This window comes from Streptococcus wuxiensis (assembly GCF_040888245.1).
In the GTDB taxonomy this organism is placed as follows: Bacteria; Bacillota; Bacilli; order Lactobacillales; family Streptococcaceae; genus Streptococcus; species Streptococcus wuxiensis.
Genome location: NZ_JBFNFE010000002.1, coordinates 57,672 through 115,342, shown reverse-complemented (window position 1 = coordinate 115,342; position 57,671 = coordinate 57,672). Strand labels below are relative to the sequence as shown.

The window sequence follows — 57,671 nt, the reverse complement described above, 5'->3', positions numbered from 1 at the left end:
ACTTTGAAGCGCAAGTACTAAATCGCTAACAACACAAAAGCCCTGATGTAGGGCTTTTTTTACTTGCTAGTATAAGAAATCAATGCCGTAGTTTTCTTTTAGATAGGTTGCCAACTCGGCTTTTTCTTCCTCTCTAAATCGACAGAGGCTAAGAGCGAGTCGCAATATCAGGGCACTTGTATTGATGATAACATTTGACTTAGAAATATCTTCTAGCTGGGTGACCTCTCTCAGATCAAAATCTAAATAGTAAGCTTTGCTGTTGGTATGGTCAGGGTCACTGACATCCACTTCAACATAAGATGCTCGCAACAATTCTTCTTTTGGGATGAAAATTTCCTTGGAAAAGAAGAGCCCAGGATAGACATAAATACCTTCAAAGGTGAATTCAAAGGAGAGTCTGCGACTAGAAAGTCTTTTGATGCCTGCAATCGTTGCATAGATAGCAGTGAAAAAGAGGATGGTTGGTACCACAGTGAGAAGACTGAGCTGAGAAAAGTCGATCAATCCATGCGCGAGAAAAAAGAAAAATTGAAAGAATATACCTACCGCAAAAACTAGATAGCCGACACCGACAAATTTTGAATAATAGATTTTCATAGAAACCTCCAGATATAGAATTGAACTCTCCAACGCTTTTTCAGTAGAAGTCGTAAAGATCATGCAGAGTTAAAATTTTAGGTATTCCCATCATATCCTATGGAGCGAAGTTCTGTCAACCTTTTAGCAAGATGTGGCTCTTAGCTATCTTATGACCTAGCAAGTTGGTTTATGGTATACTAGGATAATAAAATTCCAAAATTTGAAGACTTGTTTTCATAAATAGAAAGAGGTCAATATGTTTTTTCTCGGACGCCGTCGTGTCTTTATCGGCGAATGCAATGGTCAGGCTGTTTATTATGACCAAAAGACAGGAGAGGCTTTAGCTGCTCCAAAGAGTAAGTTGCTCAATACTGAAAAAGCTGGTGAAACGAATTCTTTTATTCCTGAATTGGTAATTCTCTTACTAGTAGGTGGACCTGCAATTTCGGGCTTCTTTTCCCTCAAGTTTATTGGTGTCTATAACTGGTTCAGTCTAGCCTGTATTCTTCTATTTTGGTTGATGCAGTTTTCCTTGTTGGTTGCTATACTTGAACGAGCACTTTATAAAAATGTTCGAAAGGCCCAGCCAACGACAGAGAAAGTCTTTTTCTTTGCAGCATCTCATAATTTGTTTGTAAAAAACCAGTTTGATCCTAGACAACTGTCTGCTTTACCTTATCGATTTGCCCGCTTTGTAGTAAATATAGTGTCTATCTATTACTTTTTGTATTTCTTGATTCTTCCTCTAAAATTTGGCCAACCGATTGGTGATGAAGGCTATGGTTTGTGGTTTGCTGGCTTGTTATTCTTTTCAGTATTTCTTTTGTATAACCAAAACAATCCAGTTCGCTTTGTGAAGATTATGAGATTATACAGCCAAGGAAAAGTACGATTTAAGGAAGAAGTGGAACATTGAGAAACTATCTTGGGATTCTGCTAAATATCTAGAGAAAATCTTTTAGAAAAACAAAAAAGCCTTGTAAATCAAGGCTTTTTCCTGTTGTTTAGATGCCCCCTGCAGGCTCTTTGAAAGAAACTTAGAAAAATCTAAAATGAAATTATTTCAAAATGGGGTAAAAGCAAAATTTCCCTCCCTACTTTCTCAATTATTCCTAATTTTAGTTCCAAAAAGCTTCAATTCATAATCTAATTATAATATGGGTAATGGGTACTATCTTATTACATTCAGATTTTTGTTCTCTTCAAAGAGTTATGTAGGCTTTATGGTTTTAAATAGGTAAAAAGTTGAACTATAGTGAGTATTGTGTCATAATAGATAGTATATAAATCATTAATAGAATAGAAATAATATTTTCTTACCTTTACAAGTAGTATTGGTTAGACATTTTTTCGTCTCAATTGTACTTATCTCTCAAGTTTAGCTAGTTTTTATAAGCTCTGTTTTCGAATCAATAAAACAAATTTCAGAAGTGCAAAAGACAAGATGGTGACATTGCTACAGTCAGTCGCCATGTCTTGCTGGCACAGGCTGTTTGTGCCGTCAGCTATTTACCAGTCAATTTGATCAAAGGGCTTAATTATTATTTTTGAAAGGTCTTTTATGGAAAAAATTCTTTCTTTAGGTCTGACAGGTAAGAAATTACTTGTTCAGGGTTTCTTGTTTGTTCTGCTAGGTCTTATCTTGATGGTCACGGGAACTTGGTTGCCAGTGACGGTTATTCGACTGGTTCTGTTTTTAGCTTGGATAGCAACGGTCTTAGATTTAGTATTACGTATTTTCAAAAAAAGTCAGTCAACGGACACCTTGGGAGTTGCACTGGTTAAATTGTTAGTGATGGGATATTTGCTAGGCTCGAATCTTGCTACTGATGTGCCAATTTATATTTTGGCTCTTGTGATTGGAATTTCTCAGATTTTTCATGCTAGTATCAACCTTGTCACCTATGTTCTCTACCGCAAAAACAAAATTCGACCTCGTTTTCGTTTCTTACTAGATGGTCTCGTACTAGTTTTTCTTGGTGGGACTAGTCTTTTGTCCTCTACAGGAAATTCTGTCTTTCAACTCTTTGTATTAGGGGCTTATTTTTTCCTTTATGGTGTGTCCAATATCCGTGATGGTTTCTTGTTTGAGGAGGAAATTGGGAAAAACCATCTCAAACGTCGTGTCAGAATGAGCTTACCTATTGCCCTAGCCGCTCTCATCCCTGCAAGTACTTTAGCAAAAATCAATAAATTCATGCAGGAAAATGCTGATGAGGAAGAGGAAATCTATCTTGGAATGGTGAAGTTTGGTAAGACAGCAGATCTTGAAATTTTCGTTCATACAGCGGAGACTTCTCTATTTTCAGCTATTGGTCATGTGGACCTTTGTTATCAAGGACGTGTGATTTCTTATGGAAACTATGATCCGTCATCTGAGACCTTATTTGGTATGGTTGGAGATGGTGTTTTATATTTTTGCGACCGTGATAAGTACATTGACTTATGTAAACGGGAGAGTCAAAAAACGCTATTTGGTTACGGAATAGATTTGACACCGGAAATGGAAGAAGCGGTTCAGGAAAAATTAGCTGAATTAAAACAACTAACGATTCCTTGGGAGCCAAGCGCAGATAAAATTAAAACGGAAGATGGTAAGGAAGACTACACCTACGCTTATAAAATCAGACATGAGACGGATGGGGAACTTTATAAATTTATCAAATCTAAGTTTAAATCCTACTTTGTCTTATCTACAAACTGTGTGCTCTTGGCTGATACCATAGTCGGTCAGGCTGGCACCGATATCCTCTCACCCAAAGGATTTATCGCTCCAGGAACTTACCAAGCCTACCTTAATCGAGAGTTTGAAAAACCAAATAGTATAGTCGTATCTAAACATGTTTATTAAGGAGAATTTATGAACTTAGTAAAAAAATACACCCCGTTAATACTTTTTATAGGGCTGGTTGCTCTTGTAATTCTGAATGCATCGAGCTTTATATCAGGAGCAATCTCTCTCTTTGATGTAATATCAACCTTGATTTATGGTGCTGTTATTGCTTTTGTGCTCAATGTTCCCATGAAAAAAATTGAACAGTACTTAGTTAAATTGAAGGTAAAGGCAGAGTTGCGTCGTCCGATTGCCATGGTACTTGTTTTCCTAGCTCTTATCTTAATCGTGATTGCTCTTTTGGTTTTGGTGCTGCCAACCCTAGCCCAGACTATTAGTCAGCTGGGAACAGTCCTTTCAACAGTCCTTACTCAACTTGGGAAATTGCTAGGCAGCTCGGAATTTGTAACCAAAGACATGTTGTCAACTATCGTATCAGGAATTCAGGGACAGTCTAGCTCTATTAGCCAAGCTTTGATAGGTTTTTTATCAGGTCTGACTAGTAATATCGGCAATATTTTTTCAAGTTTGATGAATGCCTTTTTGATTATAGTCTTCACCTTTTTATTTTTATCCAGTAAGGAACATTTGGCAGCGATGACGAGCCGACTTCTAAAAGTTTTTCTTCCAGAGAAGGTGGTGATAAAGTTGACTTACATTGGACAAGTAGCACTAGAGACTTATGACCAATTTTTGATGAGTCAGCTGATTGAAGCAGTTATCATAGGAGTTATGATAGCGGTTGGTTACAGCGTGTTTGGGATACCCTATGGAGTAATGACAGGTATCTTTGCAGGAGTGCTATCGTTCATTCCTTATGTAGGGCCTATGATTGCTTGTGTTGTGGGAGCGATTTTTATCTTCACAGTGAGTCCTACTCAAGCCTTACTTTCTCTTCTTCTATATCAAGTTATACAGCTGATTGAAGGAAACCTTATTTATCCTAGAGTTGTAGGTCAGTCTATTGGTTTGCCAGCTATTTTCACGCTTGCGGCTGCTAGTATTGGAGGCAATCTCTTTGGCTTACTTGGGATGATATTCTTTACACCGATATCTGCTGTTATCTATCGATTGGTTAAGGAATTTGTCGTTGCAAAGGAAAATCAGGTAGATTGAGAAAGACTGAATTTAATAAGATATACTAAGAAGAGAGTGAAAGATTCTCTTCTCTTTTATTTCTAAATGACTTGCTCTTGTTCTGTTGCGAAAATTTATGAATTCATAATAGCCCATTTTAATCTCTATGCGGATTGGCCATGTAATATGGGCACAAATTAGTATAGTTTAGTTAATTATAGACTAGCTCTGTACTGTAAAAAACAGTTGGTCTTATCAAATATTGCTAGCAATTGATTGAGAATAAATGATAAGTTTGATAAGGTTGGAAAACCTTTATAATGATTTGCTACAAAAAGTTATTTGACATCAAAAAAGCCTTGAAATCAAGGCTTTTTCCTGTTGATTTAGATGCCCCCTGCATGGATTTGTAAGAACTTTTCATATTGAAAATAAACAAAAGTGTTGAAATATAGCTGATTTTAGGGAAATACTTTTAGGTGTTTTCACTGTCAGGCTTTAAAAACGTGGCAAAAGTGGGGCAAAAACGAATGACTCACATTTGGTTTGAAAATCTATAATACCTAATGATTATGCCATACTAGATATATAGTGTTGTTATAAATAAATGTCAGTGCGAGTTCAAATCGGAGGATAAAATGGAAAAACAAATTAATGAAAAAAAAGCCTTGGTTCCCAAAGCTTTTTTATGTTATAAACTCATTAAAAGAACCCCCAGTTAGATTTGGAATATTTTTTATTCTGTGTCATATAAAAATAAATAAAATGAGTGGCTATAGCTAGAGCTAAAATGGTTGTTATACTCACTACTATTATAGGATTAGAAGCAAAGATTAAAGAGAGAATCAAGGCAGCCAGATAGAGTGTCGCTTGGACACAGTAGTAACTTTTCGAATAGCGAAGATAGTTTTTGTTATAGGGCCCATTTACTAGGACAGCAGCTTGAAAGAGGCCAAATCCGATATAAGAGAAGCTGGTTGCAAAGAGACGATTAGCTTCAGGATTCAGAAGAAAACTCATCGATACAGTCATCATCATAAGCCCAATGAAAATAGGATAGTGACTGTAAATTAGAAATAGTCCCTTTTGATTAGATTTTTGATCAATAGCATGGTCGAATTGACCAAAATAAAACAAGAACAGAGAAATCATAATTATGAAATAAAGAACCGAATAAATCGAGAAATTCTCGATTGTAAAGAAGTTAGCTAGCCCCATAATCATCTCTCCAAACGTAATAATGACAAGAAGGGAGATGCGCTCGATTAAATGGGGGAGATTTACCTGGTAATGCTTATCTTTACTAAGCAAGATAATTGGCATAATAAATGTTAGCAGAATACTAGCAAATAAGATAGAGACCCCAACGTAAATAGGAAAAAGAGCTGCCAGATAGACTCCTAAACTTCCTAGACCTGTTATCCATAGAAAACCTTTGATACTTTCCCGATTAGCATTATCGGTTGATTTTCTAAAAAATTCAACCAAATATTGTAAAAATAAGGTAAAGGTTAATGTACCAATAGCCCAACAGAGATAATGAAAATATTGTTGCCAATCAGGTCCCATCATATTGGCTATAAAGAGTAAAATTCCCATTTTGATAAACATGATTACCATGTTAAATAAAGAGTTCTTTCCATAGCGATTGGTATAAAGGGTTTGAATCATCCAGGAATCGGTGAGAACCAAGACAGCTATGAAAAAATCAAGGAAAGAATTCCAAGTCAAAATACCGTTATGAAGATGCTCAATTAAAGTAGTTACTTTTGAAATTGCAAAAACAAAAACTAGGTCATAAAAAAGTTCTGAAAATTCTACACGTTTATGCTTAATAAGAGTTGTCATATTAATACCTTTCTATTTTAGAAATACAATACATTATAACAGAAAATGGTAATGAAAGAAAAGGATATGCTTAAATAATTTCATGTGGCGCGAATTGTCAAAATCTTGACTTCTTTTGTCATTTACTTGAAAAAGCAACCCTGACGAGTTGATTAAAATCCTATTAAAAATTAACTTTGTCAGGATCATCCTGAGTTTTGATGCCTTGAATCTTATCCAAGACCGCCATATCTTCCTCTGATAAGTCGAAGCCGAAGATATCCAAGTTAGCTTTTATATTTTTAGGTGTCACAGACTTAGGTAGTGGCAAGAAACCTTTTTGAAGGCTCCAACGCAGAGCAACTTGTGCCACAGATTTACCGTTACGTTCAGCCACTGCTTCAACATCTTCATTTCCAAAAATACCACCTGTACCTAGTGGACTATAGGCTTCAAGAAGGATATCGCGCTCTTGGCAATAGGCAACTAAGTCTTTTTGGTCACAACCTGGAGCCAAGAGGATTTGATTGACATGTGGCACAATTTCAGCTGTTTCAAGAAGAGCTTCTAGGTGATGTTGCATAAAGTTAGACACACCGATAGCACGCACCTTACCTTCTTTGTAGGCTTCTTCCATTGCCTTCCAAGCGCCTGCATTACCAGACTTCCAAGCATCATTCTCACGAAGCGCCTTTGGATTAGGCCAATGGATAAGCAAAAGATCCAAATAATCCACACCAAGTCTTTCGAGAGACTCATCGATAGAAGTCTTAGCCAACTCGTAATCGTGCTTATCATTCCAAAGTTTGGTAGTTAGGAAAATATCCTCACGTGCCAAATCACTATCAGCAATCGCCTTACCTACAGAAACCTCGTTACCGTAAATTTGTGCGGTATCAATATGTGTGTAACCCGCCTTAAGTGCGAAGCTAACGCTGTTATAGGCTTCTTCGCCTTCAGCAATTTGCCAAGTTCCAAAACCAATTTTAGGAATAGCAACCCCATTTGCAAGTGTATATGTTTCCATGATTTTCACCTTTTCTTTTTTTAATAGTACTATCTTAAATAAGATAAGGCAAAAATGCAAAGATTTGCTACGGCTATTATTATGAATAGTTCCTTACTTCTTTTTCCGATGTTCGTAACAGCCTTTGGAGATATTATTACTTGGGAAGAGAATGAATTTGTTGGTATTGTAAAATACAATCTTCAAAACTGCGACATTATTATCAAGAGCTTGAAATATTTTCTTCAGTATTTAGATAACTCATATGTGACTGATAACTTTGAACTGGATTTATATAGACAGGCTGTGTTAAAAGATGGTCCCTTGTCTTATAACCAATGTTTCGGTTTTGTTCCTTTACTAGCATTAGGTGCCTTTAAAGATGTGGAACATATGGATAAGCTAAAAACCTTGGAGCACATTTATCTCATGTACCAACTTACAGGCGGAGTAATGGACGATTGATAATAAGTAATCACCGTGAGGTGTTTTTTTCTATTAAATCGAGGTGTTAGATAAATAGCGAGTCTTTGATGAGAGTCGCTTATTTTGTGAATATAAACTTTTTGGTACAAAAAACAAAATGACAAGCAAAAAAGCCTTATAAATCAAGGCTTTTTCCTGTTGTTTAGAGGCCCCCTACATGGATTTGTAAGAACTTTTCATATTGAAAATAAACAAAAATGTTGAAATATAGCTGATTTTAGGGAAATACTTTTAGGTATTTTCAATGTCAGGATTTAAAAATGGGGCAAAAGTGGGGCAAAAACGAATGACTCGTATTTTGTTTGAAAACCTATAATACCTAATGATTATGCTATTCTAGATATATAGTTTTGTTATAAATAAATGTCAGTGCGAGATCAAATTGGAGAATAAAATGGAAAAACAAATTTCTACGCAGAATGGAATGCGAAAAAGTGATAATTAAAGAGACAAAAAAGCTGAGAATATGATTTCCCAGCTTTTTTGAATGCGATAGAAATAGCAACTAGACTATTTACGAAAGGCCTCAATAATGTAGGTGAAGCCAGTAACTAAAACTGAAAAGGCAATGACATAAACGACAAAGACACCTGTAGCCACTGGATTGAACAGAATCACTAGACCTAGTAAAAATTCAAGCAAGGCTACCCACGTGATATTGCTACCAATAATAGGGAAAATCAATCTTAGACGATTGCCTTTAAAGAAAGCAATAATGGCTTCTACAATTAACCAAATTCCTACAATGGTCGGAATGACGACCGGCAGGGTCACAAAGCCATAAGCAACGAGGTAAAGAGCTAAGAGAAGACTAACAAATCCTTGGAAAAGATAAACAGGTGAGCGAAGCTCTTTTGGTGCAGAGAAATAGCCTAAAATAGCTGCTATAGAAGAAACCAGTAAACCAAATGAAATCCACCAGCTGTAAGCAACAAGATTAGCTACTGGGTTTGTAAATAGGAAAAGTCCTAAAAGGACAAAAACAACTCCTGCAAGGAATAGCAGTAAACGATTAGAAAATTTCATTTCAATACCCCCTATCCTATATAGTATAGTTTTCTAATAAAACTATTATACTTATTTTTATAGAAAATGTCAATAAAATAAATAAACAATTTGGAAGTTTCAGTCTGACTTACAAAAAGAAAAGGAGTTTTCACTCCTTTTCACAGATTGAAGACAAAGTCCTTATAAAAGTGTCTTCTAAAGATTTTAACTTCAATCTGAAGCGAGGATATCCTCGCTTTTTTTATTTAATCTAATAGCTCCTTATTTTCAATTAAGAGCTCTAGTGGAGATTTATCCCTTGCTTCAATAAAACCAGGTTCATATTGGTTATGAAGTGTTCTTTTCTGAGAAGTTGGATCAATATACAACTCATCTCCATCTTCTGTGTATAGTTGGTTGCCTCTTGTTAAGTAAAGTAAATCCTCTAAGTACTGTCCATCAGTTTCTAGAAAATCTTCGATATATTTGACAGCTTTTAAAATCTCACTTACTTTATCAGAGTATTCATTAGATTCAAGAACACTCTTTTCTAACTCAATCTCTTTACTCGTTCCAAAGAGTTGGGTTGGAGTTGCATTAAAATATTCCGCTATCTTATCCAAATTTGCAAAGGTAGGATAGCTTTTTTGTTTTTCATAATCAGAGATGTCTGGAAAGATTGCTCATAAAAAAAATGTGGGGCAAATGATGGGGCAAATCAGTTATAGACAAGCAAAAAAGCCTTATAAATAAAGGCTTTTTCCTGTTGATTTAGATGCCCCCTACAGGGCTCGAACCTGTGACCCATAGATTAAGAGTCTACTGCTCTACCAACTGAGCTAAGGAGGCAAATAAAAAGCTGTATTGGTGCCGAAACTTCACGGTTTGTATTGAACCCGCGCAATTAAGCAGGTGGGCAACTCGCTCTAACTGAAGCTGTTTCCGTGTGAGACGGCCTACATGCTGTTAGAAGACTTTTGTTTCCCTAATAATACACAAAATAGTCGGTCAACACTTAAATGTAAAGTCGTACACCACAGCGTTTCTATGATTATATGATACCACTTTTTCAAAAAAAATCAAGGGAAAATTAAAAATTTTGAAAAGGATTTCACGAGTTTCGTAATTTATCAATGGTTTCCTTACGTTGAGCCAGAGCCCGTTCGTATTTTCCACTATCTTCTGGTGAGAAGTAGCTATGGTTGCGGATTTTTTCAGGCAAGTACTCTTGCTTGACCCAGTGGCCAGGATAATTATGTGGATAGAGATAATTTTGGGCGTTCCCTAGTTCCTTGCTACCGCTATAGTGACCATCTCGCAAGTGACGTGGAATTGGTAGGTGACCGGATGTTTTAAGGTCAGCCAGGGCCTTATCCATAGCCACGTAGGCTGAGTTAGACTTAGGTGAAAGTGCCAGATCAATGACGACATTGGCGATGAGGATGCGGGCTTCGGGGAATCCAATCCTCTGTGCTGCATCCAAAGCAGTTACAGTATGAATCTGGGCTTCAGGATTGGCTAAGCCAATATCTTCATAAGCAATCACAGTCAAACGACGAGCTAGGCTAGGAAGGTCACCGGCCTCTATCAAGCGAGCAGCATAGTGAAGACTGGCATCCACATCCGAGCCACGGATGGACTTTTGAAGGGCAGATAGAACATCATAGTGTCCATCTCCATCCTTGTCCATAGTGATATAGCTTCTCTGGAGACTATTTTCCATGATATTCAGCGTGATATGACGGATACCGTCATTATTTTCTGGAGTGGAGAGAACTGCCAAGTCCAGTGAGTTAAAGGCAGAACGGAGGTCTCCGTTGGTAGATGTTGCGATAAAATCAAGGGCATCATCATCTAACTCGACAGGGAAATCAAAGCCTCGTTCAGGGTCAGTCAGGGCGATTTGAATGGCCTCTTTGACATCTTGGTTAGACAAGGGTTCCAACTCAAAAATCTGAACACGACTTCGGATGGCTGGAGTGACAGAAAAGAAAGGATTTTCAGTTGTCGCCCCGATCATGATGACTAGACCACTTTCTAAGAGAGGAAGGAGGAAGTCTTGTTTCGTCTTGTCAAGACGATGAATCTCGTCTAGTAGCAGTACAAGGCCACCTGAGAATTTAGCTTCCTCAGCGATTTCTTGGAGGCGTTTTTTACTATCAACTGTGGCATTGAAGGTCCGAAAGGCATACTTGGTTGTTCCAGCGATGGCTGAAGCGATACTGGTTTTTCCGATGCCTGGAGGTCCGTAGAGGATCATAGAGGATAGGCGATTGGCTTCCACCATACGGCGGATAATCTTGCCTGGTCCAACTAGATGCTCCTGACCAATGACCTGGTCGATGGTTTTGGGGCGCATACGAAGCGCGAGATTGTCTGGCATAGCAGTCCTTTCTAACATGGATTTTCTGATACTAATGTGGTAATATGGTAGTATCTATTTTAGCATATTTCCGAGTATTCGGGGCGATTTAAGAGTCGTATAGAAAGAGGACAAAATGGCAACATATGGATTTTTAGATGTTTTACAAGAAGAGTTGGACAAGAACTTTCCTTTTGATTATGAGATTAACTGGGACAAGCGCAATCATGCGGTTGAAGTGAGTTTTCTATTAGAGGCACAAAATGCTGCAGGGGTGGAGATGTTAGATGAAGACGGAGAGGTTTCGTCAGATGATATCCTTTTTGAAGAAGCGGTACTTTTTTACAACCCTGCCAAGTCAACAGTTAATGCAGAAGACTATCTCACGGTCATCCCTTACCTACCGAAGAAAGGTTTTTCTCGTGAATTTTTAGCTTATTTTGCGCTATTCCTTAAAGATACTGCAGAGGTTGGGCTAGATGCCCTCATGGACTTTTTGGAAGACCCAGAAGCAGAAGAATTCGTCATGGAATGGAACCAAGAAGTCTTTGAAGAAGGGAAAGTCGGTTTGGAAGAAGGAGAGTTTTACCCTTATCCGAGATACTAGGAAACTTTAAAAATAAGGAATTCAAAGAGGAGAGAGGATGTTAGAGAAAATCAAACAAATTTTTATGAGAAAGTCAGATAAATCTGAGTTTTCTTCCTCTTCTCTTCCCCGCAATCGCTTTGCGGATCTAGATTTCGAGAGAGTATTGAAGTCAGGAACTCGTCGCCTTGTTAATGAGGAAGGACGCTATGCTGAGGATGGGAAAATCACAGAACTTGAATTTCCTGAAGATTTTGCGGAATTTGAATTTCTAGTTGGTTTTAAGACGGAAGAGGAAGAGCAGTTTCAGCAACTATTAGCTCGTTTAAATAGTATTGATAATGCCATTCAGTCCCATTTGGAAAGCGAGTTGCAACAACCCATCCCTCAGTTTGCCAAGGATTTGGGCTATACTCAGAAGAGGTGGGAGAAAACTTTTTACTTCCATCCTTGGGTATTAAGTTTTGAGGAAAATCCGCCTAATCTTCGCTATGTTGCAGATTATGTAAATGATGAGTTTACCGTTTATTTTGCTAAAAAACATGGTAGATGGCAGGCATACTGGGATGCAGATTGCCAAAAGGTAATCGAAGAAAGCTAGCTTGTATTTTCCTAGAGAGTAATTGTCATCATAGAAAAGAGTAAATATCATGGAATTATTGGATAGCAGAATGGATTTCCAAGGTTGCAAGATTGCCTTGATTTGTGGGGATAAGGTCTTGACTATCTTACGTGATGACAAGGACGATATCCCTTGTCCCAACATGTGGGAGTTGCCAGGTGGTGGTCGTGAAGGAAACGAAAGTCCTTTCGAGTGCGCAGCGCGTGAAGTTTATGAGGAACTGGGAATTCATTTAGATGAAGACTGTCTGCTTTGGAGCAAGATTTATCCTAGCGTAATCTTTAAAGACAAGCAATCGGTCTTTATGGTTGGTCAGCTAAGACAAGAACAATTTGACAATATCATCTTCGGAGATGAAGGACAGGGCTATAAATTGATGAGCATTGATGAATTTCTTGGCTCAGATAAGGTTGTACCTCAGTTGCAAGAGAGATTAAAAGATTATTTAAAAGTAAGTGATTAGAAAGGACGGTTCGGTTAAATTTCTAAACTGAACCCGCCCTAAACACTGTGCCAAAAAGATAAACTTCTCTTAAACATAAGTGTCTTAAGAGAGTTTCCTATTTTGGCTTTGTGTTTTATGGGCTTGGTATCTTAATTATGGAAACATGGCAAGAGTTAAAAGTAACGGTTAAGCGTGAGGGGGAGGAGCTAGTCTCTAACCTCCTGATTGAGCTAGGCGCCCAAGGGGTTGCAATCGAAGACAGCATGGACTATGTGGGTAATGTGGACCGCTTTGGTGAGATTTTTCCTGAGGTGGAGCAACAGGAAGAAATCGTGGTGACAGCCTACTATCCTGAAACGGTGGATGTGGTAGCGGTTGAAGCGGATTTGCAGGCTCGTTTAGCAGAATTGACAGACTTTATGGATTTGGGAGAAGTCAAGATGGGGACGACTGCCTTGGCTGAGGAAGACTGGGCGGACAACTGGAAGAAATACTATGAACCAGCTCGCATCACTCATGACTTGACCATTGTGCCATCATGGACGGACTATGAAGCAACAGCGGGAGAAAAGATTATCAAGCTGGACCCTGGCATGGCCTTTGGAACAGGAACCCACCCGACGACCAAGATGAGTCTCTTTGCCTTGGAGCAGGTTCTTCGTGGTGGCGAAACAGTGCTGGATGTGGGGACAGGTTCAGGCGTCCTTTCTATTGCTAGCTCACTTCTAGGTGCCAAGGAGATCTTTGCCTATGACCTAGATGATGTAGCGGTTCGAGTCGCTCAGGAAAATATTGAGCTCAATCCTGGTATGGAAAATATCCATGTGGCGCCAGGCGATTTGCTTAAAGGCGTGGAGATTGAGGCAGACGTCATCGTGGCCAACATCTTGGCGGATATCCTCATTCATCTGACAGACGATGCTTATCGCTTGGTCAAGGATGAAGGTTACCTGATCATGAGTGGCATTATCAGGGACAAGTGGGACATGGTCCGTGAGTCAGCAGAAGCAGCTGGATTTTTCCTTGAAACTCATATGATTCAAGGGGAATGGAATGCCTGTGTCTTCAAGAAAACCAAGGATATTTCAGGTGTGATTGGAGGCTAGCATGCAGCAGTATTTTGTCAAGGGGAGTGCAATCTCTCCTGTCACTATCGAGGACAAGGAAACCAGCAAGCACATGTTTCAGGTCATGCGTTTGAAAGAAGAGGACCAGGTTACCTTAGTTTTTGATGATGGTATTAAGCGCTTGGCGCGCGTGATAAATGTAGAGGCGCGTCAGTTGGAGCTGATTGAAGAATTGGCTGACAATGTAGAATTGCCAATTCAAGTGACCATCGCATCAGGCTTTCCCAAAGGAGATAAGCTAGAGTTTATCACTCAAAAGGTGACGGAACTGGGTGCTAGCCAGATATGGGCCTTTCCCGCAGACTGGTCAGTTGCCAAGTGGGATGGCAAGAAACTGGGTAAAAAGGTCGAAAAACTAGAAAAAATCGCCCTTGGTGCTGCCGAGCAAAGCAAGCGGAATCTAGTCCCAAGTATTACCCTTTTTGAGAAAAAGGCAGACTTTCTAGCCCAACTGGATCAGTTTGATTCTATTGTGGTGGCTTATGAAGAGTCAGCTAAAGAAGGAGAATCAGCTGCACTTATACAAGCAGTTGCTGAGCTTGAAAAGGGAGCCAAACTGCTCTTTATCTTTGGTCCAGAAGGAGGTCTCTCACCTGCAGAAATTGAATCTTTTGAAGCTAAAGGAGCAGTTCTAGCAGGACTTGGGCCTCGCATCCTACGAGCCGAAACAGCGCCGCTTTACGCCTTGTCTGCCATAAGTGTTTTGCTTGAATTGAAAAAATAAGAGACTATGAAAAAATCACCTAGAAAAGGTGATTTTTTATGCGCTTGAAAGGGTGCGTGAAAGAGTCAATAAGCGAATCCATAATGGCAATGGGAATCTTTAATTTTTTGATGATTTCGCAGAAAAAATGGATATCCAAACTGTTCCTAATCTTGTGTTCTATTAAAACAGGGAAAATCATACTATATAGAGCAGGAGAGTATTTCTAGTCTTGAAGAAAGATTATTTTCACTAATAAAAAAATGACTCTGGAAATTGGAGTCGTATAGATGATAAAAGAGGTTAGATTTAATCCAACCTCTTATTTTTTATCTTAATGGAATTGCATACCACCATCGACGATAATGGTTTGACCTGTAATGTAGTTTGAATCTGGTCCAGCAAGGAAGCTAACCGCTGCAGCGACATCTTCGGGTTCGGACAAACGTTTAAGGGTAATATCTTTAGCGAAAGTTTGCATACCCCATTCGTCATCTTTACCAGCGTTCTTACCAACTTCATGAGCGATATCATACATCATTGGAGTCTTAACGATACCAGGTGCATACGCATTGACAGTAATACCTGAATCAGCCAAGTCACGTGCCAAAGTTTGAGTGATACCACGAACTGCAAACTTAGTACCACCATAGACAGTCAAGTTAGGGTTACCTACAACACCTGCTTGTGAAGTTGCATTGATGATTTTTCCGCCATGGCCAAGCGCCTTGAATTGAGCTTGTGCAACTTGAGCACCCCAGATGACACCACCAACGTTGATGGCAAAAGTGCGTTCAAATTGTTCTTCTGTAATCGTATCAAGTGGTGTAGTTGGAGCAACACCAGCGTTGTTAACGACAACATTTAAATCTCCGAAATGATCCACAACTTTTTGGAAAGCTGCAGCCACTTCAGCTTGTTTGGAGACATCAGCAACGACCGCAAAAGCATTCTCTGCTGATAACTCAGCTACTGCTTTTTCTGCTGTCTCAGCATTGTAGTCTAAGACTCCGACCTTGAAGCCATCTTGTACCAATCGTTTTGCAATCGCAAAACCGATCCCTTGACCTGCACCTGTAACAATAGCTACTTTAGACATATGATTCCTCCTTTGGTATCCGTGATACCACTCAAACGTTCATAAAAGAACAGCAAAAGGGTTATAAGTGAGTTGTGATAGACTTCTAAAAGAAGTCCTATCGCTTTTTAGTATATACCTTTGTGAAATTTGTGTCAAACAAAGACTTGTTTTTTAGAAAAATGATTATTTTTTCAAAACCAAAATGATCCAAAATTTTCCTTTATGAGATTTAGAGTTAGAAAAATAAAACTATCGCGTAAAGGGGAAAAGCACACATTATTTTCCAAGCACATTTCTTGAAACCCTTTCCTCCTTCTGATAGACTAATACATAGTTTGAAAAAAGGAGACTTAACATGAAAAAATTTGTTGCTGAATTGATCGGTACTTTTATGCTTGTGTTCATCGGAACAGGAGCTGTTGTTTTTGGAAATGGTGTTGAAGGTCTTGGACACCTTGGAATTGCTCTTGCCTTTGGTTTGGCAATCGTAGTTGCAGCTTTCTCAATCGGAACTGTTTCAGGTGCTCACTTGAACCCAGCTGTTTCTATCGCGATGTTTGTTAACAAACGTTTGTCATCTTCAGAACTTGTAAACTACATCCTTGGTCAAGTAGTCGGTGCTTTCCTTGCATCAGGATCTGTGTTCTTCCTCTTGGCAAATTCAGGTATGTCAACTGCAAGTCTTGGTGAAAATGCCTTGGCAAACGGTGTAACTGTCTTTGGTGGTTTCTTGTTTGAAGTCATCGCAACTTTCTTGTTTGTTTTGGTCATCATGACTGTAACTTCAGCAAGCAAAGGAAATGGCGCAATCGCTGGTTTGGTGATCGGTTTGTCATTGACAGCTTTGATTCTAGCTGGCTTGAACATCACTGGACTTTCAGTAAACCCAGCTCGTAGCTTGGCTCCTGCTGTATTGGTAGGTGGCGCAGCTCTTCAACAAGTTTGGATTTTCATCCTTGCACCAATCGTTGGTGGAGTTCTTGCAGCCCTTGTTGCTAAAAACTTCCTTGGAACTGAAGAATAATTGAAACTTAAAAACCCTACTCTCCATTTTGGAGGGTAGGGTTTTTTCGTATTATACTCTTCGAAAATCTCTTCAAACCACCTCAGCTTCCATCTGCAACCTCAAAACAGTGTTTTGAGCTGACTTCGTCAGTTCTATCCACAACCTTAAAACAGTGTTTTGAGCAACCTTCGGCTAGCTTCCTAGTTTGCTCTTTGATTTTTTTTGAGTATGAGTTTAGCGGTTGTCAATTTTTTCTGGATAGAGGTCGTGTTGAAAGAGGCGTTGTTCTGCCAATCCTTCATACTTGGTTCCAGGTCTACCGTAGTTGTAGTAGGGATCGATTGAAATGCCACCGCGAGGTGTAAATTTTCCCCAGACTTCTAAATAGCGAGGGTCTAGCAAGTTGACCAAGTCTTTCCCGATAGTGTTGATACAGTTTTCATGAAAATCTCCATGGTTTCGGTAGCTAAAGAGGTAGAGTTTGAGGGATTTTGACTCGACACAGAGCTTGTCAGGAATGTAGGAAATATAAATAGTTGCAAAGTCTGGTTGAGCAGTGATGGGACAAAGTGAGGTGAATTCAGGACAGTTGAACTTGATGAAATAGTCATTTTTCACATGACGATTGTCAAAGGATTCGAGGACTTCTGGTTGATATTCGAAAATGTAGTTGGTTTCTTTGTTGCCGAGGAGGCTGAGGTTTTTCATTTCTTCTTGTTGTGACATGATTTTTTCTTTCTAATCTTAAACACCACGTTGGTTGTCGTAGAGGAGGGTATGGAGTTGAGGAAGGACGCGGACATTGCCCCAGCTATCGTCGGCAGCGACACGTTCCCAGAGTTCTTTGAGGCGGTCCAGTTGGTCTTGGACAATATTGCCTGTAGCCTTGGGCTCAGGATTTCCCGCTGATAAGAAGATGACATCTGGTTGGTAGCGTTCTTGAATACTTTTGGCAAAGGCTAGATCTGCATCATCAAAGACAGGGATTTTAAAGGTGACTTTGTCTGGGTCTAGTTGGGAAACGATAAAGTCCAAGGTCTCAAAGTTGACTTCCATCTTGGAGGAAGGAGGCTTAGGACTCAGAGTGACTTGGTCGATATCTTTTAACCAATTTTGCCAGCGAGATCCCTGGGTCTCAACAGCCAGAGTGACCCCACGTTCCTTGAGTTTGGTTACTAGCTCAGCCATGTTGGCTGCTAGGATAGCAGGATTTCCCCCAGATAGGGTGACATAGTCGTAGCTTCCTAGTTTATCTAATTCAGCGATTACTTCATCAGCTGTCATGCGAGTTGGTTTTTCAGAACCATCCCAAGTAAAGGCGGAGTCGCACCAGTCGCAGTGGTAGTCGCAACCAGCAGTGCGGACAAACATGGTTTTCTGGCCAATAGCTCGACCTTCACCTTGAAAGGTAGGCCCAAAAATTTCTAGAACTGGTAGTTTGAGGACACGTTCCTTAGTCATCTAACCACTCCCGTCTAAACTCTGCAAAGGCAGTCGGAGTTTCATAGAGGCGAACATATTCCAAACGGAGACCGCGCTCGTCTGGCAACTCTTGGCTCATGGTTTGGAAAATCCAGTAAACCATATTTTCAGCAGTCGTATTCATGTAGGGCAGGGTTTCATTGAGATAGCGATGATCCAAGTGGGGCTCTAAGTAATCCTTGTAGATAGCTTTGATGTCTCCGAAATCGTAGGTCATACCTCTATCATCTAAAAATCCACTGACAGCGATTTGCAGATGATAGGTGTGACCGTGTAGGGATTTGCACTTTCCTTCATAGTGAAAGAGGTGGTGGGCAGCATCGAAGGTAAATTCTTTTGAGACTAAGGTTCTGTGAGGATTGTAGACAAGAGATTCCCCAGTTTCTTGTTTGATTTCTTTGGGGGCAAAAAACATCAGGCCTCTCCTTTCTGAGAGAGATAAACCTCTAAACCATGTTGGCGTAGATGGCAGGCAGGACAATCTCCACAACCAGTACCGATAATCCCATTGTAGCAGGTCAAGGTCTTCTCACGAACGTAGTCAAAGGCACCAAGTTGGTCAGCTAATTCCCAAGTTTCAGCCTTGTCTAGCCACATGAGAGGCGTTTGGATCACAAAGTCGTAATCCATAGCAAGGTTGAGCGTGACATTGAGTGATTTGACAAAGACATCCCGACAGTCAGGATAACCTGAGAAGTCTGTTTCGCACACTCCTGTCACGATATCCGTAATTCCACGCTGCTTGGCAAGGACTGCCGCAAAGGACAGAAAGAGATGATTGCGACCGTCAACGAAAGTATTAGGAACCTCTCCTTCTTTTTGCTCAATTTCTAAATCTGAAGTCAAGGCATTTTCAGTAATTTGTCCTAGCAGAGACATATCTAGGATATGATGACGAATTCCTTGTTCCTCAGCGATTTCTTTGGCCACTTGAATTTCTAAATGGTGGCGTTGACCGTAGGCAAAGGTAACGGCTTCGACCCTTTCATAGTGTTGCTTGGCCCAGAAAAGGCAGGTTGTTGAATCTTGACCGCCACTAAAGACGACCAAGGCTGATTGACGTTTCATAGTACTCCTTCCAAAATGGGAAATGTTCAGAGCACGCAAAAAGCTCCCCAGAGGGAGCTAAAAAATACCAAGTAGAGGTTTTTTTTAGCGATGGCATGTCCCAAACATCGTAATATTCTAGTTACAGTCTAGCATATTTTTTGAAAAATGGCAAAGGGCAAGAAAAAAGAGACCAAATGAATGCACTTGGTCTCTCCTTTGATTAGCTTAATTCAGCAACGATGGCTTTGATTTGTTCTGCGGTGTGAACACCAGCCACTTGTTTAACAACTTGTCCATCTTTCTTGAAGAGAAGAGTAGGGATAGACATGATACCAAATGCACGAGCTGTGTTTGGATTTTCATCAACGTCCATTTTAACGATCTTCAAGACATCTTCTGAAAGTTCTTCAGACAATTTGTCCAAGATTGGACCTTGCATACGACATGGACCACACCAAGTAGCCCAGAAGTCTACCAAGACCAATCCGTCTTTAGTTTCTTGTTCGAATGTTGCATCTGTAATTGCTTTTGCCATAGTATTTCTCCTTTTTAATTATATTGGCTTAAATCTTGTTTCATGAGATAGAAGAAAACATCTCCATAAGTCCCATGGTAGTCCAGAACATGACCATTGTAGGTTACTTTTTGGACAGGGTAATAGTCGGCGACACCAATCAGGCAGGCATGTTGAGAACGTTCAAATTCTTCGTATGAATCGAAGGTCATTGTTCTCTCTTGCTTGCTGGCATCTAAATAAGTGATTTCAATCATAGGATTCTCCTTTGCTAAATCATGTCTTCATTTTACTCCTTGGAAAAAGGAATGTCAAGAAAATTGCTTGCGCACGCAAGTTTTTTGTAAAAAATTAAAATTACCAGTCTGTATTTGTAGACAGGCTTTCTTCTACAGCTTTTTGTAGATAGGCAAGAGTTGTCTGACCCTCCTTAGTGAGGCAGATAAAACTAGCTCGCTTATCCTGGTCACAACATCTCCGACTAAGTAAACCGCAGTTTTTGGCTTCTAGGCGTGCCACCATTCGTGATACAGCACTTGGACTCAGATGGAGTTTGTCCGGCAGGTCAATCTGTCTCAAAGATTTTTCTTGAGCCTGATTTAAAAAGTGCAAGAGATAGAATTCTTTGAGCGTTAGGCTTTGGTCACTCTGCTCAGCGATCGTTTGCTCTAAAAGAGCTTCTAGCTCTACTTGTCGGCGGTTGAAGTCAAACCATTTTTCTAAGTAAGTCATATCAATCTCCTTTCTATATGGTAGTTATAAACAGATTTGCCTATCTGAGATGCTTGCGCACGCAATTAGTATACAACTTTTTGGAATAGATAGCAAGAAGGATGTTTCTTGTGTATTTCCTTGAAATTTTCTGAAAAAAGAGTAAACTGGTATGCAGAAAGTCTATTTGTGGAGTAAACGATGAAATTATATGTCCAGTTAATGATTCTCTTTGTCATTTCACTGATTGGTGAGGGAATCTCTAGCTTTTTCCATTTGCCTATTCCTGGAAGCATTATCGGTTTGATTATTTTATTTTTAGCCCTACAGTTCAAGTGGTTGCGGGTACGTCATGTCAACATGGTTGGGAATTTTCTCCTAGCTAATATGACCATTCTCTTTCTACCTCCTGCAGTTGGGATTATGGAGAAATTTGATGTGATTGCTCCTTATTTATTACCAATTATCTTGATTGTCTTTTTTGCGGCAGTCATCAATATCATTTTGATTGCGTTGGTCGTTCAGTTTATCAAAAAGCGTTATGAAGGTGATTACGAAGAAAGAGGTGCCAAATGAGCGAATTTGTATCCAATCCACTTTTTGGGATAGCTCTGTCTATCCTAGCCTATCTCGGAGGCATGATTATCTTTAGACACTACCCTCATCCTCTGACAACTCCTTTGCTACTAGCGACCTTGTTTATCATAGCGTTTCTGAAATTGACTGGTATTTCTTACGCTGCCTATTATCAAGGTGGGGTTTATCTGAATAACCTGATTGTACCCTCAACAGTAGCACTCGGTATTCCACTCTATAAGAGTTTTCACCTCATGAAGCACCATGTTAGAAGTATTCTGCTCAGTAGTTTCCTTGCTGTTGTTGTAAATACAGTTTTTACAGCTTTAGTTGCAAAAATTTTCGGTATGGATTTTTTCTTGGCGATTTCGCTTTTCCCAAAGTCTGTAACGACGGCCATGGCAGTTGGAATTACGGATAAGCTACAAGGGATAGCGACGATCACCTTGGTAGTTGTGGTAGCAACTGGCATTTTGACCAGCGTTATAGGACCAACGCTTCTAAAATGGCTAAAAATTGACGATCCAGTAGCTGTTGGTCTTGCTCTTGGAGGAACTGGTCACGCAGTTGGGACTGGAACAGCTTTTCGCTATGGAGCTGTTGCGGGGGCTATGGGTGGCCTGGCTATCGGTGTCACCGGTATTCTCTATGTATTTGTAAGTCCCATCGTAGCAGGTTTGATATTAAGTTAAAAAATAAGAATGTTATATTTCTTTGTGTAAAAAGAAGCCTCTAGCTTTATTTGCTAGGGGCTTCATTCATTATTGTAAGTTTACTTTGTTCTTTAATATATAGTAGGTTCCGAGATAAAAGATAGCTATGAAAATGAGTTCTTCAACAATGCTTACGCTTGCTCCCATATAGAAATTATCATTAAATCCTACAAGTGAATTGACATAGAAGTTAGCACTGGTATTGAAGAAGACTTCTATAACTCCAATGACGATTCGGATACCAATGTAGGCTGCAACAGCGAGTGCAGTACGATATTCATTGAAAAGTTGTCCGATGGATATGGCCAAGTAAATGCAGAGGATCCCTGAAATTGTACTAAGCAGGAAGGATAAGACAGTAAGACCAAAGCCTGTAAAATGTTCTCCAACAAATGATAGAAGAGTAGAAAGTTGAACTTCATAATAATTTGTTGACAGTAGGATAATATAGATACATAGGAGTAAGACAGCAGTGCTAAACATCGACCAGATAAAAGCACCGATTAGTTTGGCTGTGATGATATGGTGTTCAGAAACTGGCAAGGTTAAAGTCAGATAGCCTTGTCGGTCATAGACACTTCCTTTGAATCGTTTAATAATCAAGAAGATAGTTGAAATCACAAGTGTAACCATCAAACTACCAAAGACAGTAGATAGAAAAACAAGTAGAACAGATAGATTTTTTTCAGGTAGTTTGATTAAGGATTGTGTCTGTACCCCGATAAGGGCAGAAAGGATGATCACAGCACCATAGAGGGCTAAATACCACTTGTTAACATTTTTAAATTCATAACGAACTAAATTCCAAAACATAATAATCTCCTTTATCTAGGCTTTGAATTCATGACGGAAGAGCTGGTCGATTGACTCACCTGACTCATAACGAATATCATCCACATTTCCTTGACGGACGACTTTTCCGTCCTTGAGGAAAATAATCTCATCCAAGATTGGTTCGATGTCGGAAATCAAGTGAGTTGAAATCAAGACAGTCGAAGTTGGAGAGTAATTGTTGATGATGGTGTTCAAGATGTAGTCACGAGCTGCGGGATCGACACCACCGATAGGTTCGTCAAGGACATACAAACGAGCATCACGACTCATGACAAGGATCAACTGAACTTTTTCTTTGTTCCCTTTTGAGAGTTTCTTGAAACGGCTATTCTCGTCGATACCAAGGTCACGAAGAAGACCTTGAGCACGTTCCAGATTAAAATCTTTATAGAAGGTCTTGAAAAAGGTAAGAGCTTCCTTGACTTTCATTTGCTCGTTTAGATAGGTTGTATCAGGCAGATAAGAAACAATGGCCTTAGTTGCTGGGCTTGGTTCCATGCCATTGATGAGGATACGCCCTTGCTCTGGTTGGAGTAAACCGTTGATTAGTTTAATCAGGGTTGTTTTTCCGGAACCGTTTGGGCCAAGGAGTCCCACAATCTTCCCTGCTGGAATTTCAAGGGAAACATTTTGAAGAGCAGGGCTTGCTCCATAGAATTTTGAAACATTTTCAAACGTTAACAAGGTCATAGTCTAAACTCCTTCAATATAATCTCTCAAAACAGTTGGTAGTTCTTCTTTTTCATAGCCAAATTCTACCATGCCTGTTACAAACTGCTGCAGTTGTTCTTCAGATAGTTGTTTCCGGGATTGGAGAATTAAGTCCAAGTCCTCTGTGACAAAACGTCCAGCAGTCCGCTTGGTGTATACGAAGCCTTCTCTTTCTAGGTCTGATAGGGCACGTTGGATGGTATTAGGATTGACCCCAGCCTCACTAGCCAGTTCTCTGACAGTTGGAAGTTGTTGGTTGGGTTCTAGTTTATGAGAAACGATTTGCAGTTTGATCTTATCCATGATCTGCAAATAAATGGGTTTGTTGTTATCAAATGTCCAGGACATCACGGTCTCCTTTCTACAATTTCTTTTTGTATCACTTAAATAATACAACTAAACAAGAAACTTGTCAAGCCAAAAGGAGAATTATTTTGGGAATTGCTTAAAAAATGTTATAATGAAAAGAAAACGACAAGGAGGGGAAGGCATGCGTTGTCCAAAATGTGGCGCTACTAAATCAAGTGTTATCGATAGCCGTCAGGCTGAAGAAGGAAATACGATTAGAAGAAGACGTGAGTGTGAAGAATGTCAGCATCGTTTTACGACCTATGAACGTGTAGAAGAGAGAACGCTAGTTGTGGTCAAGAAGGATGGCACACGGGAGCAGTTCTCCAGAGATAAAATCTTTAACGGGATTATTCGTTCGGCTCAAAAACGTCCGGTGTCTAGTGATGAGATTGGCATGGTGGTCAATCGTATCGAACAAAAACTCCTCAGTCGCAATGATAATGAAATTCAAAGTGAAGATATTGGTTCTCTGGTCATGGAAGAATTGGCTGAACTGGATGAAATCACTTACGTTCGTTTCGCCAGCGTCTATCGTAGCTTTAAAGACGTGAGTGAGCTAGAAAATCTTCTCAAACAAATTACGCAATCTTCAAAGAAGAAAAAGGAAAAATAAATGAAGCCTAATGATCGTTTTTCTTTTCTAAAGAATAATCGGGTGTCGCAAGATCCCACAACTTTGGTGCAGTGTTACCTCCCGATTATCGGTCAGGATGCGCTGAGTCTTTACCTTTATACTTTAGCTTTTTGGGATGATGGACAAAAAGAACACCTGTTTGCAGCTATCCTCAATCATCTCAATTTTGGGATGGACAGGCTGTTAAAGGCTTTTAAAATCTTATCAGCCTTCAATTTGCTTACCCTCTATCAAAAGGGTGACAGCTATGAACTTGCTATTCATCCAACGCTTTCTAGCTCAGATTTCTTGCGTCATACGGTTTATCGTACCTTATTGGAGAAAAAAATCGGTGAGCCAGCAGTTTCTGATTTGCGCCAAGAGCAGGCAGGCGGAGAGCCTTTGACTGTTCCTTTGAGTCAGGCCTTTCCAGAGATAGAAGAATTGGCTAGTCATGATGAGACATCAGTAAAAGCTGATTTTAAAAATGATTTTGATTTGGAGCATTTTCGTCAGCTCATGGCGAGAGATAATCTCCGTTTCCAAGATGAACAGTCAGATGTTTTAGAGTTATTTAAAATCGCTGATGAGAAAAAATGGACCTGGTTTGAGACCTATCAGCTAGCAAAAGGAACAGCAGTTTCTCAAGTCATTTCTATCAAGCGTATGCGTGAAAAATTAGCGCAAGAGTCTGTTTCATCGGATTTTAGTCCTAAGGAAGCGACCATTATCCGAGAAGCTAAAAGTAAAACGGCCCTGCAATTTTTAGCGGGTATCAAACAAACCCGAAATGCTGGAATTATCCAAGCCGAACGCGATTTGCTAAAACAGATGGCGGATTTGGGACTGCTTGATGAAGTCATCAATGTCGTTATACTCTTGACCTTCAATAAGGTTGATTCGGCCAATCTCAATGAAAAATATGCCATGAAAGTGGCTAATGATTACTCTTATAACAAGATTCGTTCTGCTGAAGAAGCTGTGCTTAGAATCAGAGAGAAGAATCAAAAGGGGCAAGAACAAAAATCAGCGAAGCCAAGCCAAGCCAAAAGCAATGTCCCAAAATGGAGTAATCCAGAATATAAAAATGAAACCAGCAAAGAAACTCGCTTGGAGTTAGAACGTAAGAAAAAAGAAATGTTAGACCGATTAGGAAAAGGAGGAGACTAGATGGAAAGTGTAGGAGATGTGCTTAAAGATCATCCCAGCCGTTTTCAATACCAGGACCTGGTCCAGCAGATTGTAAAAGATCCGGATGTTGCGGCTTTTATCCAGAAGGAATCTCTCAGTCAAGAGGAATTGAATCGTAGTATCTCTAAGTTTAACCAATACATCACCGAGCGAGATAAGTTCCTTCGTGGAGATACCGACTATATCGCGCGTGGCTATAAGCCAATTCTAGTTATGAATCATGGTTACGCAGATGTATCCTATGAGGAAACTCCGGAACTGATTGCGGCTGAGAAAGAAGCAGCTATCAAGAACCGTCTCAAACTGATTAATCTTCCAGCCAGTCTTAAAAAAGCTAGTTTGGCTCAAGTTGATTTGGATGATTTGGGACGTTTGCCAGTTTTTGAAAAGCTCTTTACCTTTGTTGAGCAATATCCAGAAGTCCGTAAAGGTCTCTATCTCTATGGAGACTTTGGAGTTGGAAAGAGCTTTATGGTGGCTGCCCTAGCCCATGATTTGTCAGAAAAACGTGGGGTTTCATCAACTCTTCTTCACTATCCTAGCTTTGTCATTGATGTCAAAAATGCTATCGGTGATGGGAATGTTAAGAATTTGGTGGATGAAATCAAGCAAGCTGAAGTCTTGATTTTGGATGATATTGGTGCAGAGCAATCAACGCCTTGGGTGCGTGATGAAGTCTTGCAAGTCATTCTCCAATATCGTATGCAGGAAGATTTGCCAACCTTCTTTACCTCAAATTTCAATTTTGAAGATTTGGAAAAACATTTTGCTAAAGGCAAGAACGGAAACGATGAAACATGGGAAGCTAGACGCGTTATGGAGCGTATCCGTTATTTAGCAGAAGAAACACGACTAGAAGGAGAGAATCGCCGATGAGTGAAACAATCACCTTAATGAAATCTCATACCTCGGTTCGCAGATTTAAAGAAGAAGCGATCCCTCAAGAGGACTTGAATGAGATTTTATCAGCTGCCCAAATGGCTTCTTCTTGGAAAAATTTCCAATCTTATTCTGTGATTCTAGTCAGAAGTCAAGAAAAGAAAGATGCTCTTTTTGAGCTGGTTCCTCAGGAAGCGATTCGTCAGTCTGCCGCCTTCCTCCTCTTTGTAGGAGATTTAAACCGTGCAGAAAAAGGGGCTCGTCTCCATACCGATACTTTCCAACCTCAAGGGGTGGAAGGACTCCTCATTACTTCTGTAGACGCAGCCTTGGCTGGACAGAATACCTTGCTTGCGGCAGAAAGCCTTGGCTATGGTGGAGTAATCATCGGTTTGGTGCGTTACAAATCTGTTGAATTAGCAGAATTGTTCAAGCTTCCTGACTATACCTACCCAGTTTTTGGGATTGCACTTGGTGTGCCGAACCAAAAACATGATGTAAAACCAAGATTGCCACTAGAGAATGTTGTTTTTGAGGAAGAATATCAAGAACAAACAACTGAGGCTATTGAAGCCTATGACCGTGTGCAGACTGAATATGCCGGAGCTCGTGCGACTACCACTTGGAGTCAACGTCTTGCAGAGCAATTCGGTCAGCCTGAACCAAGCTCAACTAGAGAAAATCTTGAACAAAAGAACTTATTATAGAAAGTGAGAAAACATGGCCTTACCAACTGTTGCCATCGTAGGACGTCCCAATGTTGGGAAATCAACCCTGTTTAATCGTATTGCAGGGGAACGCATCTCAATCGTAGAAGATGTCGAAGGAGTGACACGGGACCGTATCTATGCTACTGGTGAATGGCTTAACCGTTCTTTCAGTATGATTGATACTGGAGGGATTGATGATGTTGATGCTCCATTTATGGAACAAATCAAGCACCAGGCAGAGATTGCTATGGAAGAAGCTGATGTCATCGTTTTTGTGGTTTCCGGTAAAGAAGGAATTACGGATGCAGATGAATACGTAGCCCGTAAACTCTATAAAACTCATAAACCTGTTATCCTCGCGGTCAACAAGGTTGATAATCCAGAGATGCGAAATGATATCTATGATTTCTATGCTCTTGGATTGGGAGAACCATTGCCAATTTCATCTGTGCACGGGATTGGTACAGGGGATGTACTAGATGCCATCGTCGAAAATCTTCCACATGAAGTCGAAGATGAAAATCCAGATGTCATTAAATTCAGCTTGATTGGTCGCCCGAATGTCGGAAAATCTAGCTTGATCAATGCCATTTTGGGAGAAGACCGCGTGATTGCCAGTCCTGTTGCTGGTACAACTCGTGATGCCATTGATACACATTTTACAGATGCGGATGGCCAAGAGTTTACCATGATTGATACGGCTGGTATGCGTAAGTCTGGTAAAGTCTATGAAAACACAGAGAAATACTCAGTCATGCGTGCCATGCGTGCTATTGACCGTTCAGATGTAGTCTTGATGGTCCTCAATGCTGAAGAAGGTATCCGTGAGTACGACAAGCGTATCGCTGGATTTGCCCACGAAGCTGGTAAAGGGATGATTATCGTGGTCAATAAGTGGGATACCCTTGAAAAAGATAACCACACCATGAAAAACTGGGAAGAGGATATCCGTGAGCAGTTCCAATACTTGCCTTACGCACCGATTATCTTTGTATCAGCTTTGACCAAGCAACGTCTCCATAAACTGCCAGAGATGATCAAACAAATTAGTGAAAGTCAAAACACTCGTATCCCATCGGCTGTCTTGAATGATGTCATTATGGACGCTATTGCCATCAATCCAACACCGACTGATAAAGGGAAACGCCTCAAGATCTTCTATGCGACACAAGTGGCAACCAAACCACCGACCTTTGTGATCTTTGTCAACGAAGAAGAACTTATGCACTTCTCTTACTTGCGTTTCTTGGAAAATCAAATCCGCAAAGCCTTTGTCTTTGAAGGGACACCAATCCATTTGATCGCAAGAAAACGGAAATAAAAAAATAAAAAGAAGAAGGTTCTCGGACCTTCTTTTTTGGGAACAACATCAAGAGACTAGAACTAAATTTGTCATCAAATTAACATCATTTTCCTGGTCCTTGTCATGGATTTGTAATGAAAACGTACTTTCTTTGTAAGGTTCAAAATGCTATAATGCTCTAAACAATTTTCCTTGCATAAGGAGGTTATTATGAAAAAAGATAGATTGTTAAAGAATCGATTCGTGGTGCATTTACTTGGATTGCTGATGGTATTTCTCTTCTTGTCAGCATTCACAGCACCTGAAAAACCAGACTATGGTATCTATGATCCAAATCATTATTTGACAGAGGAAGTAGTTACTCAGATTCGTGATTTGAATGAAGCCAATAGTCAAAAGGCAGAAAAGCTTCAAATAGGGGTCTATATCGTAGACAGTCTGGAAGGAGAAAGCATTGAAACGGTGGCTAATGAAACTGCCAGGGCTTGGAAGATTGGCTATTCAGGAGATAATTTTGGAAGTCTCATTGTAGTAGCCGTTCAAGACCGTAAATCAAGAATTGAAACCAGTAATAACACCGCCATTAGAATAACGGACTATCAAACCAAGCAGATCTTGGCAGCCAGTCGTACAGATTTTAAAACTGGTGACTATAGTAAAGGAATTCTAGCGATTGCCAAAGGCTTGGACAATCAGTTTTATAGAGGAAGTGGAACATTTCCATCTGATGATTCCTCTGAAATAAAACGTTATTCTGATAGCATCAGTGGGAAGAAATCGAGTCGCAATAGTAGCTCGTCTAGTCATCGTAAGAACAGTGACCCTATGGACAATGTGTTCGGAGTCGGGATAATCATTTATTTCATTGTCGTATTTATAGCCATTATTAGAGGAGGCGGCGGTGGCCGAGGAGGAGATTCCTCTGACGGAGGATGGTGGTTTAGTGACTCATCTGACTCAGGTTCATCTTGGTCCGACTCAGGATCAGACTCCTCTAGTAGCTGGGACGGTGGCGGCTTCGATGGCGGTGGTTCATCCGATGATTGGTAATGATCGTGTAAAAATTAAGGAATTAAGTAGGTTTAGATATGAAAAATAAAGGAATTATTTATGTGTTGAGCATTTTGCTGGCTATTATCTTGCTTGGCGGTTGCTCAGTAGTAGGCACTTATAACGGACTTGTCTCCGAACAAACCAAGGTCGAACAAGCGCAAGCAGATGTAGCAACAGCTCTTCAACGTCGTTCTGACTTGATTGGAAATTTGGTAGAGTCTGTAAAAGGTCAGATGAACCATGAGACAGAAGTCTTTACCCAAATTGCAGAAGCTCGTGCTAAAATTGGGAATGGCTCCGTAACTTCAAAAGAAAATCAAGAGGCTCAAGGAGAGTTGAGTTCCGCTATTTCACGATTGATCTCGCTAACAGAAAATTATCCAGAGCTCAAGAGCAATCAAAATGTGGAACAACTCATGACGGAGTTGGCTGGAAGTGAAAACCGTATTTTTGTAGCCCGTAAGGATTATAACCAAGCTGCAACAGAATACAATCAAAAATTAAGAAGCTTCCCAACAGTTCTTTTTGCTAACATGATGAACTTTAAAGAGGCAGAAACCTTTAAAGAAAGCGAAGAAGCCAAGACAGCTCCAAAGGTTGATTTTAGTACTTCTACAACTAAAGAATAGGCTTGAAATTTCTAAAAGAAAATCAATGATTAGCAATAGTTTGAACATTTACAAAAAAAGGCTCTAAATGAGCCTTTTTTAGCTTGTATAAACACGGATTCTTTCTTGAAAAAGCTGGGCAAATATGCTACAATAAAAAGAACATTCTAAAATATTCAGAATTTAAAGTAAGGAAAAAAATGGCAAATTTATTAAAAACAATCATCGAAAATGATAAAGGGGAACTTCGCCGCTTAGAAAAGATGGCTGATAAAGTCCTCAAATACGAAGATGAAATGGCTGCTTTGACAGACGAGCAGTTGCAAGCTAAGACAGAAGAATTTAAGCAACGTTATCAAAATGGTGAAACGCTTGATCAACTCTTGTACGAAGCCTTTGCGGTTGTACGTGAGGGAGCTAAGCGTGTTCTTGGACTTTTCCCATACAAGGTTCAGGTTATGGGTGGTATCGTTCTTCACCACGGTGACGTTCCAGAAATGCGTACAGGGGAAGGGAAAACCTTGACAGCGACAATGCCTGTTTACCTAAACGCTCTTTCAGGTAAAGGTGTACACGTAGTTACCGTCAACGAATACCTTACAGAACGTGACGCGACTGAGATGGGTGAGTTGTACTCATGGCTTGGTTTGTCAGTAGGGATCAACTTGGCTGCGAAATCTCCAATGGAGAAAAAAGAAGCTTATCTCTGTGATATTACTTACTCAACAAACTCAGAAATTGGTTTCGACTATCTTCGTGATAACATGGTGGTTCGTGCGGAGAACATGGTTCAACGCCCACTTAACTATGCCTTGGTCGATGAGGTTGACTCTATCTTGATCGACGAAGCTCGTACACCATTGATCGTTTCAGGAGCTAATGCAGTTGAAACAAGTCAACTCTACCACATGGCTGACCATTTTGTGAAGTCTTTGGATAAAGATGACTACATCATTGATATTCAGTCTAAGACAATCGGTTTGTCTGACTCAGGTATTGACAAGGCTGAAAGCTACTTCAAACTAGAAAACCTTTATGATATCGAAAATGTGGCTTTGACTCACTTTATCGACAACGCCCTTCGTGCCAACTACATCATGATTCTTGATATTGACTATGTGGTCAGCGAAGAACAAGAAATTTTGATTGTCGACCAATTTACAGGTCGTACTATGGAAGGTCGTCGATACTCTGACGGATTGCACCAAGCGATTGAAGCTAAAGAAGGTGTGCCAATCCAAGATGAAACTAAGACATCAGCATCGATTACCTACCAAAACCTTTTCCGTATGTATAAAAAATTGGCAGGTATGACAGGTACTGGTAAAACAGAAGAAGAAGAATTCCGCGAAATCTACAACATCCGTGTTATTCCAATTCCTACAAACCGTCCGATCCAACGTATCGACCATTCAGACCTTCTTTACGCTAGCCTCGATGCAAAATTCAAGGCTGTCGTTGAAGATGTTAAGGCTCGTTACCAAAAAGGTCAACCAGTCTTGGTAGGTACTGTTGCCGTTGAAACCAGTGATTTTCTTTCTAAGAAATTGGTTGAAGCAGGCGTGCCTCACGAAGTATTGAATGCTAAAAACCACTACAGAGAAGCACAAATCATTATGAATGCTGGTCAACGTGGTGCGGTGACTATCGCAACAAACATGGCCGGTCGTGGTACCGATATTAAGCTTGGTGAAGGTGTTCGTGAGCTTGGTGGACTTTGTGTTATCGGTACAGAGCGTCATGAGAGCCGTCGTATAGATAACCAGCTTCGTGGACGTTCAGGCCGTCAAGGTGACCCAGGTGAGTCACAATTCTACTTGTCGCTCGAAGATGATTTGATGAAACGTTTTGGTTCAGAACGTTTGAAAGGTGTCTTTGAACGTCTTAATATGTCTGACGAAGCCATCGAATCTCGTATGTTGACACGTCAGGTCGAAGCAGCGCAAAAACGTGTTGAAGGAAATAACTACGATACTCGTAAACAAGTCCTCCAATATGATGACGTTATGCGTGAACAACGTGAGATTATCTACGCACAACGTTATGAAGTTATCACTGCAGAACGTGACTTGGCTCCTGAAATTCATGCTATGATTCGCCGTACGATTGGACGAATTGTCGATGGCCATGCTCGTTCTAAACAAGATGAAAAGCTTGAAGCAATCTTGAACTTTGCGAAGTACAATTTGCTTCCAGAAGATTCAATTTCACTTTCAGACCTAGAAGGTTTATCAGACCAAGCTATCAAGGATGAATTATACCAACGTGCATTGAAAGTCTACGATAGCCAAGTTGCTAAACTTCGTGACGAAGAAGCAGTGAAAGAATTCCAGAAAGTCTTGATTCTACGTGTTGTAGATAACAAGTGGACTGACCATATCGATGCCCTTGATCAGTTGAGAAATGCTGTTGGTCTTCGTGGTTATGCCCAAAACAACCCTGTCGTGGAATATCAAGCGGAAGGCTTCCGTATGTTTAATGATATGATTGGTTCGATTGAGTTTGATGTGACTCGCTTGATGATGAAAGCACAAATTCATGAACAAGAACGACCACAGACCGAACATCATATCAGTACGACAGCAACTCGAAATATTGCTGCGCAACAGAAAGATCTTCCAGCTGATTTGGATCTCAGTCAAGTAAAACGTAATGACTTATGTCCATGTGGATCTGGTAAGAAATTTAAAAACTGTCACGGTAAACGACGTTAAGAATGATTAATTTTCAGGCGGATGCCTAGTGAAAAGTGAATTTTCGCTTGGCGTCCGTTTGCTTTATAAGGAGATGGATAATGGTATTTACAGCAAAAAGCCCTAAAATTAATATTGATGAAGTTCGTAGTTTGTCTAAACTAGAAGGACAAGTACTTGCGAACAAACTCCAACGTGATCAAGAGCTTGAAGCAATTATTCGTGGGGAAGACCAACGCATCTTGTTAGTGATTGGTCCTTGCTCGTCTGACAATGAAGAAGCAGTCCTAGAGTACGCTAAGCGTTTGTCAAAACTTCAGGAAGAAGTCAAAGACCGCGTCTTTATGGTCATGCGTGTCTATACTGCTAAACCACGTACTAATGGTGATGGATATAAGGGATTGATTCACCAACCAAATGCCAAAGAAGCGCCTAGCCTCATCAATGGAATCAAGGCGGTTCGCCATCTGCACTACCGTGTTATTTCTGAAACAGGAATGACAACAGCAGATGAAATGTTGTACCCAGAGAACCTTCCCTTGGTAGATGATTTGATTTCTTATATGGCAGTTGGAGCCCGTTCGGTAGAAGACCAACAACACCGTTTTGTAGCCAGCGGAGCAGATTTTGCGACAGGTTTTAAAAATCCAACCTCAGGAAATCTCAATGTCATGTTCAACGGTATTTATGCAGCTCAAAACAAGCAAAGTTTCCTTTTCCTAGGGAAAGAAGTCGAAACTACTGGAAATCCTCTATCGCATGCTATTCTCCGTGGAGCTCTTAACGAGTACGGGAAAAACATTCCTAACTACTACTACGATAATTTGATGGATACTATTGCTCAGTATGAAAAGATGGGACTTGAAAATCCATTCATCATTATTGATACCAACCATGATAACTCAGGTAAACAGTATATGGAGCAGATTCGTATCGTTCGCCAGACTTTAATTAACCGTGATTGGAATGAAAAGATTAAAAAATATGTTCGTGGTTTCATGATTGAGTCTTATCTAGAAGACGGTCGTCAAAATGAACCAGAGGTCTTTGGCAAATCTATCACGGATCCATGTCTAGGATGGGAAAATACGGAAGCTCTTGTTCGCGAAATCTACCAAAGACTAGGAGAATAATATGGCATTTATCGAGAAAGGTCAAGAAATCGATATTGAAGCGATTAAGGCGGAAACACGGCTATCTGCAGAAACCTTGCAACATAAGGAAAATCGTGATCAAGAATTAGCAGATATCCTTTCAGGTAAGGATGATCGTATCCTTTTGGTCATTGGGCCTTGTTCGTCTGATAATGAAGAAGCAGTCCTAGAGTATGCCCGTCGTTTAGCAGACTTGCAGAAAAAAGTGGCAGATAAGATTTTCATGGTTATGCGTGTTTACACGGCCAAACCACGTACCAATGGTGATGGATATAAGGGTTTGGTTCATCAGCCAGATACTTCTAAAGCTCCAAGCTTAATCAATGGTTTACAGGCTGTTCGTCAGCTTCATTATCGAGTCATTACAGAAACTGGATTGACTACAGCAGATGAAATGCTTTATCCAGCCAATCTCGTCTTGGTTGATGACTTGGTGAGCTATCATGCAGTGGGTGCGCGTTCAGTCGAAGACCAAGAACACCGTTTTGTAGCTTCAGGAATTGATGCACCAGTGGGAATGAAGAACCCAACATCTGGAAACCTATCTGTGATGTTTAATGCCATCTATGCTGCACAAAACAAACAAACCTTTCTCTTTCATGGTCAAGAAGTTGAAACTTCAGGAAATCCCTTGGCTCACGTCATCCTTCGTGGAGCTATGAATGAATACGGGAAAAATGAACCTAACTTCTACTATGAAACTCTTCTAGATGCTATTGGGCGTTACGAGTCTATGGGGCTCGAAAATCCCTTTATCATGATTGATACCAACCATGATAATTCAGGGAAACAGTATATGGAGCAAGTTCGCATTGTTCGCCAAACTCTTCTCAACCGTGACTGGAATGAGAAGATTAAGAAGGCGGCTCGAGGCTTCATGATCGAGTCTTACTTAGCAGATGGGCGCCAAAACCAGCCAGAAATCTTTGGACGTTCCATTACAGACCCATGTTTGGGCTGGGAAAATACAGTAGCTTTAGTAGAAGAAATCTATTCTACCTTAACAAAATAAGTGAAAAGGATGGAGTTGGGGGAATCTCAACTCCTTTTGATGAAAATGATAGTTGGACACGGAATCGATATTGAAGAATTAGCTTCTATACAAAATGCAGTTGAAAAAAGAGAAGGCTTTGCGCAGCGTGTCTTGACAGACAAGGAAATGGAGCGCTTTGCCAGTCTCAAAGGTCGCAGACAGATTGAGTATTTGGCTGGTCGTTGGTCAGCTAAAGAAGCTTTCTCAAAGGCTATGGGAACGGGAATTGGGAAGCTAGGCTTTCAGGATTTGGAAGTATTGAACGATGAAAAGGGAGCTCCCTACTTCAGCAAATCCCCATTTTCAGGAAATGTTTGGTTATCGATAAGCCATACAGAACAGTTTGTGACAGCTAGTGTTATTTTGGAGGAAAATCATGAAAACTAGTCCACATAGACCAACCAAGGCCCTTATTAATCTAGAAGCAATCCGCTACAATATTCAACAAATGGGAGCACACATTCCTAAAGAAACCCTCAAATGGGCGGTTGTGAAAGCCAATGCCTATGGACATGGAGCGATAGCTGTTGCAAGAGCTATCCAGGATGATGTAGATGGCTTTTGTGTGTCAAATATTGATGAAGCCATTGAACTCCGTCAGGCAGGTATCGCTAAGAAAATTCTTATTTTGGGAGTATCTGAGGTTGAATCTTTTTCATTGGCTAAGGATTTTGATATTACCTTGACAGTGGCAGGATTGGAATGGATTGAGAATTTCCTTGATACTGAGTCAGACTTATCAGGTTTAACCGTTCACCTTAAGATTGACTCAGGGATGGGACGAATTGGATTTAGAAGTGCCAGTGAGGCCGAACAAGCCCAAGCTATGCTCAAAAACCATGGTGCTTCTGTCGAGGGAATCTTTACGCACTTTGCTACTGCAGATGAAGAGTCAGAGGTCTACTTTGAACAACAATTGCAGCGTTTCAAAGACATTCTAGCAGAATTTAAAGATTTGCCAGAACTGGTTCATGCAAGCAACTCGGCTACAACCCTTTGGCATGCGGAAACTATTTTCAAAGCGGTTCGTATGGGGGATTCCATGTATGGTCTCAATCCAAGTGGACAAGTTTTGGAATTGCCTTATGAATTAAAACCAGCCTTAACTTTAGAGTCAGCCATCGTTCATGTCAAAACAGTAGAGGCTGGAGCTTGTATGGGCTACGGAGCGACCTATCAGGCAGACAGTGAGCAAGTCATTGCCACTTTGCCAATCGGTTATGCAGATGGTTGGACACGAGACATGCAGAATTTCTCAGTTCTGGTGGATGGCCAATTGTGTCCCATCGTAGGGCGTGTATCCATGGACCAAATCACCATTCGTTTGCCTAAGCTTTATTCATTGGGAACAAAAGTTATCTTGATTGGTTCAGACGGTGATAAAGAAATTACTGCAACAGACGTAGCAGTTTACCGAGGAACTATCAATTATGAGGTGGTTTGTCTCCTCAGTGATCGAATTCCAAGAGAATATTATTAAGAAATAGAAGGAAAGGAGAAGAGCATGAATTTACATCAACCCTTGCATGTCTTACCAGGAGTAGGACCTAAATCAGCAGAGAAATATGCCAAACTAGGAATTGAAAACTTGCAAGATCTCTTGCTCTACTTCCCTTTCCGTTATGAAGATTTTAAGACTAAGCAGGTGCTAGAGCTAGAAGACGGTGAAAAGGCTGTTTTATCTGGTCAGGTAGTGACACCAGCCAGTGTTCAGTATTATGGTTTTAAGCGTAATCGTCTACGTTTTAGCCTCAAGCAGGGGGAGGTTGTTTTTGCGGTGAACTTCTTTAACCAACCCTACCTGGCAGACAAGATTGAACTAGGAGCAACCTTGGCTGTCTTTGGCAAGTGGGATCGTGCCAAGGCTAGTCTCACAGGAATGAAGGTTTTAGCCCAAGTAGAGGATGACCTCCAACCTGTCTATCGTCTCGCACAAGGTATCAGTCAAGCAGGACTTGTTAAAGTCATCAAGACCGCCTTTGATCAAGGACTGGACCTCTTGATAGAGGAAAATCTCCCTCAGTCCTTGCTGGACAAATACAAACTCATGCCCCGAAGTCAGGCTGTGCGTGCCATGCATTTTCCCAAGGATTTGGCAGAATACAAACAGGCCCTTCGTCGAATCAAGTTTGAGGAACTCTTTTATTTCCAAATGCAATTACAGACCCTCAAGTCTGAAAATAAGGTTGATGGAAGTGGTCTGGTCTTGAACTGGTCTCAGAAAAAATTAACTGCAGTAAAAGAAAAGTTACCCTTTGCTCTGACCCAAGCCCAAGAAAAAAGCCTGCAAGAAATCCTAACAGATATGAAGTCGGACCATCACATGAATCGACTCTTACAAGGGGATGTCGGTAGCGGGAAGACAGTGGTTGCAGGTCTTGCTATGTATGCAGCTGTAACGGCAGGGTATCAGGCTGCCCTTATGGTTCCAACAGAGATTCTTGCAGAGCAGCATTTTGAAAGTCTAGAGAGTCTCTTTCCTGATTTGAAATTAGCTCTCTTGACAGGTTCATTGAAAGCTGCAGAAAAACGCAAGGTCTTGGAAACCATTGCTAAGGGGGAAGCCGATGTGATTATCGGAACCCATGCTCTTATACAAGACGGCGTGGACTATGCTAAACTCGGCTTGATTATCATCGATGAGCAACACCGCTTTGGTGTAGGGCAAAGGCGTATTTTACGGGAAAAAGGAGAAAATCCAGATGTCCTCATGATGACGGCGACTCCGATTCCACGAACCTTAGCCATCACCGCCTTTGGAGATATGGATGTTTCTATTATTGACCAGATGCCAGCAGGGCGCAAACCAATCGTAACACGCTGGATTAAACATGAGCAACTGCCCCAGGTCTTGACTTGGCTCGAGGGAGAAATTCAGAAAGGTTCTCAAGCCTATGTTATCTCTCCATTGATTGAAGAATCTGAAGCCTTGGACCTTAAAAATGCCATTGCACTGTCAGAAGAGTTAACAACTCATTTTGCTGGAAAAGCAAAAGTTGCCCTCTTACATGGGAAGATGAAGAGTGATGAAAAAGATCAGATTATGCAGGATTTCAAAGAGAGAAAGACAGATATCCTGGTCTCTACAACGGTTATCGAAGTTGGAGTCAATGTTCCAAATGCGACAGTCATGATTATCATGGATGCTGATCGCTTTGGTCTTAGTCAACTTCACCAGCTCAGAGGTCGTGTTGGTCGTGGAGATAAGCAGTCCTATGCAGTTCTAGTGGCCAATCCAAAAACTGACTCTGGCAAAGACCGCATGCGCATCATGACGGAAACGACCAATGGTTTTGTTCTTGCAGAAGAAGATTTGAAAATGCGCGGTTCGGGTGAGATTTTTGGGACCAAACAGTCGGGTCTACCAGAGTTCCATGTAGCTGATATCATCGAAGACTTTCCAATCCTTGAGGAAGCTAGAAAGGTAGCCAGCTATATCAGCTCCCTCCCAAATTGGAGAGAGGATCCAGAGTGGTACATGATTGCCTTAAATCTAGAGAAGAAAGAATATCTGGATTAAGCTTTTTCTAAGAAAATGTTAAGTTTGCTTTTAGGGTGAGTATCTATACTAGAGTCATCAAAAAGAAACGAGGACTCTCTCATGACTATTAAAGTAAATTACCAAAAGACATTTCAAAAGGAAACTCAACCTTCTCCTAAATACTAAGAAAAGAGCGAAATCGCTCTTTTTTATTTTTTTAAAACTACTTTCAGAGGGATTCTTGCAGGGGTCAGACATTAAATCCACTTTCCGTTTCCCTTTCTTTCTTGCATTGCTTTCTCATATGTGCTACAGTTATGATAACGTTTACAAAACAAAGGAGAATTCTATGAGAAATCCAGCATTAGTAGAAGAAATGAAAACTTATAGAGGGCGAGATGAAGTTCCTCAGGATTTTGATGCTTTTTGGGATGGTGAGATTGAAAAGGTTTCGGTCTTGCCAGACTACCAACTAGAGGAACGTGACTTTCATATTCCAAATGTGAAGTGCTATGAGTTAACCTTTAAAGGTACACGTGATGGCCTTGTTTATGCACGTGTAGTCTTACCAAAATCAGAAGAGAAAGTACCAGTCATTTTCCACTTCCATGGTTATATGGGACGTTGCTGGGATTGGACAGATATGCTAGCCTTTACCGTAGCTGGTTATGGGGTTGTATCGATGGATGTTCGTGGGCAATCTGGTTACTCACAAGATGGTTTACGTTCGCCTCTCGGAAATACAGTAAAGGGCCAAATCATCCGCGGTGCAGTAGAAGGAAAAGAGCAGCTCTTCTATAAAGATGTCTATCTAGATATTTATCAATTGGTTGAAATTGTCGCTAGCTTCCCGCAAGTAGATGAAGAGCAGTTGGCTAGTTATGGAGCTTCGCAAGGAGGGGCGCTGGCTTTAGTAGCTGCAGGTCTTAATCCCCGTATCAAGCGAACAGTGGCTATCTATCCATTCTTGTCAGACTTTAGACGAGTGCTAGAAATTGGGAATACCAGTGAAGCCTATGATGAACTCTTCCGCTATTTTAAGTTTCATGATCCATTCCATGAAACAGAAGAACAAATCATAGAGACGCTTAGCTATATCGATGTGAAAAATCTTGCCCATCGCATCAAAGGTGAGGTGAGAATGATTACAGGACTTGATGATGATGTCTGTTACCCAATCACCCAGTTTGCTATTTACAATCGTTTGACTTGTGAAAAGAGCTATCGTCTCATGCCAGAATATGCCCACGAAGCTATGAATGTCCATGTCAATGACCAGGTTTACAACTGGTTGTGTGGCAGTGAGATTCCCTTTACCTATCTTAGTCGTTAGAAATATGTAAAAAGAGTCCTGTCAAAATCAGGACTTTATTTTTGGGAGATTAAAGAAAGTAGTTTCAAAAAGTTTGAATCATAGAAATATATCTGAAAGTAAATTCTATTATAGATTACTAAGGCTAAAATTTGGAATAAATATTATATAATAAGTGTAGTATCAATTTGAAAGGAGTAAAATTGTTGCTTGCTTTAAGATATAAAGTAGAAAAACGCAACAGAAATTCAGATGAAAAGAATGGGAGAAACCCATCAACAATACAGATTCTTTCTTGCTCAAAGCCCTAAGGGCTAAAATTTTTAAGCAAAAAAGAAAGCGCTTTATTTTTGTGAAAAATGGAAGGAAATATATGACACAGAGAGATTTTGAACGGAAACAACGTTTTGGAATTAGAAAATTTACAGTAGGAGCTGCATCAGTTGTCATTGGAGCAGTTGTTTTTGGTGCTTCACCAGTTTTAGCTCAAGAAGCTCCAGCAACCAGTGGTGAAACAACTGGACAAGCTTTGCCAGAATTGCCAAAAGAAGTAGAATCAGGAAATCTAGCTAACATAGATAAGGAACTTGCGGATAAGTTGGCAGCAGCGACAGATAAAGGAACTGAAGTAAACCGTGAAGAGTTGAAAGCAAACCCAGGTTCTGAAAAACCAACAGAAACTGAAACTCCAGTAGAGACTCCAGCGGCTGAAACTAAGAATGAGGAAGTCGGTAGTGTCCCACGTGATTTCTACGCAAGAGAATTAGAAAATGCTAATGCTGTTGTTGAAAAAGAAGATGTAGAGACCAACTCAACAAATGGTCAACGAGTTGATTTGAATGATGAACTTGATAAACTGAAAAAACTTCAGAATGCTACTGTTCATATGGAGTTCAAACCAGATGCATCGGCTCCACGTTTTTACAATCTCTTTTCAGTATCAAGTGACACCAAAGAAAACGAGTACTTCACAATGGCGGTTCTTGATAATACAGCCCTTATTGAAGGTCGTGACGCAAATGGTGCACAATTCTATGATAAATATACAGATGCTCCTTTGAAAATTAAACCAGGCCAGTGGAACTCTGTAACATTTACAGTTGAACGACCAAATGCAGACCAACCAAAAGGTCAGGTTCGTCTCTACGTAAATGGTGTGCTATCTCGTACAAGTCCTAAGTCTGGCCGTTTTATCCAAGATATGCCAGATGTTAATAACGTGCAAATTGGTACAACAAAACGTGCAGGAAAAAATTTCTGGGGTTCAAATCTTAAAGTCCGAAATCTAACAATTTATGATCGTACTCTTTCTCCAGAAGAAGTAAAAAAACGTAGTCAATTCTTTGAAAGAGGTGAATTGGAGAAGAAACTTCCTGAAGGTGCAAAAGTTACTGAAAAGTTAGATGTATTCGAAGGTGGTGTGAACCGCAAACCAAATAAAGATGGTATTGCAAGTTACCGTATTCCAGCCCTTCTTAAAACTGATAAAGGAACCTTGATTGCTGGAACGGATGAAAGACGCTTGCATCACTCTGACTGGGGTGATATTGGTATGGTTGTTCGTCGTAGTGATGACAATGGGAAGACATGGGGAGATAGAATTACCATCTCTAATCCTCGTGACAATGAAAAAGCTAAAAATCCAGAATGGCCATCTCCAGTTAATATTGACATGGCTTTAGTCCAAGATCCGAAAACCAAGAGAATTTTCTCAATTTATGATATGTTCCTTGAAGGAAAAGCAGTGTTCTCTCTTCCTGGGAAAGCTCCACAAGCCTATGAGCAAATTGGAGATAAGGTTTATCAAGTCTTGTACAAACAAGGTGATGCGGGACGTTATACTATCCGTGAAAATGGTGAAGTTTTTGACCCTGAAAATAGAAAAACAGAATACCGTGTTGTAGTTGATCCTAAACAACCAGCTTATAGCGATAAGGGTGATCTATACAAGGGTGAAGAACTGATTGGTAATGTCTATTTCGAATACAGTGACAAGAATATCTTTAGAGTTTCAAATACCAACTATCTCTGGATGTCTTACAGTGATGACGATGGAAAAACTTGGTCTGCACCAAAAGATATTACATACGGTATTCGTAAGGACTGGATGCACTTCTTAGGAACAGGGCCTGGTACAGGTATTGCCTTGTATTCAGGACCACACAAAGGTCGCCTTGTTATCCCAGTCTATACTACAAATAACGTATCTTACTTGAGTGGTTCTCAGTCTTCACGCGTCATTTACTCTGATGACCATGGTGAAACTTGGCAAGCAGGTGAAGCAGTCAATGATAACCGTCCAGTAGGTAACCAAACAATTCACTCTTCAACTATGAATAATCCAGGTGCTCAAAATACTGAATCCACTGTTGTTCAGTTGAACAACGGAGACCTAAAACTCTTCATGCGTGGATTGACAGGAGATCTGCAGGTTGCAACAAGTAAAGATGGTGGAGCAACTTGGGAAAAAACAATCAAGCGTTATGCTGATGTCAAAGATGTCTATGTTCAAATGTCAGCTATTCATACTGTACAAGACGGTAAGGAATATATCATCCTCAGTAACGCAGGTGGACCAGGACGCTACAATGGTTTGGTACACTTGGCACGTGTGGAAGCTAACGGAGAATTAACTTGGCTTAAACACAATCCAATTCAAAGCGGTAAATTTGCCTATAACTCATTGCAAGATCTTGGGAATGGTGAATTTGGCTTGCTTTATGAACATGCAGATGCCAATCAAAATGAATATACTTTGTCTTATAAGAAATTCAACTGGGATTTCTTGAGCAAAGATATGGTTGCGCCAACAAAAGCAAAAGTTAAAAGTGCAGTAGATATGGGTAACAACATTATTGCACTAGAATTTGACTCAGAAGTCTTGGTCAACCAAGCTCCTGTTCTTAAATTAGCAAATGGGAACCTAGCAACCTTCTTAACTCAGTACGATACAAAAACTCTGTTGTTTGTTGTCAAAAAAGAAGATATTGGCCAAGAAGTTACAGAATTAGTTGATGGTGCGATTGAGAGCATGCATAATTTGCCAGTTAGCCTTGAAGATGCAGGAATCCCTGGTGGAATTAATGGTAAAGAACCTGCTATTCATGAAGTTCCAGAGTACACAGGAGGCGTCAATGGCGACGAAGCAGCTGTAACAGAACTTCCTGATTACGCTGAAGCTAATGGAACTGTAGGTGATGAAGCAGCAGCTACTGTAGAAGTGCCAGATTTCACAGGAGGCGTCAATGGCGACGAACCAGCAATCCATGAAGTTCCAGAATCTGCTAGTGAAGAAAGTTCAAAAGGTGACTCTACTACTCATGAAGTCCCAGAATTTACAGGTGGTGTCAATGGCGACGAAGCAGCTGTAACAGAACTTCCTGAGTACACTGAAGCTATTGGAACTGCAGGTGATGAAGCAGCACCGACAGTAGAAGTCCCAGACTTCACAGGAGGCGTCAATGGCGACGAAGCAGCTGTAAGAGAACTTCCTTAGTACACTGACGCTATTGGAACTGCAGGTGATGACGCAGCACCGACAGTAGAAGTCCCAGAATTCACAGGCGGCGTAAATGGTGACGAAGCGGCTGTGGCTGAGCTCCCTGAGTATACTGAACCTAGTGCAACAGTCGGTGATGAAGCAGCACCAACAGTAGAAGTCCCAGAATTCGAAGGTGGTGTCAATGCAGTCGAAGCTGCAGTTCATGAGTTTCCAGAATTCACAGGTGGAGTAAACGCAGTTGAAGCGCTCAAAAATGAGATTCCAGAATTCACAGGCGGAGTAAACGCAGTTGAAGCGCTCAAAAATGAGATTCCAGAATTCACAGGCGGAGTAATCGCAGTTGAAGCGCTCAAAACTGAGCTTCCAGAATTTGGAGGTGGAGCAAATGCAGTTCAAGCCGTTAAGCATGAACTTCCAGACTTCACAGGCGGAGTAAACGCAGTTGAAGCGCTCAAAAATGAGCTTCCAGAATTTGCAGGTGGAGCAAATGCAGTTCAAGCCCTTAAGCATGAACTTCCAGAATTCACAGGCGGAGTAAATGCAGTCGAAGCAGCCAATAATGAACTTCCGGAATATAAGGTTGAAGAAAAACCGCTTATCACTTTAGTAGCACAGCAAGACAAGACATATCAAGCTCCAGCAGCTCAACCACAACAACCAACCCTCCCAGCAACAGGAAGTGAGGTTTCTACTCCTCTAGTATCTGTAGGAATGGTTGGAATGCTTCTCGGCTTGTTTGGAATGGCTAAGAAAAAAGAAGATTAATAGCAACATGGAATCTAAAAAGTCTCTATAAAAAGGTTTAGACTTATATTAGAAGGGTCTGTAACGTTCATTCGTTACAGGCTCTTTATTTGCAGAAAGCGCAGATTCTAGTGGGAATAAGTGGATGGAAGGCGATTCAAACTCGGGTATTTCTCCCTGAAACTACTTTCAGGAGATACTGTTTCATAAAATTGTTTTGAAACTTCAATCTATTCTAGTACAAGTTATTGAAAGCGCTTTAAAAATGATATATAATAGGCTCATAAGAAAAAAGAAAAGGAGGAAAGTAGATGCCACAGATCAGTAAAGAAGCTTTGATTGAGCAGATTAAAGATGGAATCATCGTTTCTTGTCAGGCACTTCCTCACGAACCGCTTTATACAGAAGCGGGAGGTGTAATGCCCTTGCTAGTCAAAGCGGCTGAGCAAGGTGGAGCAGTCGGTATCCGAGCAAATAGTGTTCGGGATATTAAGGAAATCAAAGAGGTCACAAATCTTCCGATTATCGGAATTATCAAACGTGATTATCCACCACAGGAACCATTCATCACAGCTACTATGAAAGAAGTAGATGAACTAGCGGCTCTAGACATTGAGGTAATCGCTCTAGATTGTACCAAGAGAGAACGCCATGATGGCTTAGAGATTCAAGAATTCATCCGTCAAATCAAAGAAAAATATCCAAATCAACTCTTGATGGCTGATACAAGTACCTTTGAAGAAGGGCTAACAGCAGTTGAGGCGGGAATCGACTTTGTTGGAACAACCTTGTCAGGCTACACATCTTATAGCCCGAAAGTAGACGGTCCAGACTTTGAATTGATTAAGAAACTATGCGATGCAGGTGTAGACGTCATCGCAGAAGGAAAAATTCATACACCAGAACAGGCTAAGCAAATCCTAGGTTACGGAGTGCGAGGCATCGTAGTTGGTGGCGCTATTACTAGACCAAAAGAGATCACGGAACGATTTGTTGCAGGTCTCAAATAAGATAATTAAAACACGAGGAGAGTGGTTGATTCGTAAAACAAAATGTAAACGTATACAAGGTTGTCAATACTCATTATCCGTTTCGGATACGCATATCATCATTTAGGAGAATACTAATGAAATTTAGAAAACTAGCTTGTACAGTACTTGCGGGTGCTGCTGTTCTTTCTCTTGCTGCTTGTGGCAAATCAGACGCTAAAAAAGAGGCTGCAAGTGATGCAGGAAAAACTGAAATCACTTGGTGGGCTTTCCCAGTCTTCACTCAAGAAAAATCTGGTGACGGTGTAGGAACTTATGAAAAATCTATCATCGAAGCTTTCGAAAAAGCAAACCCAGATATCAAAGTTAAACTAGAAACAATCGACTTCAAATCTGGTCCAGAAAAAATCACGACAGCTATTGAAGCTGGAACTGCTCCAGATGTACTTTTCGATGCACCAGGTCGTATCATCAATTACGGTAAAAATGGTAAATTGGCTGAGTTGAATGACCTCTTTACAGATGAATTTGTTAAAGATGTTAACAATGAAAACATCATTCAAGCAAGTAAAGCTGGTGATAAAGCTTACATGTATCCAATCAGTTCTGCACCATTCTACATGGCTATGAACAAGAAAATGTTGGAAGATGCTGGTGTAGCTAACCTTGTTAAAGAAGGTTGGACAACAGATGATTTTGAAAAAGTCTTGAAAGCACTTAAAGACAAAGGATACACTCCAGGTTCATTGTTCAGTTCTGGTCAAGGGGGAGACCAAGGAACACGTGCCTTCATCGCTAACCTTTACGGCGGTTCTGTAACAGATAAAGAAGTTACTAAATACACAACTGACGATCCTAAGTTCGTCAAAGGTCTTGAAAAAGCAACTAGCTGGATTAAAGATGGTTTGTTGAACAACGGTTCACAATTTGACGGTGGAGCAGACATCCAAAACTTTGCAAACGGTCAAACATCATACACAATCCTTTGGGCACCAGCTCAAAACGGTATCCAAGCTAAATTGTTGGAAGCAAGTAAAGTTGAAGTGGTAGAAGTTCCATTCCCATCTGATTCAGGCAAACCAGCTCTTGAGTACCTTGTAAACGGATTTGCAGTATTTAACAACAAAGATGAAAAGAAAGTTGCTGCTGCTAAGAAATTCATCCAATTCATCGCTGATGATAAAGAGTGGGGTCCTAAAGACGTAGTTCGTACAGGTGCCTTCCCAGTTCGTACTTCATTTGGAAAACTTTATGATGATAAACGTATGGAAACTATCAGTGGTTGGACTCAATACTACTCTCCATACTACAACACAATCGACGGATTTGCTGAAATGAGAACTCTATGGTTCCCAATGTTGCAATCAGTGTCTAACGGTGACGAACAACCTGCTGCAGCTTTGAAGACATTCACTGAAAAAGCGAATGAAACAATCAAAAAAGCAGCTAAACAATAAGCCCTAAATAAAAAGTAAAATCCCCCCTTTTCCCTGTGCACATTTGTGTACGAAAAGGGGGAGTTTTGTTTAAAAAAAGTAAGGAACTGACAGGTCAAAATTAAAATGAAGTTCTTACATAGGTTTTTCTTGGAAAAAATTTCATTTTGATTTTACATCAATGTCAGACAACAATCAAAAAAACAAAAACTATTTGAAAGTGAGGTGCCGACTGTGAAAGTCAATAAAATTCGCATGAGAGAAACAATTGTTTCTTATGCTTTCTTAGCACCAGTATTAATCTTCTTTACCGTCTTTGTCCTAGCTCCAATGATCATGGGATTCATCACTAGTTTCTTTAACTACTCGATGACTAGCTTTGAGTTTGTGGGACTTGACAACTACATCCGCATGTTTAAAGACCCTGTCTTTACAAAATCTTTGATTAATACCGTAATCTTAGTTATCGGATCTGTACCAGTAGTTGTACTCTTCTCGCTCTTTGTAGCATCACAAACTTATCAACAAAATGCTGTTGCTAGATCTTTCTATCGTTTCGTCTTCTTCCTTCCTGTAGTAACAGGTAGTGTTGCCGTAACAGTAGTATGGAAATGGATCTACGATCCTCTATCAGGTATTTTGAACTTCGTGCTTAAGTCAAGCCATATCATTAGCCAAAACATTTCTTGGTTGGGTGACAAAAACTGGGCTTTGATGGCGATTATGATTATTCTTTTGACAACATCAGTTGGTCAACCAATCATCCTCTACATCGCTGCAATGGGTAATATTGACAACTCTCTTGTTGAAGCGGCACGTGTCGACGGAGCAACTGAGTTACAAGTTTTCTGGAAGATTAAATGGCCAAGCCTTCTTCCAACAACTCTTTATATCGCAATCATTACAACAATCAACTCATTCCAGTGTTTCGCTTTGATTCAGCTTTTGACTTCCGGTGGTCCCAACTACTCAACAAGTACACTTATGTACTACCTTTACGAAAAAGCCTTCCAATTGACTGAGTATGGTTATGCCAATACTATTGGTGTATTCTTGGCAGTTATGATCGCAATTGTCAGCTTTGTTCAATTTAAAGTACTTGGAAACGACGTAGAATATTAATAGAAAGGAGACAGCTATGCAATCTACACAAAAGAAACCTTTAACAGCCTTCACTGTTATTTCAACCATCTTCTTGCTTTTATTGACTGTACTGTTTATCTTTCCATTCTACTGGATTTTGACAGGTGCATTCAAATCACAGCCAGATACCATTATGATTCCACCACAATGGTTCCCTAAAGCTCCAACTATGGAGAACTTCCAACAATTGATGGTGCAAAACCCAGCCTTGCAATGGATGTGGAACTCAGTCTTCATTTCATTGGTAACTATGTTCTTGGTTTGTGCAACCTCTTCACTAGCAGGTTATGTATTGGCTAAGAAACGTTTCTATGGACAACGCATTCTCTTTGCAATTTTTATCGCTGCCATGGCTCTTCCAAAACAAGTTGTTCTTGTGCCATTGGTACGTATTGTCAACTTCATGGGAATCCATGACACTCTTTGGGCAGTTATCTTGCCTTTGATTGGATGGCCATTTGGGGTCTTCCTCATGAAACAATTTAGTGAGAACATTCCTACAGAATTGCTGGAATCTGCTAAAATCGATGGATGTGGTGAGATTCGTACCTTCTGGAGCGTAGCCTTCCCTATTGTGAAACCAGGATTTGCAGCTCTTGCAATCTTTACCTTCATCAATACATGGAATGACTACTTCATGCAATTGGTAATGTTGACTTCACGTCAAAACTTGACTATCTCACTCGGGGTTGCGACTATGCAGGCCGAGATGGCAACCAACTATGGTTTGATCATGGCAGGGGCTGCTCTTGCAGCTGTGCCAATCGTAACAGTCTTCCTTGTCTTCCAAAAATCCTTCACTCAAGGGATTACTATGGGAGCGGTCAAAGGTTAATACTCTGCGAAAATTGAATTCAAACCGCGTCAGCGACTCCTTGCCGTACTCAAGTACAGCCTGCGGATTGCTTCCTAGTTTGCACTTCAATTTTAATTGAGAATAGGAAAATCTATTTATTGAAAACGATATAGTATTATAAGTGTCTACAAAATGGAGAGGAGTTGCTTGCTTCACGAAGTTTTGTTAGACACTTATAAACTTACTGGCTAGACATCTTAGGTCTGAAGGTAACAATCAGGTAAAGGAAATTACTATGATTTTTGATGATTTAAAAAATATCACTTTTTACAAAGGAATTCATCCCAATCTCGATAAGGCTATTGATTATCTCTATGAGCATCGTAAAGATAACTTTGAATTAGGGAAATACGAGATTGATGGGGATAAAGTTTTCCTAGTTGTACAAGAAAATGTCCTCAACAAAGAAGAAAATGATCGCTTTGAGCATCATAAAAACTATGCAGACTTGCATTTGTTAGTTGAAGGACATGAGTATTCTAGCTACGGTTCTCGCATCAAAGATGAGGCTGTAGCCTTTGATGAAGCCAGCGATATTGGCTTTGTTCATTGTCACGAACAATACCCACTTTTGTTGGGATATCACAATTTTGCAGTTTTCTTCCCAGGAGAACCTCATCAGCCTAACGGTTATGCAGGTATGGAAGATAAAGTTCGCAAATATTTATTTAAAATTTTAATCGATTAGTCAGTTAGGAGGAGCAAACAATGGCACATAAAGGATCTGGATTGATAAAAGCGGCATTTGATACGGATAACTTTCTGATGCGTTTTTGTGAGAAAGTGTTAGATATCGTGACGGTTAACCTACTCTTTGTTGTGTCTTGTTTGCCTATTGTGACTATTGGAGTAGCTAAAATCAGTCTTTATCAGACAATCTTTGAAGTGAAGCACAGCCGTCGTATTCCTGTTTTCAAAATCTATATTAGAGCCTTCAAGCAAAATTTGAAATTAGGTTTTCAGTTAGGTTTGCTGGAATTAGGAATCTTTTTGATCAGTGTGATTGACTTATCACTATTTTGGAGTCAAACTGGTGTTGCCTTTCAGCTTATTAAAGCTATTTGCTTGGGAATTCTGATATTTTTAACCCTAGTTATGTTGGCTAGCTATCCAATTGCTGCACGCTATGAATTAACTTGGAAAGAAGTGCTTCAAAAGGGCTTACTTTTGGTCAGCTTTAACTTCGTTTGGTTCTTCTTGATGCTTGCAATTATTTTGTTAATCATTATGCTTCTCTATCTATCAGGCTTTACTCTAGTGCTTGGTGGTTCAGCATTTCTACTCTTTGGCTTTGGTCTTCTTGCCTTTTGCCAAGCTGGATTAATGGAAAAATTGTTTGCTAAATATCAGGCAGATTGAAAACGACATGAAACTACTTTCAAACAAGAAAAGCTATGGGAGATGAATAGAAATTAAAATCTAAGTGGCTGAGATGTATTGAAAGCGCTTTTCACAAGGTGTATACTAAAATAGTAAAAAATCATCTGCTCAAAGCAGAAAAAAGAAATCTTAGGAGAAATCTATGTCAGATTTAAAAAAATATGAAGGTGTCATTCCCGCCTTCTACGCATGTTATGATGATGCGGGTGAAGTTAGCCCAGAACGTACTCGTGCCTTGGTACAATACTTTATTGATAAAGGTGTTCAAGGACTTTACGTTAATGGTTCTTCAGGTGAGTGTATCTACCAAAGTGTAGAAGACCGTAAATTGATCTTAGAAGAAGTGATGGCAGTTGCAAAAGGTAAATTGACGATCATTGCTCACGTGGCTTGCAACAATACCAAAGATAGTATTGAACTGGCTCGCCATGCTGAAAGCTTGGGAGTAGATGCTATTGCAACAATCCCACCAATTTACTTCCGCTTACCTGAATACTCAGTTGCAAAATACTGGAACGACATCAGTGCTGCTGCACCAAATACAGACTATGTCATCTATAACATTCCTCAATTGGCTGGTGTTGCTTTGACTCCAAGTCTTTACACAGAAATGTTGAAGAACCCACGTGTTATCGGTGTTAAAAACTCTTCAATGCCAGTTCAAGATATTCAAATATTCGTTAGCCTTGGTGGCGAAGATCATATCGTCTTTAATGGTCCAGATGAACAATTCCTAGGTGGACGTCTCATGGGTGCAAAAGCTGGTATCGGTGGTACTTATGGTGCTATGCCAGAACTCTTCTTGAAACTCAACCAATTGATTGCGGATAAAGACCTAGAAACAGCGCGTGAATTGCAATACGCTATCAACGCTATCATTGGTAAATTGACTGCTGCACATGGAAACATGTACGGTGTTATCAAAGAAGTCTTGAAAATCAATGAAGGGCTTAATATCGGATCAGTTCGTTCTCCACTTACACCAGTGACCGAAGAAGATCGTCCAGTTGTAGAAGCAGCTGCTCAATTGATTCGTGAAACTAAGGAGCGTTTCCTCTAATCAATAGGAGGCTTTATGACTAATTACGTTGCAATTGATATTGGTGGAACTAATATCAAATACGGTTTGATTGACCAAGATGGACAACTTGTTGAGTCTCACGAAGTAGCGACTGAGGCTCATAAGGGCGGTCCACACATCTTACAGAAAACAAAAGATATCGTAGCTAGCTATCTAGAAAAAGGACCAGTGTCAGGTGTAGCCATTTCCTCAGCGGGAATGGTTGATCCTGATAAGGGTGAGATTTTCTACGCTGGTCCACAGATTCCAAATTATGCTGGGACCCAATTTAAAAAGGAAATTGAAGAAAGCTTTAACATTCCTTGTGAAATTGAAAATGATGTTAACTGTGCAGGGCTTGCTGAAGCTGTCTCTGGGTCAGGAAAGGGTGCAAGTATTACCCTTTGTTTGACAATTGGAACAGGTATCGGTGGTTGCTTAATCATTGATGGCCAAGTTTTCCATGGCTTTAGTAATTCTGCCTGTGAAGTTGGTTATCTGCACATGCAGGATGGAGCCTTCCAGGATTTAGCGTCTACGACAGCTCTTGTTAAGTATGTAGCAGACGCACATGGAGATGAAGTGGAACAGTGGAACGGTCGCAGAATTTTCAAAGAAGCTACCGAAGGCAATAAACTCTGTATGGAGGGGATTGACCGTATGGTGGATTACCTTGGTAAGGGTCTCGCAAATATTTGTTATGTTGCCAATCCAGAAGTTGTCATCCTTGGTGGTGGTATCATGGGGCAAGAAGCAATTTTGAAACCAAAAATCCGTAAGGCTTTGAAAGATTCGCTTGTTCCAAGCTTGGCAGACAAGACTCGACTTGAATTTGCCCACCATCAGAATACTGCTGGTATGCTCGGAGCATATTATCATTTCAGAACCAAACAGTCCTAAATTGGCTTTGCCAATTTAGGTTTTTTTGGCAGGAAAAAAGTTAGGTAAAACTTTAATAAAACTTTGGAAGCCCTTGCATTTCTTGGAATAATATAGTATATTTATTATACTGAGAAATCTCGAAAAAGCATTTGTAAAATCAAGTCATTTTTTTATTTAGAAAAATGTAAGCGATTTCTAAAAATGAATTTAACAGAAGATAAGAGTGGGAGGAAGAAGAGTTTTATAGTAGGTACTGAGAAATAAAATTGTCGCCAGCAGAAACTGGGCTCTTGCAGTAGCTGACTGCTTTTGTTCATTAGGAGAATTTGATGAAACAGTATTTTTTTGAAAGAAGTCGTATATTCAGTATTCGTAAACTAACGGTTGGTGTAGCCTCTGTGGCAGTTGGACTGGCTTTTTTTGCATCTGGAAATGTTGCCGCTAACGAAGTTGTGACAGAGCCAAAACTGGAAGTAGAAGGTCAAGTCAAAGAAGTAATCGATGTCGATAAAGAAAAAGCGGAAGCAGTTAAGGAAACTAAAGAAGTAGTGAGTCCTGTTAAAGAAGAAGTTGCTAAACAAGCAGCTCCTGCTTCAGAAAAAGTAACAGAAGAAACTAAAACTACTGAAGAGGCTGGAGATTTACTTCCAGTAGAAATTCCTGACCGTGCCTATCCTGATACGCCAGTGAAAAAAATGGATACTTCAGCCATTGTTTCAGAGAAAGAAAGTCCACAAGTAGAGACTAAGAGCATTTTGAAACCTACAGAAGTGGCTCCGTCTGAAGGCGAAAAAGAAAATAGAGCCATTATCAATGGTGGCCAAGACCTTAAGCATATCAATTATGAGGGGCAACCAGCTACATCGGCTACCATGATTTACACAATCTACAGTTCACCTCTAGCAGACGGTGGAACTCAGCGTTACCTTAATTCAGGTTCAGGTATCTTTGTGGCTCCAAATATCATGCTGACAGTCGCTCACAATTTCTTGAAGAAGGATGCTGAAACCAATGCTGGTAATATCTTAGGTGGTGATACTGCTAAGTTCTACTACAATGTCGGTTCTAATACTCCAAAAGAAAGATCATTGCCAACTTCAGGAAAAACTGTTTTGTTCCAAGAAAGGGATATTCATTTCTGGAATAAAGAAAAGTTTGGTGAAGGGTACAAAAATGACCTAGCCTTGGTTGTGGCTCCAGTTCCAGTACAGATTGCAAGTCCCAATAAGGCTGCAACCTTTACTCCTTTAGCAGAGCATCGGGAATACAAAGCTGGAGAACCTGTTAGTACGATTGGTTATCCTACAGATTCAACTTCTCCAGAATTGAAGGAACCAATTGTGCCAGGTCAATTGTATAAGGCAGACGGTGTCGTTAGAGATACTGAAAAGTATGACGATAAGGGAACAGTAGGTGTTACCTATCGTTTGACTTCTGTATCAGGTCTTTCTGGTGGTGGAATTATCAACGGTGATGGTAAGGTCATTGGGATCCACCAACGTGGTACGGTTGACAATGCGAATATTGCTGAAAAAGACCGCTTCGGTGGAGGTCTAGTCTTGTCTCCAGAACAATTAGCATGGGCTAAAGGAATTATTGATAAATACGGTGTTAAAGGCTGGTATCAAGGCGATAACGGTAGCCGTTATTATTTCACTCCAGAGGGAGAAATGTTAAGAAATAAGACAGCAGTTATCGGTGAAAACAAATATTCATTCGATGAAAGTGGTGTAGCGACTCTTCTTGAAGGTGTTGACTATGGACGAGTTGTTGTCGAACACCTAGACCAAAATGATAACCCGGTCAAAGAAAACGATACTTTTGTTGAAAAGACGGAAGTTGGAACTCAGTTCGACTATAACTATAAAACAGAAATTGAAAAGACTGACTTCTTCAAGAAGAATAAAGAAAAATATGAGATTGTATCGATTGATGGCAAAGCTGTCAATAAACAGCTAAAAGATGCTTGGGAAGATGATTATAGCGTTGTGAGCAAGGCTCCTGCAGGAACTCGTGTTATCAAGGTTGTTTATAAGGTCAATAAAGGTTCCTTTGACATTCATTATCGTTTGAAAGGTACCGACCAAGAATTGGCAACTGCAACTGTGGATAATAACGAAGGTAAAGAATACGATGTTTCCTTTGTTCATAATTTCCAAGCTAAAGAAATTGCAGGATACCGTGCAGTAAATGCAAGTCAAGAAGCAACTATCAAGCATAAAGGGGTGAATGAAGTTATTTTTGAATACGAAAAGATTGAAGATCCAAAATCAGCGACTCCTGTAACTCCAGTAGTTGATCCAAAAGATGAAGAAACAGAGATTGCTGCTTACGGTCCACTTCCAAGCAAGGCTCAATTGGACTACCACAAGGAAGAATTGGCTGCCTTCATCCACTATGGTATGAACACCTATACCAACTCTGAGTGGGGGAACGGTAGAGAAAATCCTCAGTACTTCAATCCAACAAACCTTGATACAGATCAGTGGATTAAAACTTTGAAGGATGCTGGATTCAAACGAACAATCATGGTTGTAAAACACCATGACGGATTTGTAATTTATCCATCTAAATATACAGACCATACGGTCGCTGCTAGTCCGTGGAAAGATGGTAAGGGAGACCTTCTCGAAGAGATCTCTAAATCAGCAACTAAGTATGACATGAATATGGGTGTTTACTTATCACCATGGGATGCCAACCATCCTAAATATCATGTTGCAACTGAGAAAGAGTACAACGAATACTACCTCAACCAACTCAAGGAAATTCTTGGCAATCCTAAATACGGAAACAAAGGTAAATTCATCGAAGTTTGGATGGACGGTGCGCGTGGTAGCGGAGCTCAAAAAGTAACGTATACCTTTGATGAGTGGTTCAAGTACATCAAGGAAGCTGAAGGAGATATCGCTATCTTCTCTGCTCAACCGACAAGTGTCCGTTGGATCGGTAATGAACGTGGTATCGCAGGAGATCCAGTTTGGCATAAGGTCAAGAAAGCTAAAATCACTGATGATGTGAAGAATGAATATCTCAACCATGGAGATCCAGAAGGAGATATGTACTCAGTTGGTGAAGCAGACGTTTCTATCCGTTCAGGTTGGTTCTACCATGACAATCAACAGCCAAAATCAATCAAAGATTTGATGGATATCTACTTCAAGTCTGTTGGTCGTGGAACGCCACTTCTCCTCAATATTCCACCTAATAAAGAAGGTAAATTCGCAGATGCAGACGTGGCTCGCTTGCAAGAATTCCGAGCAACCTTGGATCAAATGTATGCGACTGACTTCGCTAAGGGTGCAACTGTAACTGCAAGCTCTACTCGTAAGAATCACTTGTATCAAGCAAGTCATTTGACAGATGGTAAGGATGATACGAGCTGGGCCCTAGCAAATGATGCTAAGACAGGTGAATTTACTGTCGATCTTGGACAAAAGAGACGCTTTGACGTAGTCGAACTCAAAGAAGATATCGCTAAGGGTCAACGTATCTCTGGCTTCAAGGTTGAAGTTGAACTTAATGGACGTTGGGTACCATACGGTGAAGGTTCGACTGTTGGCTATCGTCGTCTTATCCAAGGTCAACCAGTAGAGGCGCAAAAGATTCGTGTAACCATTACTGGTGCACAAGCGACTCCAATTTTGACAAACTTCTCTGTTTATAAGACTCCAAGCAGTATCGAGAAGACAGATGGTTACCCTCTAGGACTAGATTACCATTCAAATACAACTGCTGATAAAGAGAATACAACTTGGTATGACGAATCTGAAGGCGTCCGCGGAACATCTATGTGGACTAACCAAAAAGATGCTAGCGTAACCTACCGCTTCACTGGAACAAAAGCATATGTAGTGTCTACAGTTGATCCAAACCACGGTGAAATGTCCGTTTACGTGGATGGTCAAAAGGTTGCAGACGTACAAACCAATAATGCAGCTCGTAAACGTAGCCAGATGGTTTATGAAACTGAAGACTTGGCTCCAGGTGAACATACCATCAAACTCGTTAACAAAACTGGTAAAGCTATTGCAACGGAAGGTATCTACACGCTCAACAATGCTGGTAAAGGTATGTTTGAGATGAAAGAAACGACCTATGAAGTTCAAAAAGGTCAACCGGTTACTGTAACCATTAAACGTGTTGGTGGTAGCAAAGGAACAGCAACAGTTCACGTTGTAACAGAACCAGGAACAGGGGTTCACGGTAAAGTGTACAAGGACACAACTGCTGACTTGACCTTCCAAGACGGTGAAACTGAGAAAACAATCACGATTCCAACTATCGACTTTACAGAGCAAGCTGATTCAATCTTTGACTTCAAAGTGAAAATGACTAGCGTTTCTGACAATGCCCTTCTTGGTTTTGCTTCAGAAGCTACTATTCGAGTGATGAAGGCAGAATTGCTCCTAAAAGACCAGACAAGCTATGACGATCAGGCACCTCAGCTTGACTATAGTCCGGGTTGGAACCATGAAACGAACTCAGCTGATAAATACCAAAATACAGAATCATGGGCGTCATTTGGACGTATGACAGAAGAACAGAAGAAAAACGCCAGCGTAACAGCCTACTTCTACGGAACAGGTCTTGAGATCAAAGGATATGTGGATCCAGGACATGGTATCTACAAAGTAACGTTAGACGGTAGAAAAGTCGAGTATCAAGATGGCCTAGGTAATGCTTCTGAGTACAACGGTAAGAAGTACTTCAGTGGTACAGCCACTACTCGTCAAGGTGGTCAGACTCTCGTTCGTTTGACAGGACTCGAAGAAGGTTGGCATGCTGTAACCTTGCAATTGGATCCAAAACGTAATGATACTACGAGAAATATTGGTATCCAAGTTGACCAGTTCATCACTCATGGTGAAGGTAGTGCTCTTTATACCAAAGCAGAGTTAATCCAAGCCATGAAGAACTGGAAGGATGAGTTGGTTAAGTTTGACCAGACAAGCTTGAAGAATACTCCAGAGGCACGTCAAGCCTTCAAGTCAAACTTGGATAAATTATCTGAGCAACTTTCAGCAAGTGATGCCAATGCACAAGAAGTTCTGAAGACAGTAGCCGCTTTGCAAACGATCCTTGATAAGGAAGAAAATTATGGCACAGATGATACGCCAACACCAGAACAGCCAGAAGAACCAAACTATGACAAGGCTATGGCAAGTCTGACCGAAGCAATTGAAAGAAAAACAGCTGAACTCGGTGATGACAAGGAAGCTAAGAAGAAGCTAGTTGCATTAACAGAGCAAGCCTTGACAGCCATCCAAGAAGCCAAGACTCAGGATGCAGTAGATAAGGCCTTGCAAGCAGCTTTGGCATCTATCAATCAGCTTCAAGCAACTCCGAAAGAGGAGCCGGCTCCAGAAGAACCAAAACAGCCAGAAGAGCCTAACTACGACAAGGCCATGGCAAGTCTGACCGAAGCAATTGAAAGAAAGACAGCCGAGCTCGGTGATGACAAGGAAGCTAAGAAGAAGCTAGTTGCATTAACAGAGCAAGCCTTGACAGCTATCCAAGAAGCTAAGACTCAGGATGCAGTAGATAAGGCCTTGCAAGCAGCTTTGGCATCTATCAATCAGCTTCAAGCGACTCCAAAAGAGGAGCCAGCACCGGAAGAACCAGCACAGCCAGAGGAACCATCAAAACCAGAAGAGTCTAAAGTTGACTACTATAAGGCGATTGCAGATTTGACTGAAGCTATCGAGAAAAAAGCAACAGAACTTGCCGATGATGTAGCTGCTCAGGAAAAACTCGTTGAACTTGGAGAACAAGCTCTTGCGGCTATCCAAGAAGCTAAGACTCAGGATGCTGTTGAAAGAGTCTTGCAAGACGCGTTGGTATCCATCAATAAGCTTCAAGCAACTCCAAAAGAGGAGCCAGCTCCAGAAAAACCAGCAAAACCAGAGGAGCCAAGCAAGCCAGAAGAACCAGCAAAACCAGAAGAACCAACACAGCCAGAGGTACCAAGCAAACC

Annotated in this window: 51 protein-coding genes, 1 tRNA gene and 2 pseudogenes (1 of these 54 only partly in view); 36 read left to right on the top strand and 18 right to left on the bottom strand. The window is 40.5% G+C overall.

The annotated features are described in order from the left end of the window. Positions 1-66 precede the first annotated feature (66 nt). Positions 67-600, bottom strand: a complete 534-nt coding sequence (locus AB2B47_RS03340; RefSeq protein WP_004250745.1) for a hypothetical protein — start codon at positions 598-600, stop codon at positions 67-69. Between the two features lie 238 nt (positions 601-838). On the opposite strand from AB2B47_RS03340, the gene AB2B47_RS03335 reads away from it, so the two are divergent. From AB2B47_RS03335 to AB2B47_RS03325, 3 genes are all read left to right on the top strand, one after another. Continuing rightward, complete coding sequence (locus AB2B47_RS03335) at positions 839-1,498, top strand: hypothetical protein (RefSeq protein WP_004250746.1); 660 nt, start codon at positions 839-841, stop codon at positions 1,496-1,498. Between the two features lie 645 nt (positions 1,499-2,143). Then, positions 2,144-3,433 (top strand): hypothetical protein, encoded by a 1,290-nt coding sequence (locus AB2B47_RS03330; protein ID WP_004250748.1) that lies wholly within the window; start codon positions 2,144-2,146, stop codon positions 3,431-3,433. A gap of 9 nt (positions 3,434-3,442) precedes the next feature. Continuing rightward, positions 3,443-4,531 (top strand): AI-2E family transporter, encoded by a 1,089-nt coding sequence (locus AB2B47_RS03325; RefSeq protein ID WP_036758387.1) that lies wholly within the window; start codon positions 3,443-3,445, stop codon positions 4,529-4,531. A gap of 663 nt (positions 4,532-5,194) precedes the next feature. On the opposite strand, the gene AB2B47_RS03320 is transcribed toward AB2B47_RS03325, so the two are convergent. Then, positions 5,195-6,340: a low temperature requirement protein A gene (locus AB2B47_RS03320; protein WP_320693623.1), complete on the bottom strand. Its 1,146-nt coding sequence runs from the start codon at positions 6,338-6,340 to the stop codon at positions 5,195-5,197. A 163-nt stretch (positions 6,341-6,503) separates the two neighbouring features. After that, positions 6,504-7,346, bottom strand: coding sequence for an aldo/keto reductase (locus AB2B47_RS03315; RefSeq protein ID WP_006152895.1), 843 nt, complete (start codon positions 7,344-7,346; stop codon positions 6,504-6,506). 102 nt (positions 7,347-7,448) lie between these two features. Between AB2B47_RS03315 and AB2B47_RS03310 the strand changes: the two are divergent. Then, positions 7,449-7,790 (top strand): annotated as a pseudogene (locus AB2B47_RS03310) (T6SS immunity protein Tdi1 domain-containing protein); the annotation flags it as partial. A 531-nt stretch (positions 7,791-8,321) separates the two neighbouring features. Here AB2B47_RS03310 and AB2B47_RS03305 read toward each other — a convergent pair. From AB2B47_RS03305 to AB2B47_RS03290, 4 genes are all read right to left on the bottom strand, one after another. After that, entirely contained in the window at positions 8,322-8,837 is a 516-nt protein-coding gene (locus AB2B47_RS03305) for an HdeD family acid-resistance protein (RefSeq protein ID WP_006150850.1), read from the bottom strand. Between the two features lie 227 nt (positions 8,838-9,064). After that, positions 9,065-9,478, bottom strand: a complete 414-nt coding sequence (locus tag AB2B47_RS03300; protein WP_232672988.1) for a helix-turn-helix domain-containing protein — start codon at positions 9,476-9,478, stop codon at positions 9,065-9,067. 96 nt (positions 9,479-9,574) lie between these two features. Continuing rightward, positions 9,575-9,647 (bottom strand) — tRNA-Lys (locus AB2B47_RS03295). Between the two features lie 262 nt (positions 9,648-9,909). Beyond that, the gene (locus tag AB2B47_RS03290; RefSeq protein WP_320693716.1) at positions 9,910-11,181 is read right to left on the bottom strand and encodes a replication-associated recombination protein A; all 1,272 of its coding nucleotides are present in this window, start codon (positions 11,179-11,181) and stop codon (positions 9,910-9,912) included. 115 nt (positions 11,182-11,296) lie between these two features. On the opposite strand from AB2B47_RS03290, the gene AB2B47_RS03285 reads away from it, so the two are divergent. The 5 genes from AB2B47_RS03285 (at position 11,297) to AB2B47_RS03265 (ending at position 14,664) form a co-directional block, all read left to right on the top strand. Beyond that, the gene (locus AB2B47_RS03285) at positions 11,297-11,767 is read left to right on the top strand and encodes a DUF3013 family protein (protein WP_320693621.1); all 471 of its coding nucleotides are present in this window, start codon (positions 11,297-11,299) and stop codon (positions 11,765-11,767) included. Between the two features lie 37 nt (positions 11,768-11,804). Beyond that, complete coding sequence (locus AB2B47_RS03280; RefSeq protein ID WP_320693620.1) at positions 11,805-12,347, top strand: hypothetical protein; 543 nt, start codon at positions 11,805-11,807, stop codon at positions 12,345-12,347. 49 nt (positions 12,348-12,396) lie between these two features. Next, entirely contained in the window at positions 12,397-12,831 is a 435-nt protein-coding gene (locus AB2B47_RS03275; protein WP_320693619.1) for an NUDIX hydrolase, read from the top strand. A 137-nt stretch (positions 12,832-12,968) separates the two neighbouring features. Continuing rightward, complete coding sequence (prmA, locus tag AB2B47_RS03270; protein ID WP_281137491.1) at positions 12,969-13,919, top strand: 50S ribosomal protein L11 methyltransferase; 951 nt, start codon at positions 12,969-12,971, stop codon at positions 13,917-13,919. Position 13,920: 1 nt separating this feature from the next. Further along, positions 13,921-14,664, top strand: coding sequence for a 16S rRNA (uracil(1498)-N(3))-methyltransferase (locus AB2B47_RS03265; protein ID WP_036758373.1), 744 nt, complete (start codon positions 13,921-13,923; stop codon positions 14,662-14,664). 313 nt (positions 14,665-14,977) lie between these two features. On the opposite strand, the gene AB2B47_RS03260 is transcribed toward AB2B47_RS03265, so the two are convergent. Further along, a complete protein-coding gene (locus tag AB2B47_RS03260; RefSeq protein WP_155171706.1) occupies positions 14,978-15,742 on the bottom strand; it encodes a (S)-acetoin forming diacetyl reductase in 765 nt (254 codons plus the stop codon). Positions 15,743-16,079: 337 nt separating this feature from the next. Between AB2B47_RS03260 and AB2B47_RS03255 the strand changes: the two genes are divergently transcribed. Next, positions 16,080-16,748 (top strand): MIP/aquaporin family protein, encoded by a 669-nt coding sequence (locus AB2B47_RS03255; RefSeq protein WP_320693618.1) that lies wholly within the window; start codon positions 16,080-16,082, stop codon positions 16,746-16,748. Positions 16,749-16,964: 216 nt separating this feature from the next. Here the strand turns inward: AB2B47_RS03255 and queF are convergent, their stop codons facing one another. The 7 genes from queF to AB2B47_RS03220 all read right to left on the bottom strand — a co-directional run bounded on the left by queF (position 16,965) and on the right by AB2B47_RS03220 (position 20,508). Beyond that, positions 16,965-17,456 (bottom strand): preQ(1) synthase, encoded by a 492-nt coding sequence (gene queF / locus AB2B47_RS03250; RefSeq protein ID WP_320693617.1) that lies wholly within the window; start codon positions 17,454-17,456, stop codon positions 16,965-16,967. Positions 17,457-17,474: 18 nt separating this feature from the next. Further along, entirely contained in the window at positions 17,475-18,191 is a 717-nt protein-coding gene (gene queE / locus AB2B47_RS03245; RefSeq protein ID WP_320693616.1) for a 7-carboxy-7-deazaguanine synthase QueE, read from the bottom strand. After that, positions 18,184-18,627, bottom strand: coding sequence for a 6-carboxytetrahydropterin synthase QueD (gene queD, locus AB2B47_RS03240; protein ID WP_000464566.1), 444 nt, complete (start codon positions 18,625-18,627; stop codon positions 18,184-18,186). The genes queE and queD overlap by 8 nt, the downstream gene beginning before the upstream one ends. Beyond that, positions 18,627-19,280 (bottom strand): 7-cyano-7-deazaguanine synthase QueC, encoded by a 654-nt coding sequence (gene queC / locus AB2B47_RS03235; protein ID WP_004250769.1) that lies wholly within the window; start codon positions 19,278-19,280, stop codon positions 18,627-18,629. The genes queD and queC overlap by 1 nt, the downstream gene beginning before the upstream one ends. Positions 19,281-19,482: 202 nt before the next feature. Beyond that, positions 19,483-19,797 (bottom strand): thioredoxin, encoded by a 315-nt coding sequence (gene trxA, locus AB2B47_RS03230; RefSeq protein WP_001029581.1) that lies wholly within the window; start codon positions 19,795-19,797, stop codon positions 19,483-19,485. A gap of 14 nt (positions 19,798-19,811) precedes the next feature. Further along, a complete protein-coding gene (locus AB2B47_RS03225) occupies positions 19,812-20,033 on the bottom strand; it encodes a DUF4649 family protein (protein WP_320693615.1) in 222 nt (73 codons plus the stop codon). A gap of 100 nt (positions 20,034-20,133) precedes the next feature. Next, entirely contained in the window at positions 20,134-20,508 is a 375-nt protein-coding gene (locus AB2B47_RS03220) for a MarR family winged helix-turn-helix transcriptional regulator (protein ID WP_320693614.1), read from the bottom strand. Between the two features lie 180 nt (positions 20,509-20,688). Here AB2B47_RS03220 and AB2B47_RS03215 point away from each other — a divergent pair, with 180 nt between their 5' ends. Then, entirely contained in the window at positions 20,689-21,063 is a 375-nt protein-coding gene (locus AB2B47_RS03215) for a CidA/LrgA family protein (protein WP_036759040.1), read from the top strand. After that, positions 21,060-21,755 (top strand): LrgB family protein, encoded by a 696-nt coding sequence (locus AB2B47_RS03210; protein ID WP_320693613.1) that lies wholly within the window; start codon positions 21,060-21,062, stop codon positions 21,753-21,755. Before AB2B47_RS03215 ends, AB2B47_RS03210 begins: the two co-directional genes overlap by 4 nt. Positions 21,756-21,824: 69 nt before the next feature. Here AB2B47_RS03210 and AB2B47_RS03205 read toward each other — a convergent pair whose 3' ends face one another. The 3 genes from AB2B47_RS03205 to AB2B47_RS03195 are packed head-to-tail and all read right to left on the bottom strand — an operon-like array spanning position 21,825 to position 23,669. After that, positions 21,825-22,589, bottom strand: coding sequence for a hypothetical protein (locus AB2B47_RS03205; protein ID WP_320693612.1), 765 nt, complete (start codon positions 22,587-22,589; stop codon positions 21,825-21,827). 15 nt (positions 22,590-22,604) lie between these two features. Then, on the bottom strand, positions 22,605-23,300 hold the full coding sequence (locus tag AB2B47_RS03200) for an ABC transporter ATP-binding protein (RefSeq protein WP_004250779.1): 696 nt from the start codon (positions 23,298-23,300) through the stop codon (positions 22,605-22,607). A gap of 3 nt (positions 23,301-23,303) precedes the next feature. Continuing rightward, a complete protein-coding gene (locus AB2B47_RS03195; RefSeq protein ID WP_006149409.1) occupies positions 23,304-23,669 on the bottom strand; it encodes a GntR family transcriptional regulator in 366 nt (121 codons plus the stop codon). 142 nt (positions 23,670-23,811) lie between these two features. Between AB2B47_RS03195 and nrdR the strand changes: the two genes are divergently transcribed. The 24 genes and pseudogenes from nrdR to AB2B47_RS03075 all read left to right on the top strand — a co-directional run. Then, positions 23,812-24,285, top strand: coding sequence for a transcriptional regulator NrdR (nrdR, locus tag AB2B47_RS03190; protein WP_004250782.1), 474 nt, complete (start codon positions 23,812-23,814; stop codon positions 24,283-24,285). Further along, on the top strand, positions 24,286-25,455 hold the full coding sequence (locus AB2B47_RS03185) for a replication initiation and membrane attachment family protein (protein ID WP_006152850.1): 1,170 nt from the start codon (positions 24,286-24,288) through the stop codon (positions 25,453-25,455). Then, complete coding sequence (gene dnaI / locus AB2B47_RS03180) at positions 25,456-26,352, top strand: primosomal protein DnaI (RefSeq protein WP_006153038.1); 897 nt, start codon at positions 25,456-25,458, stop codon at positions 26,350-26,352. Continuing rightward, positions 26,349-27,062, top strand: a complete 714-nt coding sequence (locus AB2B47_RS03175) for a nitroreductase family protein (RefSeq protein ID WP_006153056.1) — start codon at positions 26,349-26,351, stop codon at positions 27,060-27,062. Before dnaI ends, AB2B47_RS03175 begins: the two co-directional genes overlap by 4 nt. 13 nt (positions 27,063-27,075) lie before the next feature. Beyond that, positions 27,076-28,386, top strand: coding sequence for a ribosome biogenesis GTPase Der (gene der, locus AB2B47_RS03170; RefSeq protein WP_004250788.1), 1,311 nt, complete (start codon positions 27,076-27,078; stop codon positions 28,384-28,386). Positions 28,387-28,578: 192 nt separating this feature from the next. Next, complete coding sequence (locus AB2B47_RS03165; protein WP_254724834.1) at positions 28,579-29,418, top strand: TPM domain-containing protein; 840 nt, start codon at positions 28,579-28,581, stop codon at positions 29,416-29,418. A 38-nt stretch (positions 29,419-29,456) separates the two neighbouring features. After that, entirely contained in the window at positions 29,457-30,050 is a 594-nt protein-coding gene (locus AB2B47_RS03160) for a LemA family protein (RefSeq protein ID WP_006152901.1), read from the top strand. A 179-nt stretch (positions 30,051-30,229) separates the two neighbouring features. Then, positions 30,230-32,743, top strand: a complete 2,514-nt coding sequence (gene secA / locus AB2B47_RS03155) for a preprotein translocase subunit SecA (RefSeq protein WP_320693611.1) — start codon at positions 30,230-30,232, stop codon at positions 32,741-32,743. Positions 32,744-32,823: 80 nt separating this feature from the next. Continuing rightward, positions 32,824-33,855 carry a 3-deoxy-7-phosphoheptulonate synthase gene (locus tag AB2B47_RS03150; protein WP_004250795.1) on the top strand — a complete coding sequence of 344 codons (1,032 nt, stop codon included), beginning with the start codon at positions 32,824-32,826 and terminating at the stop codon, positions 33,853-33,855. 1 nt (position 33,856) lies between these two features. Next, on the top strand, positions 33,857-34,888 hold the full coding sequence (locus tag AB2B47_RS03145; RefSeq protein ID WP_036759061.1) for a 3-deoxy-7-phosphoheptulonate synthase: 1,032 nt from the start codon (positions 33,857-33,859) through the stop codon (positions 34,886-34,888). Between the two features lie 45 nt (positions 34,889-34,933). Further along, complete coding sequence (acpS, locus tag AB2B47_RS03140; protein WP_036759080.1) at positions 34,934-35,296, top strand: holo-ACP synthase; 363 nt, start codon at positions 34,934-34,936, stop codon at positions 35,294-35,296. Then, complete coding sequence (alr, locus tag AB2B47_RS03135) at positions 35,286-36,389, top strand: alanine racemase (RefSeq protein ID WP_006152822.1); 1,104 nt, start codon at positions 35,286-35,288, stop codon at positions 36,387-36,389. Before acpS ends, alr begins: the two co-directional genes overlap by 11 nt. A gap of 24 nt (positions 36,390-36,413) precedes the next feature. Next, positions 36,414-38,429, top strand: coding sequence for an ATP-dependent DNA helicase RecG (gene recG / locus AB2B47_RS03130; protein ID WP_006152905.1), 2,016 nt, complete (start codon positions 36,414-36,416; stop codon positions 38,427-38,429). Between the two features lie 310 nt (positions 38,430-38,739). Further along, positions 38,740-39,723, top strand: coding sequence for an acetylxylan esterase (locus tag AB2B47_RS03125; RefSeq protein ID WP_006152846.1), 984 nt, complete (start codon positions 38,740-38,742; stop codon positions 39,721-39,723). A 352-nt stretch (positions 39,724-40,075) separates the two neighbouring features. Further along, positions 40,076-43,969: pseudogene (locus tag AB2B47_RS03120) on the top strand (SIALI-17 repeat-containing surface protein). 290 nt (positions 43,970-44,259) lie between these two features. After that, entirely contained in the window at positions 44,260-44,958 is a 699-nt protein-coding gene (locus AB2B47_RS03115) for an N-acetylmannosamine-6-phosphate 2-epimerase (RefSeq protein ID WP_006152943.1), read from the top strand. A 116-nt stretch (positions 44,959-45,074) separates the two neighbouring features. Next, positions 45,075-46,394, top strand: coding sequence for an ABC transporter substrate-binding protein (locus tag AB2B47_RS03110; RefSeq protein ID WP_006152882.1), 1,320 nt, complete (start codon positions 45,075-45,077; stop codon positions 46,392-46,394). 234 nt (positions 46,395-46,628) lie between these two features. Further along, entirely contained in the window at positions 46,629-47,495 is an 867-nt protein-coding gene (locus AB2B47_RS03105; RefSeq protein WP_053092415.1) for a carbohydrate ABC transporter permease, read from the top strand. 16 nt (positions 47,496-47,511) lie between these two features. After that, positions 47,512-48,351 carry a carbohydrate ABC transporter permease gene (locus AB2B47_RS03100; protein ID WP_006153157.1) on the top strand — a complete coding sequence of 280 codons (840 nt, stop codon included), beginning with the start codon at positions 47,512-47,514 and terminating at the stop codon, positions 48,349-48,351. 256 nt (positions 48,352-48,607) lie between these two features. Beyond that, positions 48,608-49,060 (top strand): NanQ anomerase/TabA/YiaL family protein, encoded by a 453-nt coding sequence (locus tag AB2B47_RS03095; protein ID WP_006153043.1) that lies wholly within the window; start codon positions 48,608-48,610, stop codon positions 49,058-49,060. A gap of 20 nt (positions 49,061-49,080) precedes the next feature. Then, complete coding sequence (locus tag AB2B47_RS03090) at positions 49,081-49,731, top strand: YesL family protein (RefSeq protein WP_006152862.1); 651 nt, start codon at positions 49,081-49,083, stop codon at positions 49,729-49,731. Between the two features lie 163 nt (positions 49,732-49,894). After that, positions 49,895-50,812, top strand: coding sequence for a dihydrodipicolinate synthase family protein (locus AB2B47_RS03085; RefSeq protein ID WP_320693610.1), 918 nt, complete (start codon positions 49,895-49,897; stop codon positions 50,810-50,812). A 15-nt stretch (positions 50,813-50,827) separates the two neighbouring features. Further along, positions 50,828-51,712: an ROK family protein gene (locus tag AB2B47_RS03080; protein WP_006152873.1), complete on the top strand. Its 885-nt coding sequence runs from the start codon at positions 50,828-50,830 to the stop codon at positions 51,710-51,712. Positions 51,713-52,023: 311 nt separating this feature from the next. After that, positions 52,024-57,671, top strand: partial view of an alpha-L-fucosidase gene (locus tag AB2B47_RS03075; protein ID WP_320693609.1) — the 5' portion only. 1,435 nt of this gene lie beyond the right edge of the window; 5,648 of the gene's 7,083 nt are visible here — the first part of the coding sequence; it begins with the start codon at positions 52,024-52,026; its stop codon lies beyond the right edge, outside the window.

Excerpts from the sequence above, each read along its gene's own strand:
- AB2B47_RS03340 (WP_004250745.1), bottom strand. The coding sequence starts at position 600 with ATGAAAATCTATTATTCAAAATTTGTCGGTGTCGGCTATCTAGTTTTT.
- AB2B47_RS03335 (WP_004250746.1), top strand. The coding sequence starts at position 839 with ATGTTTTTTCTCGGACGCCGTCGTGTCTTTATCGGCGAATGCAATGGT.
- AB2B47_RS03330 (WP_004250748.1), top strand. The coding sequence starts at position 2,144 with ATGGAAAAAATTCTTTCTTTAGGTCTGACAGGTAAGAAATTACTTGTT.
- AB2B47_RS03325 (WP_036758387.1), top strand. The coding sequence starts at position 3,443 with ATGAACTTAGTAAAAAAATACACCCCGTTAATACTTTTTATAGGGCTG.
- AB2B47_RS03320 (WP_320693623.1), bottom strand. The coding sequence starts at position 6,340 with ATGACAACTCTTATTAAGCATAAACGTGTAGAATTTTCAGAACTTTTT.
- AB2B47_RS03315 (WP_006152895.1), bottom strand. The coding sequence starts at position 7,346 with ATGGAAACATATACACTTGCAAATGGGGTTGCTATTCCTAAAATTGGT.
- AB2B47_RS03305 (WP_006150850.1), bottom strand. The coding sequence starts at position 8,837 with ATGAAATTTTCTAATCGTTTACTGCTATTCCTTGCAGGAGTTGTTTTT.
- AB2B47_RS03290 (WP_320693716.1), bottom strand. The coding sequence starts at position 11,181 with ATGCCAGACAATCTCGCGCTTCGTATGCGCCCCAAAACCATCGACCAG.
- AB2B47_RS03285 (WP_320693621.1), top strand. The coding sequence starts at position 11,297 with ATGGCAACATATGGATTTTTAGATGTTTTACAAGAAGAGTTGGACAAG.
- AB2B47_RS03280 (WP_320693620.1), top strand. The coding sequence starts at position 11,805 with ATGTTAGAGAAAATCAAACAAATTTTTATGAGAAAGTCAGATAAATCT.
- AB2B47_RS03275 (WP_320693619.1), top strand. The coding sequence starts at position 12,397 with ATGGAATTATTGGATAGCAGAATGGATTTCCAAGGTTGCAAGATTGCC.
- prmA (WP_281137491.1), top strand. The coding sequence starts at position 12,969 with ATGGAAACATGGCAAGAGTTAAAAGTAACGGTTAAGCGTGAGGGGGAG.
- AB2B47_RS03265 (WP_036758373.1), top strand. The coding sequence starts at position 13,921 with ATGCAGCAGTATTTTGTCAAGGGGAGTGCAATCTCTCCTGTCACTATC.
- AB2B47_RS03260 (WP_155171706.1), bottom strand. The coding sequence starts at position 15,742 with ATGTCTAAAGTAGCTATTGTTACAGGTGCAGGTCAAGGGATCGGTTTT.
- AB2B47_RS03255 (WP_320693618.1), top strand. The coding sequence starts at position 16,080 with ATGAAAAAATTTGTTGCTGAATTGATCGGTACTTTTATGCTTGTGTTC.
- queF (WP_320693617.1), bottom strand. The coding sequence starts at position 17,456 with ATGTCACAACAAGAAGAAATGAAAAACCTCAGCCTCCTCGGCAACAAA.
- queE (WP_320693616.1), bottom strand. The coding sequence starts at position 18,191 with ATGACTAAGGAACGTGTCCTCAAACTACCAGTTCTAGAAATTTTTGGG.
- queD (WP_000464566.1), bottom strand. The coding sequence starts at position 18,627 with ATGTTTTTTGCCCCCAAAGAAATCAAACAAGAAACTGGGGAATCTCTT.
- queC (WP_004250769.1), bottom strand. The coding sequence starts at position 19,280 with ATGAAACGTCAATCAGCCTTGGTCGTCTTTAGTGGCGGTCAAGATTCA.
- trxA (WP_001029581.1), bottom strand. The coding sequence starts at position 19,797 with ATGGCAAAAGCAATTACAGATGCAACATTCGAACAAGAAACTAAAGAC.
- AB2B47_RS03225 (WP_320693615.1), bottom strand. The coding sequence starts at position 20,033 with ATGATTGAAATCACTTATTTAGATGCCAGCAAGCAAGAGAGAACAATG.
- AB2B47_RS03220 (WP_320693614.1), bottom strand. The coding sequence starts at position 20,508 with ATGACTTACTTAGAAAAATGGTTTGACTTCAACCGCCGACAAGTAGAG.
- AB2B47_RS03215 (WP_036759040.1), top strand. The coding sequence starts at position 20,689 with ATGAAATTATATGTCCAGTTAATGATTCTCTTTGTCATTTCACTGATT.
- AB2B47_RS03210 (WP_320693613.1), top strand. The coding sequence starts at position 21,060 with ATGAGCGAATTTGTATCCAATCCACTTTTTGGGATAGCTCTGTCTATC.
- AB2B47_RS03205 (WP_320693612.1), bottom strand. The coding sequence starts at position 22,589 with ATGTTTTGGAATTTAGTTCGTTATGAATTTAAAAATGTTAACAAGTGG.
- AB2B47_RS03200 (WP_004250779.1), bottom strand. The coding sequence starts at position 23,300 with ATGACCTTGTTAACGTTTGAAAATGTTTCAAAATTCTATGGAGCAAGC.
- AB2B47_RS03195 (WP_006149409.1), bottom strand. The coding sequence starts at position 23,669 with ATGTCCTGGACATTTGATAACAACAAACCCATTTATTTGCAGATCATG.
- nrdR (WP_004250782.1), top strand. The coding sequence starts at position 23,812 with ATGCGTTGTCCAAAATGTGGCGCTACTAAATCAAGTGTTATCGATAGC.
- AB2B47_RS03185 (WP_006152850.1), top strand. The coding sequence starts at position 24,286 with ATGAAGCCTAATGATCGTTTTTCTTTTCTAAAGAATAATCGGGTGTCG.
- dnaI (WP_006153038.1), top strand. The coding sequence starts at position 25,456 with ATGGAAAGTGTAGGAGATGTGCTTAAAGATCATCCCAGCCGTTTTCAA.
- AB2B47_RS03175 (WP_006153056.1), top strand. The coding sequence starts at position 26,349 with ATGAGTGAAACAATCACCTTAATGAAATCTCATACCTCGGTTCGCAGA.
- der (WP_004250788.1), top strand. The coding sequence starts at position 27,076 with ATGGCCTTACCAACTGTTGCCATCGTAGGACGTCCCAATGTTGGGAAA.
- AB2B47_RS03165 (WP_254724834.1), top strand. The coding sequence starts at position 28,579 with ATGAAAAAAGATAGATTGTTAAAGAATCGATTCGTGGTGCATTTACTT.
- AB2B47_RS03160 (WP_006152901.1), top strand. The coding sequence starts at position 29,457 with ATGAAAAATAAAGGAATTATTTATGTGTTGAGCATTTTGCTGGCTATT.
- secA (WP_320693611.1), top strand. The coding sequence starts at position 30,230 with ATGGCAAATTTATTAAAAACAATCATCGAAAATGATAAAGGGGAACTT.
- AB2B47_RS03150 (WP_004250795.1), top strand. The coding sequence starts at position 32,824 with ATGGTATTTACAGCAAAAAGCCCTAAAATTAATATTGATGAAGTTCGT.
- AB2B47_RS03145 (WP_036759061.1), top strand. The coding sequence starts at position 33,857 with ATGGCATTTATCGAGAAAGGTCAAGAAATCGATATTGAAGCGATTAAG.
- acpS (WP_036759080.1), top strand. The coding sequence starts at position 34,934 with ATGATAGTTGGACACGGAATCGATATTGAAGAATTAGCTTCTATACAA.
- alr (WP_006152822.1), top strand. The coding sequence starts at position 35,286 with ATGAAAACTAGTCCACATAGACCAACCAAGGCCCTTATTAATCTAGAA.
- recG (WP_006152905.1), top strand. The coding sequence starts at position 36,414 with ATGAATTTACATCAACCCTTGCATGTCTTACCAGGAGTAGGACCTAAA.
- AB2B47_RS03125 (WP_006152846.1), top strand. The coding sequence starts at position 38,740 with ATGAGAAATCCAGCATTAGTAGAAGAAATGAAAACTTATAGAGGGCGA.
- AB2B47_RS03115 (WP_006152943.1), top strand. The coding sequence starts at position 44,260 with ATGCCACAGATCAGTAAAGAAGCTTTGATTGAGCAGATTAAAGATGGA.
- AB2B47_RS03110 (WP_006152882.1), top strand. The coding sequence starts at position 45,075 with ATGAAATTTAGAAAACTAGCTTGTACAGTACTTGCGGGTGCTGCTGTT.
- AB2B47_RS03105 (WP_053092415.1), top strand. The coding sequence starts at position 46,629 with ATGAGAGAAACAATTGTTTCTTATGCTTTCTTAGCACCAGTATTAATC.
- AB2B47_RS03100 (WP_006153157.1), top strand. The coding sequence starts at position 47,512 with ATGCAATCTACACAAAAGAAACCTTTAACAGCCTTCACTGTTATTTCA.
- AB2B47_RS03095 (WP_006153043.1), top strand. The coding sequence starts at position 48,608 with ATGATTTTTGATGATTTAAAAAATATCACTTTTTACAAAGGAATTCAT.
- AB2B47_RS03090 (WP_006152862.1), top strand. The coding sequence starts at position 49,081 with ATGGCACATAAAGGATCTGGATTGATAAAAGCGGCATTTGATACGGAT.
- AB2B47_RS03085 (WP_320693610.1), top strand. The coding sequence starts at position 49,895 with ATGTCAGATTTAAAAAAATATGAAGGTGTCATTCCCGCCTTCTACGCA.
- AB2B47_RS03080 (WP_006152873.1), top strand. The coding sequence starts at position 50,828 with ATGACTAATTACGTTGCAATTGATATTGGTGGAACTAATATCAAATAC.